Raw genomic sequence first — 52196 nt, 5'->3', positions numbered from 1 at the left:
CACCCTCGTCGGCTGCGCGGTCGGCGTCGCGGTGTTCCTGGTGCTGAGCCGGTTCCAGGAATCCACCAGACTGATCGACTCCATCGCCGCCACCGTCGACGCCGTTGCCGCGGCCGTCCCCCACCTCGCCGCCGACACCGCCACCCTGGCGGCACGCACCGCGCGACGGGATCTGCAGCTCGCGGCCATCGACCTGCGGGACGCGGTCGACGCCGCCGCGGCAGGGTCGGCTCGGATGCGCGCCACGCGGGAACGGCTTGCGCCCGCCGCGGTCGCGGCGGAACACCTGGCCTATCGCGCGGTCGCCGCCTGCTGGGAGCAGGACGGTCGGGCCTCGGGCCCGCTGCTGGGCCCAGCCGACGCCGACGCCGTGGCACGGCAGTTGCGTGGCCTGGCGACCGCGCTGCGCGCTCGCGCCTTCGAGGCCGCGGACGTCGCGGCGTTGGACGCGGCGCTCAGAAGCTAGGCGCTCAGAAGCTAGGCGAGGCCAAGCTCGCTGCGAGCCGACCGGTCGCAATCGTCGAGCAGGTCGAGGCAACGCTGGTACTCGTCGGTCTCGCCGATGGCATCCGCGGCGTGGGCCAGCGCGGCCACACAACGCAGGAAACCACGGTTGGGTTCGTGGGAGTACGGCACCGGGCCGAATCCCTTCCACCCGTTGCGGCGAAGCTGGTCGAGACCGCGGTGGTAGCCGGTGCGGGCATAGGCGTAGGCGGTGACCGCCTTGTCGTCGGCGAGGGCCTCCTCGGCCAGCGTCGCCCATGCCACGGAGGCCGTCGGATGAGCGGCGGCGACGATGGCCGGATTCTCGCCGGCGGCCAATTCCGCCTCGGCTTCGGTGTCGCCAGGGAGCCGGACCGGATCAGGCCCCAGCAGATCGCCCATGTGAGTCATGCGCTTATTGTGCCGTGCGGATCACGCGCCGACGCCGTCAGGCTTCGCCGAGCGCGGATGGATAAGCTTTGAGGTAGTCACGAGGGAGGACCGAAACGCGCATGTCGAACCCATCGGGGACGGACGAGAACAACCAACCGGGCAGCGGAACTGGTGCAGACGACGGGTCCTCGCCCGAGACCGAGGTGATCGACCCGGCCGCGTTGGCGGGGGCCGCCGACGCCGAGGAGCCCGAGCGCAGATTCACCGCTCCGTCGGGGATGGATGCGGGCAAGACCCAGATCATCGAGACCGCGCCCGAGCCGGCCACCGAGATCTTCGCCGTGCCGCAAGGCCATTCAGACGCCGCCGAGGCCGGGGCCTTCACCGCACCCATTCCTCAGGCGGGACCCGCTGCGCCACAAGTGATTCCGGGTCGGGGCGACCAGCCCAAGCCGCCGCGCGGCAAACGCAGCTGGGGCTGGGTGATCGCGCTGGTGCTCGTCATCGCCGCGCTGGCCGCGGTCGCCATCCTCGGCACCGTGCTGATGTCGCGTGACGACCCGCCCGCGGTGTCGCAGGAGGACATGGTGCGCACCACGATCCAGAACTTCGACACCGCGATCCAGAAGGGCGATCTGTCGACGCTGCGCACCATCACGTGCGGCGAGACCGCCGACAGCTACATCAGGTACGACGACGACCAGTGGAAGGACATCCACGCCCGGGTTGCCGCGGCACGGCAGTACCCGATCGTCGCGAGCATTGACCAGGTCGTCGTGCACGATTCGCACGCCGAGGCCAACGTGACGTCGTTCATGGCCTTCGACCCGTCCACCCGCTCGACGCGGAGCTTCGATCTCGAGCTCCGCGACGAGCAGTGGAAGATCTGCCAAGCGCCCCAGTAACCCCCACCCCACACGATTTCGGCGCGTTGATCCGCGGCCACCGCGGATAAAGGCGCCGAAATCGCGGAGGGGTGCTAGCTTCCCGAGACGCTCCGGCCGCTGCTGTGCAGGTCGTTGCACGCCTCGACGACGCGCTCGGACATCGAGGCCTCGGCCTTCTTCAGGTAGCTACGCGGGTCGTAGACCTTCTTGTTGCCAACCTCGCCGTCGATCTTCAGCACCCCGTCGTAGTTGGCGAACATGTGCCCAGCCAGCGGCCGGGTGAACGCGTACTGGGTGTCGGTGTCGACGTTCATCTTGACGACGCCGTACTTCAGCGAATCCTCGATCTCGGACTTCAGCGAGCCCGACCCGCCGTGGAAGACGAAGTCGAACGGCTTCGACCCCTCGGACAGTCCGAGCTTGGCGGCGGCGACGCGCTGCCCCTCGGCGAGCACCTCGGGGCGCAGCTTCACGTTGCCCGGCTTGTAGACGCCGTGCACGTTGCCAAAGGTGGCGGCCAGCAGATACCGGCCGTGCTCACCCGCACCGAGCGCGTCGATGGTCTTCTCGAAGTCCTCCGCCGAGGTGTACAGCTTGTCGTTGATCTCGGCTTCGACGCCGTCCTCTTCGCCGCCGACGACGCCGATCTCCACCTCGAGGATGATCTTGGCTTCGGCCGCGAGCTTCAGCAGCTCCTTGCCGATCTCGAGATTCTCGTCGATCGGTACTGCAGAGCCGTCCCACATGTGGCTCTGGAACAGCGGGTTCTGCCCCTTGGCGACGCGGGCGGCCGAGATCTCCAGCAGTGGCCGGACGTAGGTGTCGAGCTTGTCCTTGGGGCAGTGGTCGGTGTGCAGGGCGACGGTGACGTCGTACTTGGCGGCGACCACGTGGGCGAACTCGGCCAGCGCCACCGCACCGGTGACCATCTCCTTGATGCCGAGTCCGGACGCGAATTCTGCTCCGCCGGTTGAGAATTGGATGATCCCGTCACTGCCGGCGTCCGCGAAGCCCTTGATTGCGGCGTTCACCGACTCCGAACCGACGCAGTTGATGGCCGGGAATGCGAAGGAGTGCTCCTTGGCACGGTCCAGCATTTCGGCGTAGACCTCGGGAGTCGCGATGGGCATGTGGGTTTCCTCCTGCATTGCACGCGTGGTTCGTCTGTCTTGGAAGTATCTCAACAGACGCCGGTCGGCAACACCTCAGGGTTGAGACGGCTGCACGGCGGGCGTCAGGATTCGGCCGAACAACTCGAGCAGCGCGCGATGCAGATCGGCGTCGTCGATGTCGGCCAGCTCGGGGTCGGCCGCGGCCCGGCCAACACCGGAGCAGAAGACCGAGAAGACGATCCGCTCGACGTCGTTGCGGTCCGGCCCCTCCATCAGTTCGCGGAGACGGTCGTTCACCGCCTTGAAGTCGGGGTCGCTGGCCATCAGCGCATCGATCGCCGGGTCGCCGTAGAACACCACCGCCAACGGTCGGTGCCGCACCACCATTTCGACGAGCCCGCTGACGGCCACGGCGCGACGTTGCTGCGGGTCGGGAAGTGCGTCGGCGATTTTGATGACCCGGACGATGTCCTCGATGCACGGCCGGATCACTTCCAGGGCGATGCCCTCCTTGGAGGGAAACTGGTAGTAGACCGCCGCTTTGCTGACCCCGATCCGGTCGGCAATCATCTGCAGCGACGTGCCGTGGACCCCATGCTCGGCGAAGAGGGCAACCGCGGCGTCGACGACCCTCTCCCTGGCCAGGCCTCTCGGTGCTACGGGTTTCGCCAATGCCTTTGCCTTCTCCGTGTTCGTTGCCTCGGGCCGGACGTGCGAAGTCTACGTCCGTCGCATCGCATGACCCGGAATTATCAGATAGTTAATTGGAGTTAGCCGTTCGGCTTGCTCAACTATGGCGTCCGTTCTATTGTTTGACGCGCTAACCACTTGGTGTGGTCGGAGCAACGAAGGAGCATCAGTGGTCGGGATCGTCAAGCGGGCCTGGATACCGCTGCTCATCGTGGTGGTGGTCGCCCTCGGAGGCGTCGTGGTGTACCGGATGCACGGCCTATTCGGGTCGGACAACGAGACGACCCGCACGGGCGCCGGGCTGGCCCAGGACGCCGAACCGTTCAACCCCAAGGTCGTGACCTACCAGATCACCGGAACGGAAGGCGCCGTGGCGACCATCAACTACCTCGACCTCGATTCGACCCCGCAGCGCGTCGACGACGCTCGCCTGCCCTGGTCGATCACGCTGAAGACCACCAAGCCATCGGCCAGCGCCACCATCATCGCCCAAGGCGACGGCGACCAGATCGGCTGCCGCGTCAGCGTCGACGACGAGGTGAGAGACGAGCGGTCGTCGACCGGCGTCAACGCTCAGGTCTCCTGCCTGGTGAAGTCCGCATGAGCGACCAGCAGACGGTCCAGCGGGCCCGGGTTCCTCGCTTCCTGCGCCTGTTCTGCGTGCCGATCCTGTTGGGGTGGCTCGCACTGACGGCGCTCGTCAACGTCGTGGTGCCGCAGCTCGAGGTCGTGGGCGCCGCCAACTCCACCTCGCTGACCCCGAACGACGCGCCGTCCCTGCAAGCCACCCAGTTGGTCGGCAAGCTCTTCGGTGAGTACGACTCGAACAGCTCGGCGATGATCGTTCTGGAGAGCGACAAACCCCTTGGCGCGCAAGACCATCAGTACTACGACGGCCTCGTCAAGGATCTGGAGAAGGACAAGACCCACATCCAGCACGTCCAGGATCTGTGGGGCGATCCGCTGACCTCCTCGGGGTCACAGAGCGCGGACAACCTGTCGGCCTACGTGCAGCTGTACATAGCAGGCAACCAAGGCGAGACGCTGGCCAACGAATCGGTGCAAGCGGTGCGCGACATCGTCGCCGCCCATCCACCGCCATCGGGGCTGAAGGTTTACGTCACCGGCGCGGGGCCGCTGAACTCCGACCAGCAGCACGCCGGAGACAAGAGCCTGCAGCTGGTCACGGCACTGACCTTCGTGGTGATCGTGACGATGCTCCTGCTGGTCTACCGCTCGATCGTCACGGTTCTCGTGGTCCTGCTGGCGGTGGTGCTCGAATTGGCCGTGGCCCGTGGCATCGTGGCCTTCCTGGGCTACCACCACATCATCGAACTGTCCACGTTCGCGGTGAACCTGTTGACGCTCTTGGCAATTGCCGCGGCCACCGACTACGCGATCTTCCTCGTCGGCCGCTACCACGAGGCGCGCAACTCCGGTGCCGACCCGGAAGACGCGTTCTACGTGATGTACCACGGCACCGCCCACGTCATCATGGGATCCGGGTTGACGATCGCCGGCGCCACGCTGTGCCTGCACTTCACCCGACTGCCCTACTTCCAGACCCTCGCAATCCCCCTTGCCATCGGCATGTTCGTCGTGACCATGTCAGCGCTGACACTCGCGCCGGCGCTGTTGACCATCGCCTCCCGATTCGGATTGCTCGACCCCAAGCGCAAGACCAAGACCCGGGGATGGCGACGGATCGGAACTGCCGTGGTCCGCTGGCCCGGACCCATCCTGGTGGCGTCGGCGGCGATCACCATGGTCGGCCTACTCGCGCTGCCGTCGTACAAGACCAGCTACGACGACAAGAAGTACCTGCCGGCCGACGTCGAGGCCAACATCGGTTACGGGGTTGCGGCGAAACACTTTCCGCAGGCGCGGCTCAACCCCGAGGTCCTGATGCTGGTGGCCGACCACGATCTGCGCAACTCCGCGGACATGCTCATCGTCGACCGGGTCGCCAAGGACGTCTTCCACCTGCCCGGCATAGCCCGGGTGCAGACGATCACGCGGCCGCTTGGCACGCCGATCGAAGGCAGTTCCATTCCGTTCATCGTCGGCCAGCAGGGCGTCAACCAGAAACTCGGGCAGTCCTACGCCGAGCAGCGCACGGCCGACATGCTGACGCAGGCAGCCGACATCAACAACCAGATCGACGTCCTACGTCAACAGCTGTCGCTGCAGAAGCAAAGTGCTGCCGCACAACAGGAACAGACCGACGACCTCAAACGAACGGTTGCGGTGACCAACGAGCTGCGGGACAAGATCGCCAACTTCGACGACTTCTTTCGCCCCCTGCGCAGCTACTTCTATTGGGAACCGCACTGCTACGACATTCCCGTCTGTTACACGTTGCGATCCATCTTCGACGCGCTGGACGGGATCGGCGAACTGACCGATCTGCTTGGTCAGACCACCGCCAGCCTGGACAAGCTCAACGCCCTGCAACCCAAGCTCATTGCGCTGATCCCGCCGCAGATCGCCAGCCAGGAACGCAATCGCGACCAGATCATGACGAACTACGCGACGCAGCAGGATCAGCAGAGCCTGCAGGACCGTCAGCAGTCCGACCCCACTGCCATCGGCAAGGCGTTCGACGACTCCAAGATCGACGACTCGTTCTATCTGCCGCCCGAGGTCTTCGACAACCCAGACTTCAAGAGGGGCCTCAAGCAGTTCGTCTCGCCCGACGGGAAATCGGTGCGGTTCATCATCTCTCACCAGGGTGATCCCGCGACGCCGGAGGGAATCTCGCACATCGACGAGATCAAGAACGCTGCATTCGAGGCCATCAAGGGGACGCCGCTGGAAACCTCGAAGATCTATCTGGGCGGCACTGCGGCAACCTACAAGGACATGCACGACGGCTCCAATTACGACCTCGTCATCGCCGCCGTCTCGGCCATCTGCCTGATCTTCATCATCATGCTCATCATCACCAGGGCCGCGATCGCCTCGCTGGTGATCGTCGGCACGGTGGCGTTGTCGCTGGCCGCGTCGTTCGGACTGTCGGTTCTGTTGTGGCAGCACGTCATCGGCATCGAATTGCACTGGCTGGTGCTCGCGATGTCGGTGATCATCCTGCTCGCGGTGGGTTCGGACTACAACCTGCTGCTGGTGTCGCGGTTCAAGGAGGAACGCGACGCGGGCTTGAACACGGGCATCATCAGGGCGATCGCGGGCAGCGGCAGCGTCGTAACCTCCGCCGGTCTGGTATTCGCGTTCACGATGATGTCCTTCGCGATCAGCGACCTAAAGGTGATGGCCCAGGTGGGCACCACCATCGGCCTCGGTCTGCTCGTCGACACGCTGGTGATCAGGTCGTTCCTGACACCGTCGATCGCGGCGTTGCTGGGCCGATGGTTCTGGTGGCCGCAGAACGTGCGGCAGCGACCCGCCCGCCATCGTCAGACGGTCAGCACCATCCGGTAGCGCGCCTTGCCTGCATCCATGGCCGCGTACGCCTCGGCGGCCTGGGCCAGCGGGCGCTCCTCGATGACGGCTCGGACGCCGGACTGCACGGCGAATGCCATGGTCTCCTCGACGTCGCGGGCCGTGCCCGACGGGTGCCCGGTGACGGACAGGCCGGAGTTGATCAGGTCCAGCGGGCTGATGGGGAGGTTCTCGGTCGTGACGCCGATGATGACCAGCTCGCCCTGGGGACCAAGGCCGCCGACCGTCGCGGCCATCGCCTCGGAGTTGGCCGCCGTGGCGAGCACCACCACCGCGCCACCGAGCCTCTGCAACGCCTCCGCGACGTCCTCGGACGTCGAGTCGACGTAGTGGTGTGCGCCCAGCTCCTTCGCGTCGGCCGCCTTGTCGGAGCCACGGGCGATGGCCACCGTCTCGAAGCCCATCGCGCGGGCGAACTGCACGCCGAGATGTCCGAGCCCGCCGACGCCGAGGACCGCGACGAGGTCACCGGCCTTCGCCTTGGTGCTTCGCAGGCCGTTGAACACCGTCACGCCGGCGCAGCCCAGCGGTGCCGCCTCGGCGAACGACAGACCGTCGGGGATGCGGGCCAGGGCCGTCGCCGGTACGACGACCGACTCCGCGTAGCCGCCCGGGTACTGCAAGCCGGGTACCTGCAGACGTTCGCACTGCATGAACTGGCCCTTGCGGCAGGGGTTGCACCGGTTGCAGTTGCCGCCGAACCAGCCGACCTCGACGCGGTCACCGACCGCGAAGTCCTCGACGCCGTCACCGAGTTCGGCGACGGTGCCCGCAATCTCGTGCCCCGGCGTGATGGGCCAGTTCAGACCCGGCATGCCGCCGTTGACGAAGGCGTGATCGGTTCCGCACACGCCGGCCGCGACGACCGCGATCCGTACGTGGTCCCGCGGTGGGGACGTGGTCTCGACGTCGACGAGGGTGAGCTCTCCACCAGGGGCGGAGACGTGAACGGCCTTGTGAGTGGGCATGGATTCAGGTTAACGACCAGGCAACCGCCACGTGAGGCTGTCGGGGACTTCAGTCGCCGCCGGTATCCTCGGCAGCCATGACGACCACGACCCTGGCGCTACTGCCGGACTTCCTGGACCCCCTGACGCTCCTGGGCTACTTCGGCACGTGGGCGCTCGTCGGTCTGCTGGTCGTCGTGTTCATCGAATCGGGTGTTCTCTTCCCCGTTCTGCCAGGTGATTCGCTGCTCTTCGTCGCCGGCATGCTCGCCGCTGGGACGGCCGCCCAGGCCGACACCGTGCAGACCAACTTCCACCTGTGGCAGCTGCTGCTGTTCATCCCCATCGCCGCGGTGGCCGGCAGCCAGGTCGGCTACTGGATCGGACGCAGCCTCGGCACGTCGATGTTCAAGCCGACCAACCGCGTCCTCAAGCAGAAGTACCTCGACGAGGCGCACGCGTTCTTCGAGGAGCGCGGCCCCTTCGCGATCGTGTTGGGGAGGTTCGTCCCGATCGTCCGCACGCTGGTCCCGATCACGGCGGGCGCGGCGAAGATGAACTACGGCGTGTTCACCCTGTTCAACGTCGTCGGCGCCGTCGTGTGGGGCGTCGGGCTGACCCTGCTCGGCTATTGGCTCGGCCAGTTCGAGATCATCCAGAAGCTGCTCGAGCCGATCTTCATCGTCATCGTGCTGGCCTCGCTCGCCCCCATCGTCTACGAGTGGTACAAGCGGCGGAAGGCAGCCAAGCGGGCCGGTGAGGTCTAGCCGAGGCCCAACGCGGACGCCAGCGTCCGCAGCGCGGGACGCGGATCGGCCGTCGGGTCGTCGCCGAGCACCTGGACCACCACGTGGTCGGCGCCGGCGTCCAGGTGGGCCTGCAGCGTCGCGGCCGCGTCGTCCACCGAGCCCATGCCGACGAGGCCACGTGCCAACCGGTCGGACCCGCCACGGACGAGGTCTGACTCGTCGAAACCCTGGCGCAGCCACGAGTTCCGGTAGTTGGGCAGCCCGCTGTAGACGTTGAGGTGGCCGTGCGCGGCGCTCAACTGCGCGGCGTCGTCGCCACCGACGACGACGGCCTGCTCGGAGACGATCCACTTGTCGGGGCCGAGGATCTCGCGGGTCTTGCGGGACTGCTCCGGCATCACCAGATAGGGGTGGGCACCGTCGGCGTGAGTGCCCGACAGCTCGATCATCTTCGGCCCGAGTGCAGCGAGCAGGCGCGCTGGCCTGCCGGCGCCCGGCTCGATCTGTTCGGGGACGGCGGTCATCTTCTCCAGATAGGTGCGCATCGTCGCGAGCGGTTTGGCGTACGTCCCACCGAAACCGTGCTCGACGAGCGGGGCGTGGCTCACGCCAAGACCCAGGACGAACCGTCCGGGATGCAGCGCCGTCAGAGTGCGTGCGCCGGACTCGGCGGCAGACGCGGCCCTGGCGTGAATGTTCGCGATGCCGGTGCCGACGACGAGCCGCTCGGTGGCCGCGAGGAACGCCGCCGACTGCGTCAGGCACTCCTTGCCGGTGACTTCCGGAATGAACAACGAACCGTAGCCAAGTGCTTCGATCTCCCTGGCCACGTCTTGGGCATCGGTGATGGCCCAGGTGTCACTGGCCCACCAGACGCCGATGGTCGCGGAAAAGTCGATGCGCGCGCGCTGATTTTCGGTCACGCGATCGATGGTAAGCGGTCAACCATCGGGTTGGTCGGGCGCCTCCGGCGTCAGGTCCTCGCGTGCTCCTCGAATTCGGCGAGCAGCTCGGGGCGGTCGACCGCACTGGGCGTGAGGACGTCAGACGGCTTGGCGCCCAACAGGATGCGCTTGATCGGGATCTCGAGTCGTTTGCCGGTCATCGTGCGCGGGATGCCGGGCACCGCGATGACGTCGTCGGGGACGTGTCGGGGCGAGGCGCCGCTGCGAACGGCCTCGACGATTCGCGCACGGAGATCGTCCCCGAAGTCCACGCCGTCGGCGCACGCGACGAACAACGGCATCCAATACCCGCCGTCGTCGAGCTCGACGCCCACCACCAGACAGTCCTGGATCTCGGGCATGCCTTCGACCGCGTTGTAAATCTCTGCACTGCCCATCCTGACCCCGCCCCTGTTCAGGGTGGCATCCGAGCGGCCGTGCACCACAACCGAATTGCGTTCGGTGACGGTAATCCAGTCTCCGTGGCACCACACCCCTTGGTACTTGTCGAAGTACGCCCCGCGGTACTTCTCGCCGTCGGGATCGTTCCAGAAGAACACCGGCATCGACGGCATGGGCTTGGTCACCACCAGCTCACCGGCCTCCTCGGTGACCGACCGACCGCCGTCACCCCAGGCCTCGGCCGCGACGCCGAGGCAGATCGCGTTGAGCTCACCCGCGCGGACCGGCACCAGCGGAGTGCCGCCGATGAACGCGGTGACGACGTCGGTGCCACCGCTCATCGAGAACACGGGAACCGGCCGCCCGATGCCCTCCTGCAACCAGCGAAAACCGCTGGCCGGCAACGGTGAACCCGTCGACCCGACCGCACGCAGCGATTCGAGCGGATGGTCCGTGCCTGGAGTCAGCTCTTCCTTGGCGCAGGCCAGCCAGTATCCGGCGCCGGCGCCGACCACCGTCACCCGATGATCGGCGACCAGTTCCCAGAGGTAGCCCGTGTGGCCGAACGTGGGACTGCCGTCGTACAGCACGATCGTCGACCCGACGAGCAACCCCGACACCAGCATGTTCCACATCATCCAACTGGTGCTGGACTGCCAGAGGAAACGGTCTTCGCGTTTCAGATCCAGTTGCAGGCTCAGGTACTTCACGTGCTCGAGCAGCACCCCGCCGTGGCCGTGCACGATGCCCTTCGGCGTGCCCGTGGTGCCAGAGGAGAACAGCACCCACAGCGGGTGGTCGAACGGAAGGGGTGTGACGTCGAGTTCTGTGTCGGCACCGCGGGCGAGCACCTCGGCCCACGGGGTGACCCCGTCCACGGGTTCACCGAGTCGTGGTACCAGCACCGTGGCCACCAAAGTGGGCAGCTGCGAACGTATTTCGGCCAGCTCGGCGTGCCGGCCGCGGCGCTTGCCCGCGTACACCGAGCCGTCACTGGCCACCAGGACCTTCGGCTCGAGCTGCCCGAGTCGGGCGACGACGCCTCCGACGGCGAGATCCTGATTGCACACCGCCCAGGTGGCTCCGACGCTCGCGGCGCCGAGGAACGCGACGACTGCCTCGCCAATGTTGGGAAGGTAGCCGACTACGCGGTCACCCGGCACCACGCCGACGCTGCGCAGGTACGCCGCGAACGCCGCCGTCTCGGCACGCAGTCGTGCCCACGACCACTCCGTCGAACCGTCCTCGCCCGCCACCACCATCGCGGGCCGATCCTCGGTGGCATGACGGAAGATCTGCGTGACGTAGTTCAGCGTCGCACCCGGAAACCACTGTGCGCCAGGCATGTCGGCGCTGGCGAGCGCAGCCGTCGGCGGTGTGGTCGCCTGAATCTCGAAGTAGTGCCACACCGCGTCCCAGAACCAGTCGAGATCGTCGACCGACGCCGTCCACAGCGAGTGGTAGTCGGCGAATTCTCCCCGCCCGGTCTCGGCCAGCCAGGCGATGAAACTCGTCAGGTTGGCGTCGTCGACGGTCCGTTGATCGGGGGTCCACGATCCGGACAGCTGATCTGCGGCAGTCACTGCGAAAGACCTTCCTACTCAGTTGGTTCGGGTACGTCCAAGAGGAGTTGGCCGTCGGGCGTCTCGTCGGCGACCGTGTGCGCGGCCTCCATCAGCATCCATCCCGACACCTGCACGGACATGTCCCGCTCGGGGATCTCCGAGGCGTTGACCGCGCCGTCGACCGACTGCGCGTCCGCTCCGGCGGCCTTCGGCAGGTCGGCACTGCGGTCCCAGAACGGTCCGAACAGGGGCAGACCGTCGACGTTCTGCCGGAAGTCCCAGGCCGACTGCGCCGACTTGAGCACCAACTCCCTTGCGGTGGCGCGCGCCGCGGTGTCCTCGGGCGAGTCCTCCGGCAGCTGGTTTGCCGCCAGCGCCAGGTAGCGCGCCAGGATTCCGTTGAAGAGGCCGCCGTCTCCCCCACCCGCGCCCTGGATGACGCCGCCGGGCGCCATGTTGTCGGCGACCGCGTCGATCAGTCGACGGGCGCGTTCGGAATGCCGGACGTCCTGGGTGCGAACGGCGAGTTCGACCTCGAGCCCGAGCACGACGCCCTGGCAGTAGGTGTACTGCGCACGCACCAGCGAGCCGCCCTTGATTCCGTCGAACACCAGGTGGGTGTCGGGGTCGACCAGCGTCTCGTCGATCCAGTCGGACATCTGCTGCGCACGACGCAACCGGTCATAGCGCGCGAGGAAGATGCCGGCAGGCCCGTTGGCGGGGGCGTTGAAGAACTGGTCCTGCTTGCGCCAGGGGATGCCGCCGCCGTCCTCGGGCACCCAGGCGTTGAGGAACTGGTTGGCCAACTTGTCGAGCGCCTTCGGTCGCTCGATGCCGACCTGGCTGCCCGCCCGCTCCAAAGCCAGTGCGAGCCAAGCCATGTCGTCGTAGTAGTCGTTGGTCCACTTCCACGTGTTGCGCCAGTGCTGGCCCTTGATCTGGCGCTCGATCGTCACCTTGCGCTCTGGCTGCGGGTCGCGGGTCTGGGCGTCGACGAGACATTCGAGCAGGTGCGCCTGCCACCAGTAGTGCCACGTGCCGAACGACAGGCTCTTCTTCGTCGGCGGCCAGGCCACCACGCCGAGCTGGGTGCCCGGCAGCTGCCACAGTTTCCGGTAATGCCGTTTGGCGATCGCGGCTTCTGCACTGGCCGCGCGATTGGCCCACAGCTGATCCATTGAATCTTCCCGTCGCTTCGCTCGCCTGGTGGTTTTCATCCTGCCCTACCAGGCGCGCGATGTGTCGGCATGCGTCCCGATCCAGGCGTGCATCGCGATGCCCGCCGCCACGGCGGCGTTGACGCTGCGCGTGGAACCGAACTGGGCGATGGACACCACCAGGGTGGCGCCGTTCTGCGCGTCGTCGGTGATGCCGGGCCCCTCCTGCCCGAAGATCAGCAGGCAGTTGCGCGGCAGCCGGGTGTGCTCGAGGCGGACCGCTCCCGGCACGTTGTCCACCGCGACCACCTCCAGGCCCGCCTCCGCGGCGTAGTCGAGCAGCTCGGCGGTGGTCGCGTGGTGGCGAAGGCGTTGATAGCGGTCGGTGACCATGGCGCCGCGCCGGTTCCACCGACGCCGGCCGACGATGTGCACGGTGTCGACGGCGAACGCGTTGGCGGTGCGGACGACGGCGCCGATGTTGGCGTCGTTGCCGAAGTTCTCGATGGCGATGTGAAGGGGATGCCGCCGGTGGTCGATGTCGGCGATGATGGCCTCACGGGTCCAATACCGGTATGCATCGACGACGTTGCGAGTGTCGCCGTCGCGCAACAGGTCTCGGTCGTAGCGCGGATCGTCGGGCAGCCGCCCTTCCCACGGGCCGACGCCGGGGGCCGTTCCCCACTCCGTCGGACCGGGCAGCGTCGGGCCCTCAGTCACGGGTGGTCCACAGCGCGGCGTGCGTGCCGACTACGGCGACCGTCGCATACAGCAGGGCCTGGTTGATCTCGCCCTGCGTGCAGAGCGAGGCCCGCACCGACACCGCGTCCAACGACGAGTCGGGCAGCACCAGCAGCGACGCGCCGTAGACCGAGCACGCGTACGACAGCCCCTTGCCGGGCAGCGTCGGCGTCACCTGCACCATCAGCGGGCCGCCGCGTCGGATCGAGTCGTCGCGGTAGCGCGACGCCAGCCCGCTGATGTCGAGGCCCAGCAGCATGTAACCGTTGCCGTTGAACGCGGTCGGTTCGCCGAGCGCGGTCGGCATGAGTTGTGATCCGTCGGCGTCGAACGCGTCGACGCTGGTGGACCTCAGCACCAAGCCGGTGTCGGTGTCGCTGGTGGGACTCAGGCCGACCGGGAACGACGCGGGGTAGGCGGCGATGGTGCCGGGGATGCGGTCCTGCGGCGAGTACACGTACACCCCGCGCACCTGGGTCTGATCGCGCAGCGGCCCCAAACAGACCGTCCCAGAGAGCTTGTCGGGATCCGGCGAGACGGCGGGCTGCAGGCTCAGCGTCGTCACGTTCGAGCAGCTACCCAGTGCGGTGCTCTCGATCGGGTGGGCCAGCGCACCGTAGAGGCCGAACCTCAGGGAGTCGGCCTTCGCGTGCTGACCGCCGGCCTGCGACGGTGACGCGTCGACGTCGACGAGGACGTAGTCGCCGTCGAACCGGAGGTTGGACGCCGAGACGTTCCACCCGAGGACTGCCAGCGATTCTCCGATGGCGGCACCCTGGGTGGCGTACGGGCTCGGCTTCGGGTCATCCGAACAGGAGACGAGGGCGACGCCGACGACCAGTGCCATCAGCGCCGCGATGAGTGGACGCACTCAGGTACGTCCCCGGCCGCGGCCCACGACCTTGGTCGCCGCCCGCACCAGGCTTCTCGGCACGATGCGTCCGGCCGTGGTCAGCGCCTTGTACTGGAGCCCTGGGACGATGACCACCTCGCGCTTCGCCACGGCTGACAGGCAATCGCTTACGACGTCGTCCACCTCCAGCCACAGGAACGACGGCGTGTCCGCCATGTCGATGCCCGCGCGTTCGTGGAACTCGGTGCGGACGAAACCCGGACACAGCGCATGTACGCCAACGCCCGTGCCACCCAAACCGTTGGCCAGTCCCTCGGAGAACGAGATGACCCACGCCTTGGACGCCGAGTAGGTCGACCCCCGGCCCGGAAGCAGACCCGCGACGCTCGCCACGTTGATCACAGTGCCGGCGCCCGAGGCCAACATGGGTGGGAGTGCCGCCCTGGTCAAGTGCATGACGGCGGTGACGTTGACGTCCAGCTGGGATTGGAGCTTGTCCGGATCGGCGGTCCAGAACTCACCCGAGGTGCCAAAGCCGGCGTTGTTCACCAGAATTCGCACGCCGACCGCGAGTCGGTCGGCCACCTTGAGTCGATCGGCGGCCAGCGCCAGGTCGGCGGGCAGCACCTCGACCTCCACTCCGGTGTCGGCACGCAGTTCGGCGGCGACGCGCTCCAGGCGTTCGACGTCACGGGCCACGAGCACCAGGTCATGTCCGTCGACGGCGTATTGCCTGGCGAAGCCAAGGCCCAGTCCCGACGTCGGTCCGGTGATCAGTGCAACGGGTCGTGGCATGCCGACAGGTTACGCGGGAGGGACTCTAACGCTGATAGTGAGGCGACTGACGCCCGTTGCGCACCGGCGGGCGCTGCTGGGTGTAGCGGCCGACGTCACCACGGTTGGGCGGGGCGTCGGTGCGGCCAGCGGGCAACTCGGCGGGACGCGGGGCGACCGGACGACTCGGCGAACCGCCGCGCCTGGCGATGGCCTGACCGGCGACGCCGCTCTGTCCCGGCTGCGGGATGGGCGGCAGCACGCGAAGTAGGTCGTTGAACTGCCGGACGACGAGCAAACCCTCGTCCCACTGGGCGCGGGTACTGGTGACCGGCATGCTGACGAGCGTCCAGTGCTGCTCGTTCCACATGATCTCGGCGCAGTCCGGCGCGGCGTGGGCGAAGGTCACCATGCGGCGGTCGCAGGCCCGGCGGGCGGCGTCGAGGTTGGTGGAGTACACCATCCGCGGGCCGATGGCGCCGAGCAGCCAGATGTCGCTCTCGCGGGGTTCCTTGATGTCCTTGAGCCGGACGTCGACGACGACGTTCGTCCCGACCTTGCGGTGCAGGGCGATGACGGTCGCCACGTCCTCGAGGTCGAAGATGTAGACGGCCTCGCCGCGGATCTGACCGAGGACGACGTTCTTGGCAGCCACGTCGCCGACCGTGGACATCACGCCGCGCTTCCAGCGGTCGACGATCTCGGTCGACTCGGGCTCGAAGTCGAACCCGTGCGACTTGGCCCAGGACTTTCGGCGCCGGCCGAGACCACGCCGTTTGTCGAGGTCGATGTACAACAACACAGCCGCACCCACGAAACAGAGTGCGGACAGTGTGAACCAAAGCGGGACCATTGCGCCCTAGCCTACTGGTTGGTACCGGTTTCGCCCGAACTCGTGTTGATCACAAACGGGTCACACTGCCGTTTAACGCGCGAACGTGGAGTTCTGCCACGCGATCCCTGGGGAAGGCGTGACAAAACTCCACGTTCGGCGAAGGGCGTCAGCCCAGAATCAGGCCTTCGCCGTCCGCGGTGACGTTCACCGGCACCACGTCGCCGTCGTGCACCTCACCCGCTAGCAGTTGCTTGGCGAGCTGATCGCCGATCGCCTGCTGGAGCAGCCTGCGCAGCGGCCGAGCACCGTAGAGCGGGTCGAAGCCCCGCTCGGCCAACCACTTCTTGGCGGGCAGCGACACCTCGAGCAACAGCCGCCGCTGAGCCAGCCGCTTCTGCAACTGAGCCAGTTGGACGTCGACGATCGACACCAGCTCCTCGGGGTTCAGCCCGTCGAAGATCAGAACGTCGTCGAGGCGGTTGATGAACTCCGGCTTGAACGCCGAGCGCACCGCGGCCATCACCTGCTCCTCGCTGCCGCCCGCACCGAGGTTGGACGTCAGGATGAGGATCGTGTTGCGGAAGTCGACCGTGCGGCCTTGGCCGTCGGTCAGCCTGCCCTCGTCGAGTACCTGCAGCAGCACGTCGAACACGTCCGGGTGTGCCTTCTCGATCTCGTCGAACAGCACCACCGCGTACGGACGCCTGCGGACCGCTTCGGTGAGTTGACCGCCCTGGTCGTAACCGATGTAGCCGGGAGGCGCGCCGACCAGGCGGGCGACGGAGTGCTTCTCGCCGTACTCGCTCATGTCGATGCGGATCATCGCCCGCTCGTCGTCGAACAGGAACTCCGCCAGCGCCTTGGCCAGCTCGGTCTTGCCGACGCCGGTGGGCCCGAGGAACATGAACGAGCCGGTCGGCCGGTTGGGGTCGGAGACTCCGGCGCGCGTCCGGCGGACGGCGTCGGAAACCGCCTGCACGGCCTTGCGCTGCCCGATGACGCGCTTGCCGATCTCGCTCTCCATGCGCAGCAGCTTGGCGCTCTCACCCTCGAGCATCCGGCCGGCGGGGATGCCAGTCCAGGCCTCCACCACCTCGGCGATGTCGTCGGGACCGACTTCCTCCTTCAGCATGACGTTCTCGCGGGCCTCGGCGACGGGCAGCGCCGCGTCGAGCTTCTTCTCGACCTCGGGAATGCGGCCGTAGCGCAGCTCGGCGGCCTTGGCCAGGTCGCCGTCGCGCTCGGCGCGTTCGGACTCGCCGCGCAGCGTGTCCAGCTGCTCCTTGAGTTCACGGACGATGTCGATGGCGCTCTTTTCGTTCTGCCATCTGGCCGTCAGCTCTGCCAGCTTCTCCTTGTGGTCGGCGAGCTCCGAGCGGAGCTTCTCGAGGCGGTCGACGGAGGCTGCGTCGGTTTCCTTGGCCAGCGCCATTTCCTCGATCTCCAGGCGCCGGACGAGTCGCTCGACCTCGTCGATCTCGACGGGACGGGAGTCGATCTCCATGCGCAGCCGGGAGCCGGCCTCGTCGACGAGGTCGATGGCCTTGTCCGGCAGGAAGCGGCTGGTGATGTACCGGTCCGACAGGGTGGCGGCGGCGACGAGCGCGGAGTCGGTGATCCGGACGCCGTGGTGCACCTCGTAGCGGTCCTTCAGACCGCGAAGGATGCCGACGGTGTCCTCGACCGACGGCTCGCCGACCAGCACCTGCTGGAAGCGGCGCTCGAGGGCGGCGTCCTTCTCGATGTACTTGCGATACTCGTCGAGGGTGGTGGCACCGACCATGCGGAGCTCGCCACGGGCCAACATGGGCTTGATCATGTTGCCCGCGTCCATCGCGCCCTCACCGGTGGCGCCGGCACCCACGATGGTGTGCAGCTCGTCGATGAAGGTGATGACCTGCCCTGCCGAGTTCTTGATGTCGTCGAGGACGGCCTTGAGTCGCTCCTCGAACTCACCGCGGTACTTGGCGCCTGCCACCATCGAGCCGAGGTCCAATGAGACGACGGTCTTGTCGCGCAAGCTCTCCGGCACGTCACCGGCGATGATGCGCTGGGCGAGGCCCTCGACGATCGCCGTCTTGCCGACACCTGGCTCGCCGATCAGCACGGGGTTGTTCTTGGTACGCCGGCTGAGCACCTGGACGACCCGACGAATCTCGTTGTCGCGTCCGATGACCGGGTCCAGTTTGCCTTCGCGGGCACGTGCGGTCAGGTCGGTGGAGTACTTCTCCAGCGCTTGGTAGGTGCCCTCGGGGTCGGGGCTGGTGACGCGGGCACTGCCGCGCACCTTGGTGAAGGCGTCCCGCAGCGCCTGCGGTGAGGCGCCGTGGCTGCTCAGCAGTTTGGCGACGTCGGAGTCGCCGCTCGCAAGGCCGACGAGCAGGTGTTCGGTCGAGACGTATTCGTCGTCCATCTCGACGGCGAGCTGCTGAGCGGCGGTGACCGCCGAAAGCGACTCGCGCGACAGGTTGGGCGTCGAGTTGGCGCCGCTCGCCTTCGGCAGGCGGTCGACGAGAGTGGTGGCCTCGGTGCGGATGATCTCGGGATCGACACCGACGGCCTCGAGTAGGGGTGCTGCGATGCCGTCGCTCTGGGCGAGCAGCGCCGTCAGCAAGTGGGCGGGCCGAATTTCGGGGTTGCCTGCGGCGCTGGCCGCCTGCAATGCCGAACTCAACGCCGCCTGGGTCTTCGTGGTCGGGTTGAACGAGTCCACGACACCTCCGTTTCTGTCAGGGCAAAATGCTTCTCGCGTTGTTCAACGCCGTCAAGGTTGAGTCTGTTCCGCTCAAGTCTATCTAATTTCCCGAGGCGATCATTTCGCCGTCGAAGCTCGCCAACGTGTCGAGCAGTTCGGTCGCCCCGACCGGCCGGCTGAAGAGGTACCCCTGCGCCAAGTCGCACCCGTACGTCCTGAGCCGATCGGCGATCTCCACCGTCTCGACCCCCTCCGCGACACACGTGACGCCGAGGTCGTGCGCGAGGTCGATCACCGCCCGCACGATCGAGGCGGCACGGTCGTCCTCGACGATGGGCATGACGAACTGCTGATCGAGTTTGACCTCGTCGACCGGCAGTTCCCGCAGGTAGTGCAACCCACTGAACCCACTGCCGAAGTCGTCGATCGACACGCGGATACCAGTCGCGCGCAGGCGCTCCAGCACGTTGCGAGCCCTCCCAAGATCCTCGATGACGAGGTCCTCGGTGATCTCCAGTGTCAGCTCTGTGGGTGCCATCCCGTGGTCGGCGAGTGCGGCCGTCAACTTCTCGGGGAGGTCCGCGTCGTCGAGCGACGGGGCGAAGAGGTTGACGGCGACGGGAACCCTCCGGCCCGCCGCGCGCCACCGCGCCGCGTCCGCGAACACCAGGTCGAACACCAGCTCTGTCATCGCCTCGGTCAGAGCGTGACGCCGAACCAGGGGAAGGAACTCGTCGGGGGTCAGCAGACCATGCTCGGGATGGGGCCAGCGGACCAACGCCTCGACCCCGATGCCACCCTGCCCGTCGGCCCGTAGGTCGACCTTCGGCTGGTACACCATCGACAGCTCGCCGCGCGCGATTGCCTGGCGCAGATCGCCGAGCAGCCCGAGTCGGGGTGCGTCGTCCTCGACCACGAGACGGTTCATGGATCCCGTGTCCGACGCGAAGGTGGACACTCCGGCGCCCCTGGCGCGCTTGGCCGCATACATCGCCAGGTCGGACTGCTTGAGCAAGACGTCAGCCTGAAGATCGCTGCGGGCCGGCGCGACGGACAGTCCGACGCTGGGCCGGACGGGCAGCAGGTGGCCGTCGATCATGAAGGGTTCGTCGAACGCGTCGACGACGCGTTGCGCGACGACGTCGGGAGACTCCCGCCCCTTCTCGATCAGGATCGCGAACTCGTCGCCACCCAGCCGGGCGACGGTGTCACCGCTGCGCACCGCGCCGACGATCCGCGCCGCGACGTCCACCAGCAGGGCGTCACCCGCGGCGTGTCCGAGTCCGTCGTTGACCAGCTTGAAGTCGTCCAGGTCGAGGGTGACGACCGCCAGCACCCCGAAGAGTTCGCGTCGGTGTAGTTCCACGGCATGTTCGAGCCGGTCGTTGAACAGGGACCGGTTGGCCAATCCCGTGAGCGGGTCCCTCAGCGCCTGCTCGGCCACGGCGGCGAACAGGCGCTGGTGTGACCCCATCACCAGAAACTGCCTGAAGAGCACCGTGACCACTAGCACGACCGACACCGACAGCACGACGACCGATGCGGGTCTGGCGAGATCGGCGACCACGACCGCCCCTGCAATCGTCAGCGGTACGTACGGCAACCACAGGATGTCGTGGACCGGGAGCTGTCTGGCGCGTTGCGGGCGACAGCCAGCCAGCGCGGCCATCCCGACCACGACCAGTGACGTGGCCCAGCCGAGGTCGAGTAGGTCTCCTCTGCTGCGGCCGCTGCTGGCGACCAGGTGGTAGAGCACGTCGTTCGAGATGGTCATCAGCACGATGCTCACCGTCAACAACGCCACCGACCTGCGAGCGGCGCCCTTCGCACGAATCACCACCAGCACTCCGATGGTGACGGCGACGAGGTCGAGGACCGGGTAGGCCAGCCTGATCCCCAGCACCACCGGATCGATGCGGCCGGTGTCGAACAGGTCGCGCAGGACGACGATCCAGGCGATGAGGAACAGCGACCCCGAGACGACGAGCCCGTCCGAGACCAACCGCACGGTCGACGGTCCGGCGGGCCCGACGGGCAGCAGCAGCAGCGCAACGCACGTCGCGATGGGAAAGACGACGAAGCCGGCGTCGACCACCGAGGCGAGGGACACCGCGACGACACCCAACGGCGAATGCACGTCAGAGCCGCCGATGGCGGTGATCCACGCGCCCGCACCGACACCCACGAATATCCATGCCGCGTGCGCCCGTCCCCGGTTCGCCAAGGCCGCGATACCGGCGCACACCAGCGCGAACACGCCGAAGACCACGAACGCGACGTGGCTCACGACCCGCTCCAGCTCCGGGCCGCAGGCGGGCCCCAGGAACCGATGACAGCCGAGCCAGACCGCGAAGACGGCCCACAGCACGAGGCCGACCAGCGCGGCGCGCCGCGGGGCTAGCAAAGTCACTCGCAGCCCTCTCAGCAGATTCGACGCAGTTCGAGCACGGTCAATCCACATAGTCCCAGAACTGCAGCCACTTTACTGATGCAAACACGGCCAGCGTCACGGCGTACAGCGCGACGACGGTCGCGCCGCCGAGCACGCTGATCCGCCGACCGGCGCCGTCCACCGGATCCAGCCACCTACGGAACGGGCGCGTGACGGCGGGCATCAGCCACCACTGCAACGCAGAGACGCTGACGACCTGGCTGACCCACAGCGCCAACCATGGCTCGGCACCGACCGCGTCGAGCATCGGGCCGAAGAACCTCGACAGCACCATCACGGTGGGATAGAGGACGAGGAGCACCAGCATGGCCGACTTCCAGTTCGGCGTCATCACCGTCTTGCCGTTGCTCGAGCGCACGGTGGTGCCCAACGGGGTGGTGCTGGACATCGTCGAGAAATCCTCGAGGAGCGTAGACCGCAACGACGGCAGGGCCTCCGCGCGCTGGCGCGAGCCAAGCCACGCGGCGAGCAGCGCTTCAGTACGAAAACGTATGAGCGACAACCACTCTCCGGGATCAGACGTGGGCAGCACGACGGTCCCGTCGTACCCGGCGAAGGCGGCGCTCACGTCGACGAGCGCGGCCTGCGCGGTCGTGAACTCGTCGACCCGGCCGGCGAGCACACTGTGCCGGAAGACGCCAACCCCGGCAGGGGTCGGCTCGCCGTCGACGATCACCAGATCCGATGACGCCCGCCGGATTCCGGCAGCGGCGCCGTCGGCGAGGAGAGCGGCCCACGACGGTCCGTCGAGCCAGGTGGAAAGCTGCTCCTCGCGGGCGAAACTGACCGCCACTGCGAGCTCGAGGCGCTCATCGGCGTGCACCGAGACGACGCACCCGACGAAGCCGACGACCCGGTCACAACCGGCCCGCACCGCCGCCAGCCACCCGTCCAGCGCGTGGGCGTCGACCGGGCGGTGCAGCACCGTCACGGCGATCGCTGTCACCGGGACCTCCTCGGGTGGCGCGGTTGCTGGGCGTTGAGTCGCCGTCCTGAACGTAGACCGCGACGACGGAACTCGCTCGAAGACCTACAGTCGAGCAGTCCGACCGACGAGGGGAATTGCGTGGACATCAGCACGGTCACCGACGTCATCCGAAATCCACCCGCCGTCCCGGGCCCGGTGTGGCGCCCCGGCGACGCGTGGTTGGCCGGCGGCACGTGGCTCTTCTCCGACGCGCAGCCCGATCTTCGACGGCTCATCGACCTCGCTCCACTGGGCTGGAACTCACTCGAGGTGACCGCCCACGGTCTCGACGTCGGCGCGATGTGCACCATCGCCGACCTCTACGCGCTCACAGCGCCTGCGGAGTGGGCCTCCGGACCGCTGCTGCGTACCAGCTGCGAAGCGTTCCTGGCGTCGTTCAAGGTCTGGAACTCGGCGACCGTCGGCGGTAACATCTGCATGGCCCTTCCCGCGGGCCCGATGATCACGATGACGGTGGCGCTCGAGGCGAGCTACGAGCTGTGGTCGACGACGGGGTCCGCGCGCACCGTCGACGCGGCCGACTTCGTCACCGGCAACCACTCGACCGTCCTTCGCCCCGGAGAGTTGTTGCGCAGCATCCACATTCCCGTCGGCGCGCTGCGCAAGCGCCATGCCCACCGCCGCTTCACCCTCACCAAGATGGGGCGGTCGACCATCTTCATGGTGGGGACTCAGAGCCAGGGAACCGACGATCTGACACTGGTCCTGACGGCGGGCACGACGCACCCGATCCGGTTGACGTTCGACACGATGCCGTCGGCCGACGTCGTGGCGGATGCCGTCGCCGCGATCGGTGACGACGTGTGGTTCGACGACGCCAACGGCAGCCCCGGTCACCGCAAGCACTTGGCGCGGCACTATGCCGAGGAGATCCGCACCGAACTCAGCACGGGAGCACACCGATGACCTACACCGTGAACGGCACGACGTTCGACGCCGAGCCCGACCCGGGCCAGTGTCTGAGGACCTTCGTCCGGTCTCTGGGCGTGCACGGGGTCAAGAAGGGGTGCGACGCAGGCGATTGCGGTGCGTGCACCGTGTGGCTCGACGGCGCCCCGGTGCACAGCTGCATCACCCCAGCCTTCCGCGCCGACGGCCGAGAGGTCACCACCATCGAGGGTCTCGGCACACCCGAGAATCTGCACCCCATGCAGGAGCAGTTCCGCAACGCACCCGGTTTCCAGTGCGGATTCTGCACGGCGGGCATGATCATGACGGCCGCGACGTTCACCGACGAGCAGAAGAAGGATCTCCCCCGCGCACTGAAGGGAAACCTGTGCCGCTGCACGGGCTACCGCGCCATCGAGGATGCAATCAACGGGATCGGCGCCATCGAGGAGGCCAAGCCAGGGCAGGCCGTCGGGACCAGCGTCGGCGCGCCGGCGGCCACCGGAGTGGTGACGGGGGCCGTCGAGTTCACGATGGACACCGCGATGGAGGGCATGCTGCACCTCAAGGTGCTGCACTCCCCCCACGCCCACGCCAGAATCGTGTCGATCGACACGTCGGGAGCGATGGAAGTGCCTGGTGTGCAACGGGTCTACACGTGGGAGGACGTGCCACGGAAGCGCTACAGCACGGCCATCCACACCGACCACCTGGTCGACCCAGACGACACGTACATGCTCGACAACGTCGTGCGCTTCGCCGGCCAGCGCGTGGTGGCCGTGCTCGCTGACTCCGTGCGAGCCGCCGAGGAGGGCTGCCGCAGGGTCGTGGTGCAGTACCAAGTATTGCCAGCGGTGTTCGACCCAGAGGAGGCGATGCGCGACGGCGCCCCCCAGTTGCACAGCTACGACGACCCCTTCGCCCATGACAAGGACCACAACGTCCTGCTCGAACTGCACGGCGAGATAGGCGATTTCGCCGCAGGCCTGGCCGATGCCGACGTGATCCACGAGGCCACCTACTGCTCGCCCCGAGTCCAGCACGCGCATCTCGAGACCCACGGTTCCATCGCGTGGATGGAGGACGGCCGACTCAACGTCCGCACGGCGTCGCAGTCCCCGTCGATCGCCAAGCTCAAGCTGGCCTACCTGTTCAACCTGCGGCCAGATCAGTTGCGGGTGTTCTGCACCCGCGTCGGAGGCGGCTTCGGCGGCAAGCAGGAACTCCTCTCCGAGGACCTGCCCGCGCTGGCGACGCTCGACACCGGCAGACCGGTGTCGTGGGAGTTCACCAGGGAGGAGGAGTTCACCACCGCGTCACCCCGGCATCCGATGAAGGTGACGGTCACCCTCGGTGCCACGGCCGACGGCAGGCTGACCGCGTTCGGCTACCACAACGTCTCCAACACCGGCGCCTACGGCAACCACGGTGGCGAGACGCTCTTCGCGGCCGGTGCCGCGATCGCGCTATATCGTTGCCCCAACAAGAAGTTCGACGCCTGGTCGGTCTACACGAACACCGTTCCCAGTGGTGCGCTTCGCGGCTACGGCATGACACAACCCGGGTACGCCGTCGAGTGCGCCATCCACGAACTGGCGGTCAAGCTCGGCCTCGACCCGGCTGAACTCCGGCGCCGCAACGTCGTCCGCCCCGGTGACGCCCTTCTGGCACTGGCCGAGCACGCCGACGACGTGGAGTTCACCGAGGACGGCATCGTCGAGTGCGTCGACCTGGTCGACGAGGCCCTGCGACGCGACGACAGCGGGCGCGATCTCGGCGAGGACTGGCTCGTCGGGGCGGGCTCCGCGGCGTCCTTGCACGAGACCGCGCCACCGACCGAGCACCTCTCCGAGGCATGGGCGACGCTGTGTGCCGACGGGACGTACGAAATCGCGGTCGGGACGGTCGAATTCGGCGAGGGCACGTCGACGGTGCACGTGCAGATCGCCGCGACGAACCTGGGAACCACGCCGGATCGAATCCGCCTGGTGCAGTCCGACACCGACAAGACGGGGTTCGACACCGGCGCGTTCGCCAGCGCGGGCATGTTCGTCGCGGGCAATGCGGTGAACTACGCGTCGACGGCCCTGCGCAACCGCATCCTCGGCTTCGCCGCCCGCCACACCGGGGTGCCACTGGCCGATTGCACGCTGGACGACGACGCCGTGGTGTGCAGCGGCACCCGGCTCTCGTTGGCCGAACTCCTCGAGGCCGCCTCGGCCCGCGGCATCCGGTTCACCGAGTCGCGCAAGGCCTATGGGTCGCCCCGTAGCGTCACGTCCAACAGCCACGGCTTTCGGATCGCCGTGCATCGGGTCACCGGCGAGATTCGCATCCTCTACAGCGTGCACGCCACCGACGCAGGCGTGGTCATCAACCCCGCCCAGACACGGGGGCAGGTCGACGGCGGCGTCGCGATGGGCATCGGCTTCGCGCTGACCGAGAACTTCGGAGTCGACGACGCGGGCGTGATGACCAACCCAAGCCTGCGCAACTACCGCATCCCGACCTACGCCGACGTCCCCCGCACGGAGCTGCTGTTCGTGGAATCCTCTGACTCCGTTGGCCCGATGAAGGCCAAGGGCATGGCAGAATGTTGCATCAACCCCATCGCGCCCGCCTTGGCCAATGCGCTCGAAGACGCGACCGGGGTGCGGTTCCGCGACCTGCCCCTGACCCCCGAACGAATCTACGACCGGCTGCCGTCGGCTCGCCGAACCCCGATTGCGTGAACGACGGCATGGACACCCGCAAGTCGACGGACACGGCGGCCACCGTCATCATCGGTCAGAAGGTACGACCCGGCTGCGAAGGGGATTTCGAGGCGTGGCAGCTGAACATGAACTCCCGCGCCGCGGTCTACCCGGGATTCCTTGGCGCCGAGGTCAACCCGCCAACCGCTGTGCAGCCCGACTGGGTGGTCGTGTACCGCTTCGATTCGATTGCCCACGTGCAGGCGTGGATCAACAGCGCCACCCGCCAGGAACTGTTGACCGACGGTGCCCGCTACCTCGACGGCCCTGGCACGCAGCAGGTGATCAGCGGCGGCGCCCGCCCCAGCGATCCCCTGGTCACCGTGGTGGTGACGCACCGCGTGAGCCCGGACAACGTCGCCGACTTCCTGGCCTGGCAGGATCGTCTTCGCCTGGCGGAGAGCACTTTCGAGGGATTCAGGGGTACCGAGGTGTTCCGCCCCGTCGAGGGCATTCAGGACGAGTGGACCACGCTCTACCGCTTCGAGAACGAGGCGGACCTGGAGAAGTGGCTGGTCTCCGATCAACGCAGGCAGCTGCTTGCCGAGGGTGAGAGGTTCGCCGACTTCCACTCGCGCACCGTCGACAACTCGTTCGGCAGCTGGTTCGCCTTCGACGACAAGGGCCGCGAGTCGTCGCCACCCTCGGACGTCAAGACCTCGCTTGCGGTCTGGATGGGCCTCTACCCCACCGTGGTCGTCCTGACGCTCGCCCTGTCACCGCTGCACATGCCGCTCTGGCTCGGCATGTTGGTCGGAAACCTGTTGTCCAGCTTCGCGATGAGCTATCTGGCGATGCCGTACTACGTCAACCCCGTACTCAGACGCTGGCTGCGCCCCGCGCCGGAGATCCCCGCGCCGCGCGACAACCTACGGGGCCTCGCGCTGCTGATCGGGCTCAACACGTTCTGGGTGGTGGTGTTCTACCTTGCGACAGAGGTGATCTGGCACCTGCCATAGCGCGAGCACCTTGCCGTTGTCGTCGTCGAGCGGCCCGTCCAAGACGAGCACGCACTTGCGGAAGAGGCCGTCGCGAAGTCGTTGGGTGAACTGCGGCGGCTTGTCGTCTGTCATGCCTCGACGATGCCGTGGCGCCAGCATGTTTCGCCGCTCGCGCTGCTCTCAGCAGAACGCCGCTTCGCTACGACCGCGACTGACGCTTCTCGGCGGCCGCGGTCACCGGCGTGAAGAAGTTGACCAGATTCCCATCGGGGTCGCGAAACAGCAGCGAGCGGTTGCCCCACGGCATCGTCGTCGGCGCTTGGACGAACTCGTCCACCAGCTGCACCAAGCGCTGATATTCGTGGTCGACGTCGGCGACGCGGAATTCGATGATGACGCTGCGGTTGTCGGCGGGACGCGCGGAATCGGCGCCGAACAGTGCCACCGTGCGGGTACTGGCGATGGCGATGGTGCACGACGGCGTCGCAAGCTCGGCGAAGTCCGGAGTCGACCAGGTCGCAGTCGCCTGAAGAGACTGCTCATAGAACTCGACGAGACGGCGGACGTGGTCGGTGATGATTCGGACGGAGACGAAGTCCATGGGTGCTCCTCGCAACGTGGATGGGACTCCCCGACCGTAGCTGCGATACCGGACACTTTCGGCCCGGTATGTGCGGCAGACTTTCCGCCATGACCACGTCCACCGCCAGGGTGCTCGCACTGCTCGAGATACTGCAGGCAGGCGGGATCCGCACCGTCGGCGACCTGTCCGGTCGACTCGACGTCGACGAACGCACGATTCGCCGCTCGGTCAAGCACCTTTGCGACCTCGGCGTCCCCGTCCTCTCGATCCGGGGCCGCTACGGCGGATACCGACTCGCGCCCGGGTACCGCATGCCCCCGCTGATGCTCACCAACGAGGAAGCCCTTGCCGTCCTCCTGGGCCTCGCCGCCGGCCGCCGGTCGAGGCTGTTCGGCACGTCGGCCACGGCCGGCGAGAGCGCCGCCGCCAAGCTACGTCGAGTCCTGCCCGAGGCGGTCGGCCGACGCCTCGACGCACTACTGGACACCATGTCCGTCACCGCACCCACCCCGGATTCCAGTCGCACGGCTGACGTCGAGACGGAACTGCTGCTGAAACTCGCCGAGGCCGCCAAGTACCGGCACCCCGTGGAGATCGGCTATACCGACCGGACCGGACGCCGAAGCGACAGGGTCGTCAAACCCTATGGCGTGGTGGCGCATTCGGGTCGATGGTACGTCACCGGTGCCGACTCGGTCAGCGGCGAGGACCGCACGTTCCGGCTCGATCGGATCACGGTGATCACCGCTCAGCCTGGCTCGTTCGACGTGCCGGCGGGCTTCGATCCGGTCACGGCCGTGACCGCCGGGCTCGCCGCCACCCCGTGGAAACACGAGGTCTCACTGCGGATCCGGGACGACGTCGAGCATCTCCGCCGTCACCTCCCGCCGAGCGTCGCCACCGTGACCGAACTCGACGACGGCTGGCTGGACGTCCAGTTGCGAGCTGAGCGACTGGACTGGATCCCCCCGGTCCTTGCCGCGATGGATCGGCCGTTCGTCGTGGAACGCCCTGCGGCACTGCGCGATCTGGTCCGGGCACTGGCCAGCCGTCTCGCCGACTACGCCGGCTGAGACCCGCCGTCAACGACCGCCAAGGGGTGCGGCACCGCCCGCTGCTACCGGGAGCGTCGCCAGCAGCTTCGGGTCGACGGTCGTCGCGTCAGGGGACGTACGCTCCAGCGTGTACTTGCGCACCTCCACCCCCGTCGGTGTCACACCACCCACCAGGACGTCCGCGCCGCTGGTGGTGCTGGTCGTGGCGACCGTGACGCCCGCACCGGGGAACGGGTCGAACGACGCGATCTGGGCGTAGGTGGCGTTCTCCTCGTGGTGGTTCGGGTTGTCCAGGTAGACGTCCGGTTGCCCGTCGAGGAGCGACCCGGTCGACCACGCCCGCACCGTGCCGGCACCGGCGAGCTGGCTGGTCATGATGCTCTTGGCGCCACCTTGGGCGCCCGCCACCCAACCCGTCGAGAGGCCGACGCCACCCTGGTAGGCGTCGTCGTAGGCCATGAACTGCGACGTCATCCGCGGATCGGTCCGGCCGCCGGCCGAATGTTCCTGCGTCGCAGTCCCGTTGGCACGCGCCCGGGCCGTCGGCTCGTAGAGGTCGTAGCGGAAGGTCTTGATCAGCGGCGCCTCGCCGGCACCAGGCGCCGTGACGATGCTCTCCCTCCCGGAGCCCATCTCGACCATTCCGGTCGCCAGCGTCACCCCGGACTCGGATCCGGGGTACGGCGTGAACGCCGAGAACACGTCGGGCGCCTTGCCCGATTCGCTCGGCACGGTGGACGAGAAGACCTTGATCTGCGACTCCATCCCCGGCCCCGAACCCACGATGATGTTGTCGGCCCGCGCATTTCCGTCGACGTCGGCGCCCGCGACCGTCACCCCGCCGGTGAAGCTCTCGTCGAAGGGCGCGAAACGGGTGAGTTCGGTCTTGAACACGCCGTCGGTGGTGTCGTTGCCGTCATAGGCGACCACCTGGGGAGACACCCCCTTGCCGGTGCCGACGACGAGGTCGAGAACGCCGTCACCGTTGACGTCGGCCATCGCCACCGACGGGGCTCCCTCGAAATTGGGGAAGGGAACCACGGTCTGCAAGACCTTGTCGCCGTTGCCATCCCGGATCTGGACCGTCGCGGGCTTGCCGTTGGATCCGGGCGTCGCCACCGCGTAGGTGGACACCTCCGGGATGACGTTGATGGTGGCCATCAGACCGTTGTCCTCGTGGTTGAGGCGATGACAGTGGATCACGTAGGTTCCCGGGAACTCGAGGAACTCCTGCCGCAGCGTCAGCTTCGCCGGGGTGGTCACGACGTGCATGTCGTTGAAGATCGGGGCGGGGACGTTGACGTTGTCGACGCCCCATGGTTCGACGCCCGTCGTGCCCCGGTTCGGGTCGTCGATCTCCATCACCTGAAAGTCGTTGACGTGGATGTGCATTGGATGCGCATCGTTGTTCTGGTTGGTGATCGTCCACTCTTCGACGGAGTTGAGCCGCGGCTGAATCAGCGGGACGTTCGGAAATCCGGCGGGCTCGAACATGTAGATGACGGCCTTGGGGTCGTTGTGGCTGGCCTTGTCGCCGCCGATCGTGTCGGTAATCGTCATCGCCCGTCGCACGGCGGGCGTCATCACCGACGTGTCCACGAATGACGTGTAGGCACCGAGGTTTTGGCCCGGCTCGAAGGCCGTGGTCCGGCCCGGGCCGCTGGTGTCCTGCGTCGCGCGGATCAGCGTCTGCGTGGGGAAGACGAAGAAGCCGTCGGCGAAGCTGAGGTACTTGGGGTCGACGGTGAGCGTGCCGAGGACCGCAGGCGTGTTCTTGGTGCCGTTGTTGGTGTACACCACGCCTGGGAGCACGAGCGGCTTGGCCTCGGGGTTCGGCGGGAACTCCAGAACCAGGTCGCCTTCGGCGGGCATCGTCACGGCGATCGCATAGCGTGACCCTGGCGGAACGCTCAGCGTCGTCCCGTCTCCGAAGACGGGCCGTTGAACCTGGGTGTACGGGTTGCCGTCCTGCCCGACGATGGCGAACTTCGGATGCTTGCCCGTGGCGGTCTCCGTCAGTCGGACCGTCATGTAACCGATGTCGCTGATGTTGGCCACCGACCAGATCTCCGTCTGCCCCGGCTTGATCTTCAGCTCGGGCTGGAACTGGCCGTTGACGGTGAACTGTACGTCGCGCTCGTTGTCGGGCAATTCGTTGTTCTCGGGGATCTTCAGCGTCGGGCTGTCGAAGCTCATCAGGTTCTGCGGGATGAACTGGGTCTGGCCGCGATTGTTGTGGGGTGACAGCGGTCCGGCCCACCATGCGGTCAAGTACTGCGAGCCCTTGCTGGTGTCGGCGATGTTCACCGGCGCCAGGCTCGGTTGATAGGTGCCGTCGGCCAATTCGTTGCCCTTGGGCGGCGTCAGGGTGCTGACGAATTGCGGCCAGGCGTAGTTGTTGAGCTGGTGCCCGCCGCCCTTGCGGTCGAAGACGTAGTTGTACTGAAGTGCCATGTTCCGCATGGGAATGTCGTTCTGCGTGACCAGCGGCAGATTGCCGTCGGGGCGGCCGATCTCCAGCAGCCCGGCCAGGCCGGCGTACGTCTGCTGGGTCGTCATCGTGTGACGGTGACTGTGGTACCAGTACAACCCGTTGGGCATGTTGGCTGGCACGTCGTAGGTGTAGGTGTTGCCCATGCCCGCCGGGATCGACAGCAGCACGTTGTCGGCGTTGCCCGAGGGACTGACGTGCAGTCCGTGGGTATGCAGGTTCAGCGGCGCCTCGGTCAGCGTCGGAGGGTAGATGGGCACCTCGCCGCCCTTCGGGGTGAACGCCGGGTCGTAGAAGTCCTTGACCGTCAGGCCCTGAAGGTCGTTGTCGTAGTGCACGATCAGGCGCTCACCCGGATCGACCCGCAAGGTCGGCGCGGGGTAGAGGTTGTCCCCCTTGGTCGAACCGTCCGAACTGCTGCCCTTGATCAGGTCGAACCCGAACACCAGGAAGTTGGAGACGGGTTCTTTGACGGTGTCGAGGTTGACGGTGCCCTGGTGCGCCGACAGCCGCACCTCGAGGACGCCGTCCTTGCTGCGCAGCCGGACCGGCTCGTGGAACGGCGCGGGCTTGCCGTCGGGCCCTGCGTTGACCCCGGCCGGGGGGTTGGTGGAGACCGGCTGCGAACTCGTCGAGCAGCTGGTGAGCATGGCGGTCGTCGACACCACCATCAGCAAAGCGACAATCGACGTGACGCGACGGACCAACATGTGCGTTTCCCCCCGGTCGCGCCCGAAACGTCCGTCGGGGCTGAGCGGCAGCGTACAACTGCGCAACCCCACCGGGCGACATTTGGCCATGGCGCCTGCCCGAGCTTGCTACCTTTACCGCGATGCTGGCCGAACTGATCCCCTTGGCGCTGGTGGTGGCCCTGTCACCACTGTCGATCATTCCCGCGGTGCTGATCCTGCAGACGGCTCGGCCCAGGCCGACCGGCCTGGCGTTCTTGACCGGCTGGCTCCTCGGCCTCACTGCGCTCACTGCGCTATTCCTGGCTATATCAGGGCTTCTCGGCGGCCTCGGGGGCAAGCCACCGACCTGGTCGTCGTGGCTGAGGGTCGGCATCGGCGCGGCGTTGATCGTGTTCGGGGTGTACCGCTGGCTCACCCGGCACAGCAAGCCGCACCAGATGCCGGGTACGAGGCACATCACCGAGGCGGGCCCTGGCAAGGCGTTCGTCGTCGGTGCCGTCTTGACGGTGGCCAACCCGAAGGTGCTCTTCATGTGCGCAGCCGCGGGACTGTCCATCGGCAGCGCGGGTCTGCGGGTCGGCTCCGGGCTCATCGCCGCCGAGTTGCTGTTCGTAGTACTCGCGGGGTGCAGCGTCGCGGTGCCGATCCTGGCCTATGCCGTCTCGGGGGACCGCCTCGACCCGACCCTGGCCAAGGTGAAGGTGTGGATGGAGAAACACAATGGTGCGCTGGTGGCTGGCATCCTGATCGTCATCGGCCTGCTGGTCCTGTACAAGGGGATTCACGGGCTGTAGCCAGGTTCTGAGCTGGCGCTACTGGGTCGAGCCCTAGGATCGGCCGCGTGGGACTCGACGATCGTGACGCACTGGCGACGCTGCGCGGTGCTTTCGATCCGGAAGCCGGCTCAGGCGAGCTGATCCACCGCTTCTACACCCGCTGGTTCGCAGTCGACGGCGAGGTGCGGGACCTGTTCCCACCGGACCTGAGCAGGCAGCGCACCGTGTTCGCCGAGGCCATGACGTGGCTGTTCGGCGAACTGATCGCCCAGCGCGCCGACGAGCCAGTGGCCTTCCTCGCGCAGCTGGGTCGCGATCACCGCAAATATGGTGTGAGGCAACGACATTACGATTCCATGCAGGACGCGTTGCTCACCACGCTGCGCAGCCACCTGATCGACCGGTGGGACGACCGACTGGCCGACGCCACGCATCAAGCCGTCACGTTGATCGTCGGGATCATGCGAGGCGCGGCCGACGCCGAGCAAGGACCGCCCTTCGTCGACGGCAGCGTCGTCGAACACATCCGCGCAACCCGCGACGTGTCGGTGATCCGGCTGCAACTCGACGAGCCACTGCACTTCCACGCGGGCCAGTACGTGACGGTGCAGGTGCCGCAGTGGCCGCGCCGCTGGCGGTTTCTGAGCCCCTCGATTCCCGCCGACCGCGGCGGCGCGATCGAGTTTCACGTGCGTTCGGTTGCGGGCGGCATGGTGAGCACCGCCATCGTCGGCGAGACGAAGCCCGGTGACCGGTGGCGGCTGTCCAACCCGCTCGGCGCGATGCACGTCGACCGCGACGGTGGTGACGTGCTGATGGTGGCGGGCGGGACCGGCCTGGCTCCGCTGCGGTCGATCATCATGAATCTCGCGCAGTGGGGCCAGAATCCGCGGGTTCACCTGTTCTTCGGCGCCAGGTACCCCTGCGACCTGTACGACCTGAAGACGCTGTGGCAGGTCGCGTCGACCAATCCGTGGTTGTCGGTGACCCCGGTCTCGGAGTACTCCACCAACCCGCCGTGGGCGGGTGACTATCCCGACGTCGAACCTCCGCGCGGGCTGCACGTGCGCCAGGTCGGCACCCTTCCAGAGGTCGTGACCCGCTACGGCAGCTGGGGTGATCGGCAGATCCTCGTCTGCGGCGGACCGGAGATGGTCGCGGCGACCACGGCGGCCCTGATCGCGAAGGGCGCGGATCCACGCCGCATCCAACACGATCCACTTGCCAGTTGAGCGTGACAGAATCGCCGAATGTCCGAGTTCGAAGCCGTCACGCTGACCGATCAGTCGTCGTCGATGACCGCGACCGTCGTCCCCATGGCAGGCATGATCGTCACGTCACTGCGCGACGGGGAGCACGAGTTCCTCGGCCAACGACGCGGCCTCGACGCCTACATCACCGCAGGCAAGACCATGGGCGTGCCAATTCTCTATCCGTGGGCAAACCGGTTGAGCGCCAGCAAGTATGGGATCAACGGCGCCGTCGTGACGCTCACCCCGGGGACCGGCGGCGTGCGCACCGACGAGCACGGCGTGCCCATCCACGGTGTCCTGACGGGTTATCCCGGCTGGCTGATCTCGGATCGGTCGGACGACTCGCTGACGGCGATCCTGGACTACGGCGGTCGACCTCGCCTGCTGGCGTCGTTCCCGTTCCCCCATGTTCTGACCCAACGCGTGACGCTCGCCGATCGCACCCTGACCGTCGAGACGACCGTCATGCCGACGACGGCGGCTTCCGTGCCGCTGTGCTTCGGCTACCACCCGTACGTGCAGCTACCGGGGATCCCTCGCGCCGACTGGATCCTGACCACCCCGACGATGCGGCACCGGCCGACAGACAACTGGGGTCTCCCGACCGGCGCCCACGACGACTGGCAGGCCAGCTCGGAACCCATGGGGTCCACGCTGTACGACGACGGATTCGACCAGGTGCCAGAGGGTTCGGTGTTCGCCATCGCCGGGGGTGAACACCGCGTCGAGGTCGCGTTCCTGAAGGGCTATCCCGCCGCCCAGCTGTTCGCCCCACCCAACGACGACGTCATCGCCATCGAGCCGATGACCGCGCCGACCGACGCGCTGCGCAGCGGCAATTACCGCTTTGCCGTCGCCGGCAAGCCAGAGACGACGAGATTCTCGATCACGGCGACCTGATCAGCGCTTGCTTCGCGGCTGCCACACGACCAACGCCGTGCTCTTCGGCACGACGGCCAGGTCGCGGCGCTGGTTGGCCCGCAGCCGTTCCATCTCCTCGGCCATCTCCCCCATCCGGGAGCGCAGCGCCTCGACCTGATTGGTCAGCTCGATGATGCGCTTGATCCCGGCGAGGTTGACGCCCTCGTCCTGCGACAGCCGCTGCACCTCGCGGAGCAGGTCGACGTCACGCTCGGAGTATCGCCGACCGCCGCCGGAGCTACGCTGCGGACTGACCAGGCCAAGCCGGTCGTAGGTCCGCAGCGTCTGGGCGTGCATGCCCGCGAGCTCCGCGGCGACCGAGATCAGGAAGGTGCGCGCTGCAGAAGAGGGGTCCTTCTTGCTCATCACGCACCGGTCCATCCGGCCCGCGGGTCGAACCCGCTTGCCCGCTCGGCCTTGGCGTAGGCCTCGAGTGCCTCGGCGGCTTCGCCTTCGACGTTGGGGGGAACCGCGACCTTCACCGTGACCAGTAGGTCACCGTGACCACCCGCACGCTTGGGCACGCCGCGGCCGCGGACCCGAAGGATGCGTCCGTCGGACGTTCCCTTGGGCACCCGGACCCCGACCTTGCCCTCCAGCGTCGGCACCGAAAGCGTTGTGCCAAGGGCGAGTTCGTGGAAGCTGACGGGAACCGTGACGGTCAGGTCGTCGCCGGTCCTGCCGAACACCTTGTCGGGCCGGACGTGCACGGTGACGAACAGGTCGCCCGACGGTGCACCGCGCAGCCCAGCCTCGCCTTGACCGGCGAGACGGATCCGTTGGCCATCCTCGACGCCGGGTGGAATCCGGACGTTGATGGTGCGGGTCCGGGTGGTCGCACCCTTGCCGCCGCACTCGTCGCACGGCTCCTCGATGATCGAGCCGGTGCCCCGGCATTCGGTGCACGGCTCGGAGAAGCCGAAGGCGCCCTGATTGCGGTTGATGACGCCGGCGCCGTTGCAGTTCGGGCACACCTTGGGGCTGGTGCCGGGGCGCGCGCCGCTGCCGTGGCAGTTGGTGCACGGCGCCGGGCTGGTGAGCCGCAGCGGCATGGCCACGCCCTTGGTCGCCTCGAGGAACGACAGTTCCGTCTCGGTCTCCAGGTCGTTGCCTCTGCGCGGACGGCTGGGCCGCGGCTGTTGAGCGCCACGACCGAACAGTCCGCCGAAGAGGTCGCCGATGTTGGCGCCACCGGTCTGCGGTGCGGCGTCGAACAGGTCGCCGAGGTTGAATTCGGCACCCTCGCCACCAAAGCCACCAAAGTTGCCGCCGCCACCGCCACCGCCGAATCGACGACCGCCGTTGGCGAAGAGCCTGCGGGTCTCGTCGTAGTCCTTGCGCTTGGCCTTGTCCAGAAGGACGTCCTTGGCCTCGCCGACCGCCTTGTACCGCTCCTCGGCAACCGGATTGTTCGGGTTGCGGTCGGGGTGGTTCTCGGCCATCAGCTTGCGGGCGACACTCTTGATTTCGCTGTCGCTGGCATCGGAGGCGACGCCGAGTTCTTTGTAGAAGTCCTTCTCAACCCATTCGCGCTGGACCACGCTGCGTCACCTCCTTGCCAGTCAGTTCTGTCGAACTATTGATCTGATTGTGAATTCTCGTTGCCATTCGATGCGTTTTGCGCGTCCGACACGTCGTTCGTGTCGGGACCGTCGACGGAATCGACCACCCCGACCATCGCGTGCCGGAGCACCGGGCCGTCGCCGAGGCGGTAGCCCTGGCGCATCACGGTGCCGATCACCGGGTTGGTTCCGTCGCCGTCGTGCTGCACGGCCTCGTGCAGTGACGGGTCGAACGGGTCGCCCTCCACGCCGTATGCCACCAGTCCGATGGCCTGCAATGCGCCAGCGAGCTTGTCGGCCACCGACTTCAGTGGACCGGTCTCCAGGTCACCGTGGCGCCGCGCGCGCTCGAGGTCGTCGAGCACGGGCAGCAACTGGGTGGCCGCGAAGGCCTTGCCCCGTTCGGAGGCGGCTTGTTCCTGCCGGACGGCTCGCTTGCGGTAGTTGTCGTATTCCGCCTTGACGCGTTGCAGCGTCGCCTTGAGCTCGGCGGCCTCGTCGTTCTCGGGCGCCGGGTCCGGCGTCGACCCACTGGGGGCCGACGCCGAATCCGCGTTGTCACGAACTGCACCCGTGTCGGGATCGACGCGCCGTTTGTCGGTGATGGTCACCGGCTCGTGCGGATCGTTCGCCTGGGTCACTTGCGCTCCTGCTCGTCGTCTTCGACGACCTCCGCGTCCACCACGTTGTCGTCGGCCTGCGATGCGGACCCGCCGGCCCCGCCAGCTGCGCCCTGCTCGGCCTGGGTGGCCTCGTAGATCGCCTGGCCGAGAGCCTGGGACTCGACGCCCAGCTTCTCCATCGCGGACTTGATCGCCGTGATGTCGGTGCCCTCGAGCGCCGACTTCGCTTCGCCGATCGCGGACTCCACCTTGGCGAGCGTCTCCTCGGGAACCTTGGAGCCACCCTCGGCTTCGCGCTGTTCCTTGATGAACTTCTCGGTCTGGTAGACCAACGCCTCGGCGTCGTTGCGAGCGGTCGCCTCTTCGCGACGCTTGCGGTCTTCCTCGGCATGCGCCTCGGCGTCCTTGATCATCCGATCGATGTCGTCCTGGGAGAGGCCGGAGCCCTCCTGGATCTTGATCGTGTTCTCCTTGCCGGTGCCCTTGTCCTTGGCGGTGACGTGGACGATGCCGTTGACGTCGATGTCGAAGGTGACCTCGATCTGCGGCGTGCCGCGCGGGGCGGGCGGGATGCCGGTCAGCTCGAAGGAGCCGAGCAGCTTGTTCGCCGAAGCGATTTCGCGCTCACCCTGGAAGACCTGGATCTGCACCGACGGCTGATTGTCGTCGGCGGTGGTGAAGGTCTCCGACCGCTTGGTGGGGATGGTGGTGTTGCGCTCGATGAGCTTGGTCATCACGCCACCCTTGGTCTCGATGCCGAGGCTCAGGGGGGTCACGTCGAGCAGCAGGACGTCCTTGACCTCACCGGCCAGCACACCTGCCTGCAGCGCGGCACCGACGGCCACGACCTCATCGGGGTTGACGCCCTTGTTGGGCTCCTTGCCGCTGAGCTCCTTGACCAGCTCGGTCACGGCGGGCATGCGGGTGGAACCGCCGACCATCACGACGTGGTCGATGTCGGAGACCGAGACGCCGGCGTCCTTGATGACGGACTGGAACGGCTTGCGGGTGCGGTCCAGCAGATCCTGAGTGATCTTCTGGAACTCCGCGCGGCTGAGCTGCTCGTCGAGGAACAGCGGGTTCTTGTCCGCGTCCACGGTGATGTAGGGCAGGTTGATGGAGGTCGACTGGCCGGAGCTCAGTTCGATCTTCGCCTTCTCGGCCGCCTCGCGGAGCCGCTGCATGGCCATCTTGTCCTTGGTCAGGTCGATGCCTGCCGAGGCCTTGAACTTGTCGACGAGCCACGTGACGATCCTGTCGTCCCAGTCGTCGCCACCGAGGTGGTTGTCACCGGAGGTCGCGCGGACCTCGACGACACCGTCGCCGATGTCGAGCAGCGAGACGTCGAACGTGCCGCCACCGAGGTCGAACACCAGGATGGTCTGGTCCTTGTCGGCCTTGTCCAGGCCGTAGGCCAACGCCGCCGCGGTGGGCTCGTTGACGATGCGCTGCACTTCGAGGCCGGCGATCTGGCCGGCTTCCTTGGTGGCCTGGCGCTGAGCGTCGTTGAAGTACGCCGGCACGGTGATGACCGCGTCGGTGATGTCCTCACCGAGGTAGGCCTCGGCGTCGCGCTTCAGCTTCATCAGGATGCGCGCGCTGATTTCCTGCGGCGTGTAGTCCTTGCCGTCGATTCCGACGGACCAGTCGGTGCCGATGTGGCGCTTGACCGAACGGATCGTCCGGTCGACGTTGGTGACTGCCTGGTTCTTGGCGGGCTGACCGACCAGCACCTCGCCGTTGCGCGCGAACGCGACGACCGACGGGGTGGTACGTGAGCCCTCCGAGTTTGCGACGACGACGGGTTCTCCGCCTTCGAGCACTGAGACGACGGAGTTGGTGGTCCCGAGGTCGATACCGACCGCACGAGCCATAGTTACTGCCTCCTGATAGAGAAAAACGTTTACGGGTCTGAGTGGACCACGCTCAAGCCTGCCCTCCCGGACGTGTCCGTGTCAAGCGAGAGTTGAGCCTGATCCACTCAAGTTGTCGAATGGGTCAACGGAGCGGGTGCGCGATTCATTCCCGGGGCTACCGGACTCGTCGAGACTGCGCCCACGGTCGTGATCACCGCCGAATCACGACCGTGGACGCAGTCTCGACGCTTGGTCAGGACAGCGGGTCCCCGGCGCGTCCTCCGTACGTCGCGATCTTGTACTCGGTGGCGGCCAGGGACAGCGTCAGCTCACGAATCTGACGCTGGATGGTGTCGCGATGTTCGACGAGCATGTCCAGCCGCTCAGGCACCGTGTCGGCCCCGGCGTCGACCAGCTCGACATAGTGCTGAAGATCGCGAATGGCCATGCCGGACAGGCGCATCCGCGTCAGGAAGACGAGTCGACGGATCGCCTCCGGCGAGTACCGGCGGTGCCCGTCGGCGTCGCGGTCGACGACCAGCAGCCCGATGCGCTCGTAATACCGCAAGGTGTGCGCCGTGACGTCAAGAAGCTCGGCCACCTGGGCGATCGACTTCGGTTCGTCGACGCCACCGCCGTCGGCCATCCGGTGCAGCAGCTCCACCGAGATCGGGCTGCCCGCCTCACCCAAGGCCGCCAGCGCCTTCGTCATCAGGTCGTCGACGCTCATCGCCGAAGCCTAAACCGGCCGGACCGACGGCGGCGCGTCCGCGAAGTCGGTGCCGATCGCGACGTCGGCCCACTTCTCCAGTGCCTCCAGATTGGTGCGGTAGCCGTTGCCGATGCGCCTGACGGCCTCGGCACCCAGCGGCAGCCGCAGCGGGACGTCGTCGGCGTGCGCCAGGTCGACGATCACCTCCGCCGCCTTGACTGGATCGCCCTCCTGGACCCCGTCGACCCGAGCCAGATCGGCCCGCATGGCACTGAGCGCCTCGCGATAGACGGGGCTCGACTCGGCGAAGGCGATCACGTCGGGCTGGTTGAATCCGGTGCGAAACCTGCTGGGCTCCACCACCATTACGCGAACTCCGAACGGAGCCACCTCGCCGGCGAGCGCCTCCGACCAACCCTCCAAGGCGAACTTTCCCGCCGAGTAGGAGCCCGCACCGGGAAACGAGACTCGGCCGCCCTGGCTGCTCATCTGGATGATCGTTCCGCTGCGCTGGTCACGCATCGTCGGCAGCACGGCCCGGACCAGGGCGGCGGGGACGAACAGATGCAGGTCCATCGCCTCGCGGAGGTCGGCGTCCGACACTTCCTCCGCGGCACCGATGATGCCGCGCCCCGCGTTGTTGACCAGGACGTCGACGCGACCGAATCGCCGAAGCGCCTCGTCGACCACGCCGTCGACCTGTGCGGTCCTTCCTGCGTCGAAAGGGGTCGACGCGAATCGGTCCGGATACCGCTCCGCCAGGTCCGCGACCGCACGCGGCTCCCGCACCGCGGCGAGCACGGTGTCCCCGATCTCGAGTGCGTATTCGGCGATGGCCCTGCCGAATCCGCGGGAGGCGCCGGTGATGATCCAAGTGAGGTGGTTCGTGGTGACTGACATGAGCGCGACGCTAGGGGTTCGAGCGCGCTCGAACGCAAACCGCAAGCGACTGGGCGACGAGCACCGCCGCGACGGGTGCGAGCCCGGCCAGTGCGCACACCGGTAGCCAACGCAGGCCTGCACCGTCGAGCACGATGCCGCCCAGCAGCGAACCCGCGCTGATGCCGATCTGGAACGCGAGGACGTACAGCGCCGAGGCCATCACCTGGTCGCCCGGCCCACTGCGCAGCGCCGCGGTCTGCATCGTCGGGGCCACGCATGCCAGCGCTGCGCCCCACAGGATCACGCCGATGACGAACACCGGCATGGGCGGCTCCAGTGCCACCACACCGAATGCCGTCACCAGTCCCGCTACCGTCAGCGTCAACGCGAAATCGGGACTGCGGTCGATGATCCTGCCGATCAGCGCAACTGCCAGCAAGCCGGCCACGCCGAACGCGATCTGCAGGCCGCCAAGGGACCATGCGTGAAAACCGTACGGCTGCGCCATGACCGAGAAGAACGTGTACGGGACGTAACTGGCAGTCACCACTGCAACCGTTAGGACGCATACCCTTACGACGCACGTGATCCATGATGATTCCCGGGGCGTCGGCTCCGATGCCTCCTCGCCCGGCGGCGAAGCGGGCAGGATCACCCTCAGCAGCACGCCGAGCACCATTGCCACCGCGGCCAATACACCCGCCGCGGGGCGCCAGCCGATCCAGGCGGCGAGACCGGTCATGAGGGGCGCTCCGCCCACCAGCGCGGCCGAGCCGCCGAGAAAGACCTGTGCGGTGGCGCGCCCCTGCCGGTCCTCGGACACCAGCGACACGGCGACGATCGGTACGGTCGACCACAGCAGTCCGTGAGGCACTGCGGCAATCGCCCTGGCCGCCAATGCGGTCGGTAGGTTCGACGCGAACGCCAGCACCGCCTGCGACACCGCAAGCACCACGAGCGAGCCAACGAGCACGACGCGGCGGTCGAGGTGCCGCGTCAACGCCACCGTCGGCAGGATCGCCACCCCCGCGACCAGTGCGTAGACGGTGAGCATCCGACCGGCACCGGACTCAGTGGTGTGCAGATCCGACGACACGTCGGTGAGCACGCCGATCGGGAACATCTCGGCCGTGAGATAGACGAACAGCGCCCCCGCCAATGCTGCGGTCCGTAACGGGCCGGGCGCCTTCACAGGTCGTGTGCGCGCAGGAACTCACCGATGTCGTCGATCCACACCGAAGCCTCCTCGGGCGTGAAGATGTGCCCGGCATCGGAGTACTCGATCGACGTCGCGCCAGGTATCGCCGAGGCCAGCAGACGTGTCGACTCCGGCAGCACGATGCGGTCCTGTCCGCTGACGAATACGACTGCCGGCACGGCAATTTCGCCGCACGCGTCGACGGTGTCGACCGATGCCGCCAACCGCGCCTGGTCCGCACCGCCGGCGGGATAGTTGTCGTGCGTCATCGCCACGGCTGCGTCGGCGGCTACCCGGTCGAGCCCCCCGAGCACCGCCGGGGAGGACAGGCTTACCAGGTAGCCGGCCAATGCCTGGCGATCACCGCTCGCCGCCAGTGCGGTCCACGTGTCGACGACCAGTCGCAGCTGCTGGTCGACGCGGGCGAACCCGACGGTTAGCAACAGTCCCGTCACCCGGTCCGGGTGACGGGCGGCGGCCGTGACGGCAACGGCCGTCCCCAGTGACAAGCCGAGGATCGGAAACGTCTCGAAACCTGCGTCGACCGCCGCCTTCACCAGCGAATCGGCGAGGATCGGAAGCTCGAGCGCTCCCGAGTCTTGCGGCGTCGCACCCGATCCGGGGTAGTTCATGCCGACGAACGTGCGGGTCGCGGACATGGCGTCGACTACCTGGCCAAAGTTCGCGTTGACGCTGCCCCCGGCGCCGTGGGCGAGGACGAGCGGAGGGCCACCTCCGATTCGGATGACGTCTGGATCTGCGACGAGGCGTGGTGCTGTCATAGTCTGGACGCTAAACCTTCACGTCAGCGTCAAGGTCAAGCCCCTTGAGGCGACGATCACACAGGCAGGGACAATGCGAATCGGCGAACTCGCACGACGATGTGACGTGTCCACCAGAGCGCTGCGGTACTACGAGGAGCAGCAGCTGCTCCGGTCGAACCGTCACTCGAACGGATACCGCGACTATCCCGAGTCAGCCGTGAAATCCGTGCGGCAGATTCGGGCGCTGATCGATGCGGGCTTCAGCGCTGACACCATTCGAAAACTGTTGCCGTGCCTCAACGGTGACGACGTGGACATGTGCCCGCGGGTGGCCGCCGTGATCCGCGAGACGTTACGCGGCATAGACGGCCAGCTGCGCGACCTAGACGACAAACGCAGCAAGATCACCGCGCTGCTGTCGGGCCAAGGCCTACCGTCGACTCTCCCTCGTTGAGACTTGCTCACCCGCCTGACAGCTGGCTGGTCTTGGTTCCAGACGCCGGGGTCACAACCGCCGTGGGGTGACCGGCGACTGCGACCGCACGTGGAGGCGGGTGCGGTCGGCCCGGAACAGGTCGACGGAGTATTCGACGGCCCGACCCCGTTGGTCGTAGCCGGTGCGCTCCAGCTTGAGCACGGGCGTTCCCGCCGGCTGGTCGAGCAGTGCGCCCTCTGACGGCGAGAGGGTGGCGATCTCGATGGCTTCGTCGGCGACGCAGATTTGCACGCCGAACCGAACCCGCAACGTGCGGTACACCGACTTCATCTCGGTGGCGAGCAGACCGGCGAGCTCGGGGCGCAGGTACATCCGCTCCAGCGACAGCGTCTCCCCGTCGGCGTGGCGCAGTCGCTTCAAGGCCACCACCTGGCCGTCCTCCGCGAGGCCGAGAGCACTGGCGATCCCCGCCGTCGCCGGGACCAACCCGGCCGAGATGACGGTGGTCCCGTCGCGAAACCCCTGTTCGTGCAGAATCTCTGGGATGCCCTTCACCGTGTTGAGGCTGCGAAGGATGCTGTGGCCGTGGCAGAGTGGTCGCGCCATGTCCGGAGGTGTCTGCCTCGCCGCGGTGAGGTAGGAGCCCCCGGCTCGGCCCCGCACCCGACGGATAACCTGGTCTTCCTCGAGCCGCTCCAGTGCCTTGCGCACCGTGGTGCGCGACGTCTCGAGTCGATCCGCCAACACGCGTTCGGTCGGCAATCTGGACTCGCCACGGTCGGCGAGCTCGCCAGCCAGCCGCACCAAGGCTTCGTACACGTGCTCGAGAAGGAGCATGGCGGAACGATACCCACCACCGGCCGACCAGGCATCCGCCATTCGAGAGTGTTACATGTGCGTAACATGCGACCCTAGAAACCAGAAATGGTCTAGTCGCACACTCGAGAACCATGAGCGACAACCGGGCAGACCGCATCGGCCTCGCTCTTGAGCTGGCCGAACGCGCCGGAACCCTGTCGAAGCAATACTTCGAGGGCGGCGCGATGTCGGTGCAAACCAAGCACGACGGCACCCCGGTCACCGCGGCCGACCGGGAGATCGAGCAGACCATGCGCGACGCCGTGGCGGCGAACTTCCCTGGTGACGGTTTCGTCGGCGAGGAGTTCCCCGACACCGAAGGCGATTCCGGCTACCGATGGATCGTCGACCCCATCGACGGCACCAAGTCCTTCGTCCGCGGGGTCCCGTTGTACGCCAACCTCATCGCGCTACAAGAAGGCGACGAGATCGTCTTCGGCATCATCAACATGCCGAGCGCAGGCATCGTCGTCCGCGCCGAACGCGGCAAGGGGTGTCTGCGCAACGACGTCCCCGTCCGGGTGTCCGACCGCGCCTACCTCGACGGTGCCTACGTCATGGCGACCTGGCTGGAGGACTGGGAGCCGGACGTCGTCGAGGACCTTCGGACGCAGGGAGTGACCGTGCGCACCTGGGGCGACGCGTTCGGATACGCCATGGTCGCCTGCGGATTCGCCGACGCCGTGGTCGACTACACCACACAGCCCTACGATCTCGCGCCGATGCCAGTGATCATCGAGGAGGCCGGTGGGCGGTTCACCAACCTCGACGGGAGACGAGTGTTCGACGGCGGCAACGGAATTGCCAGCAACGGGCTCATTCACGAGACCCTGCGCGCATACGTAGCCGCCCCACTGCTTGGCAATCGGAAAGAGCTAGGAGTTCAGTCATGAAGGCCTTCATCCAGGGACTTAGTCGACGGTCCATCGTCACCTTCTTTGGGGCGCTGTACGCCGTCGCACTGCTCTTCGCCCTATTTCCACCCCTCTATTTGTGGGGAAGCGGCAGCAGATTCGACGTCCTCGGAATCCCCTTCGCGATCATGTACTGGGTGATCGACGCCCTGGTGCTCGGGCTGACCCTGACGGCCTTCTACATCGTTGAAGACATCCGCGGCGAACTCGACGACGATTCGCTGGAACCCCTCGCAGAAGGCCTCGGAGGCTGACATGTGGATCATGCTCGCCATGCTGGCGGTGTTCTACGCCATCGTCATCGCCATTCTCTATGTGACACAACAGAAGACGACACCCACGTTCGACGAGTACGCGGTCGGCGGCCGCAGCTACGGGCCGTGGTACGTCGCGATGAGCTACGTCAACTCGTGGTGGCCCGGCTCCACCTTCATCGCCTTCTTCGGGTTGGCCACCGGTGCCGGTGTCTTCGGCCTATATGGCCTGGCGTATTCGAGCCTCGGCGTGGCGATGATGTACTTCATGGCCACCAGGGCCTGGCGCTGGGGCAAGAAGTACGACCTGCGCAGCCAGCCCGATCTGTTGGGCAAACGGTTCGACTCCCCCGCGGTGCGCATCGTCGCGAGCGTCATCGGGATCGTCTCGCTGTTCCCCTGGGTGGTCCTCGGAATGCAAGCTCTCGGAACCGTTTTCGAGCTTGCCAGTGACGGCGCATGGTCGGTGACAACGTGCCTGATCGTCGGCCTCGCGGTGATCCTCGTCCGGCAATACTGGACCGTCCGCATGGGCATGCGCGGCCTGATCATGACCGACGCCTTCCAGGGCACGGTCGCCTACGTCTTCTCGGCCATCCTGTGCGTGGTGCTGCTGTCCGGGATTGCGGGCGGCCCGATCAGCGTCGCCCACCTGAACGACGTGGCGGACAAGTACCTCGTCCTGCCCGGCGACGGTGACGCATACGGACCGCTGTACATCTTCGCGCTCATCTTCACCGGTGTGGTCGGATCCCTCTGTTGGCCAACCAGTTTCCAACGAATCTATACCGCCTCCAGCGTGCGGTCGGTGAAGTCCGGCACCTTGTGCACGGTCTTGATCTCCGGTGTCTTCTACACCCTGCTGATGCTGGTCGGCATCGCCGCAACGGTCATGCCCGACGTCGCCGACAGCCCACAGGCGGGCTGGTTCACCATCATGAGCGACTACGGCGGCACCTGGCTGCTCGGACTCGGCATCACCATCGTCTTCGCCGCCTCCATGGGCCACATCGACGGCAGCGTGCAGGTATGCGGTCTGCAGATCGCCAACGATCTGGTCAACACCACGAAGCGCCCGTTGACGGACAAGCGGCTCACCCAGGTCGCGAAGACCTCGATGCTGGTCTTCATGATCGCCGCCGGTGTCGTCGCCTACGCCACGTTCAACATGACGCGGCTGCAGCTGCTCGCCCAGATCTCCTACCAGGGCGTGATTCAGCTGTCGGTGCCGTTGTTCCTCGGCATCTTCTGGCGGGGCGGCAACAAGCAGGGCGCCGTGGCGGGCATGATCTCGGGGTTCCTGGTCGCGATGGTGCTGACCACGATCTACCCCGATGACATTCGCTGGCTCGGCAGCCTGACCGGCGGTATCGTCGGCTTGGTGGTGAACCTCGCCGTCTTCCTCGCGGCCGCTGTGCTGGTCAAGACCGACGACGCCGACAAGACACGGGTGAACGAGATGTTCGAAGCCGCGAAGACAAAGATGCGAATCCCGGCGCCGACGCCGCCGGTGTCCCTCGACGAACAGGTGCAAGAGTTGGCCGACGAACAACGATGACCCGCGAACTGACCGACGCAGCGTTCCTCGCCGACTTCGCCGAACTGTCGGCGATCGGCGCCACCGCGGTCGGCGGGGTGGACCGGGAGGCTGCCACCGCGGCCGACGGTCGCGCGCGGGAGTGGTTGCGCGCCTGGTTCGTCCAGCACGGCTTGCAGTGCCGGGTCGACGCGGTCGGAAACATGTACGGCTGCGTCGAGGTCGCGGCGGACGCCCCGTACGTCCTGCTCGGCTCGCACCTGGACAGCCAGCCGACCTCTGGCCGCTTCGACGGCGCCTACGGGGTCCTGGCTGGCGCGTATGCCGCAGCGACGGTCGCGGCGGAAGTCGACGGCCGGCCCGGGGCGGCGCGACACAACGTGGCTGCGGTGAACTGGTTCAACGAAGAGGGCTCCCGCTTCTCGCCCAGCTTGATGGGCAGCGCGGTCTACGTCGGCAAGACGACCGCCGACGCGGTCCTCGACACCGTCGGAAAGGACGGCGTCTCGGTACGGGATGCTTTGAGTCACATCGGCTTTCAGGGCGACGACACGGCCCCGGCGGCGAACTCGTATGCAGAAATCCACATCGAGCAGGGCCGCACCCTCGAAGACGAGGGCCTCGACATCGGGGTGGTGACCAGCAACTGGGCCGCCTACAAGTACGTCGTCACCGTGCACGGCGAGCAGTCCCACACCGGTGCCACGCACATGCGGTACCGCCGCGATGCGCTGGTCGGCGCCAGCCAGGTGGTGTTGGCCGTCCGGGCCGTCGCCGACGAGTTCGGCGCCGACACGGTGCTCGGCTCGGTCGGACGGTTCACCGTGGAGCCCAACTCCCCGGTGGTGGTGCCCGCCCGAGTGCGGCTCGCGGCAGACCTGCGGGCCCTCGACGGTGACACGGTCGAAGCCGCGCACCTGTCCTTCCTGAACAAGATCGCCGACATCACCGAGGCCGGCGAGGTCACCGTCGAGGTCGAATCTGCGGCGCTGCGTCCCTCGACCCGCTACCAAGACTCCGGGATCGCGTTGGCCGGTACCGTCGCCGACGACCTCGGATTGCGTTGGCGGGCAATGCCTACCATGGCGGGGCACGACTCGGTCAACCTCAAGGAGCTGGTCCCCACGGTCATGCTGTTCATCCCGAGCATCGACGGCGTCTCCCACAACGAACGCGAGTTCAGCACCGACGCCCAGATGCTCGCCGGGCTGCACACCCTGACCGAGACCGCTCGGCGCATGGTGACCGGGGCTCTCGAGACGGCGCACGTCTCGTGAGCGACGACGCCGTTCTGGACTCCCCCGCGGACGCGGTGCGCGAGGCGTACCGCAGTGGCGCCATGACCCCGGTCGACGTCCTGACCCTCACCCTCGCTCGGATCGACGCCCGCAATCCAGCCGTCAACGCCATGGCCTACGTGGACGCCGACGGCGCCGCGGCGGCAGCGGAGGCGGCCACCCGCCGGTGGGCCGCGGGCGCGCCACTGGGTCCGCTGGACGGGCTACCGGTGACCATCAAGGACAGCGTGCATGCGGTCGGAACACCGTGGCGACACGGGTGCGCCGCCAACGCGGACGTGCCCGACTCGACGTTCGACTCCCCACCCGCCGCCCGACTGAAGGAGGCCGGGGCCGTCATCGTCGGCAAGACCACGATGCCCGACTTCGGGATGATGGCCGCCGGTGTCAGCTCGCTCTACGGCATCACCCGCAATCCGTGGGATACCTCCCGAAACAGCGGCGGCTCCAGCGCCGGTGCGGGTGCCGCACTCGCGTCGGGCATCGGCTTCTCGGCGGTGGGCACCGACATCGCAGGCTCGGTGCGACTGCCTGCCGGGCATTGCGGTCTGGTCGCGCTCAAGCCCACCCAGGGCCGCGTTCCGCACACCGCCCCGTCCACCATGCGCTCGGCCGGGCCGATGGGTCGCACGGTCGACGACGTGATGGACATGTACGACGTGCTGTCCGGCCCCGACGTCCGCGACCTGTGGAGTCTGGCACCGCCGTCGGGCTCGACGCCCCGAGATCCCCTTGCGCCGAGCGGTCTTCGCATCGGCGTGCTACCCGAACTGGGGCCGAACTTCGGCGCCGACGACGCGGTGCTGGCGGTGCTGACCGACGCCGCGGCCGCGCTCCGGGACGGCGGCGCGGACGTCTCGACGATGGCACCGCTCTTTCGCGACGACCCCTACCCCGCGCTGGACCGGTTGTTTCAGGTGCGTGCGGCGGCTGAACTGGAGTCCATCCGCGAGGACCTGCGCGAGCTGGTACACCCCGCCATCCGGGGCTGGTGCGCCCCTGGCGCGGACCGCTCCGCGACCGACTTCACCCGCGACGGCGAGGCGGTGGCGCGCTCGGCGGAGCTGGTGCGCGCAGCGTCCGCCGAATTCGACTACGTCATCTCACCGGTCATCCCGACGGTCGGGTTCGCCGCCGAGGAGGTCGGCCTCGACCGGTCGCACCCGTTGGCGCACTGTGGTTTCACCGCCTGGGCCAACCAGACGGCGCAGCCGGCCGCGGCCCTGTGTTTCGGCTTCGCTGGCGGCATGCCGATCGGCATCCAGGTGATCGGGCCCCGGTTCGCCGACTCCGAGGTACTGCGTCTGACCAAGTGGCTGGAAAGCAAGCGCCCCGACACGATCACCTGGCCCGACCCGGCCGCCGTCCGCACGGGAGGAAACTGATGCCCACGACCGACATCGCCGACTCGCTGCACTCCCTGGGACTGTTCGTCGACGCCGACATCACCGCCGACGCCGCCCCGACGATGGCAAGCCCGAGTTGGTGGGGCGCGGACTCGGAGTGCTTCGACGTTCGGACCGGTGGCGAATCCACTTCACCGGCATCGGCTTTCGTAAAGTCGATGATCGGCCACGCCAGCGCCTACGTCGACGTGTTGCAGGCGTTCGCGGCCGCAACCGAGGCCGGGGGGAACGGCGTCGGCCCAGCGGTACACGCGTCGGATCCCGCCGCCGGCCTCTTGGTGATGGAGAACTTGGTCGACACCGCGTCGACGGCAACGTTGAACGTGTTCGACGACGACGCCAAGCTCGAACAACTGATAGCCCTGCGCAAACGGGTCCACGAATTCGGGTCGATCACCCGCTCCGCCACGGTCTTCGACGACGTCCGCACGCTCACCGACCTCGCCACGGCCAACTCCGTGACCCTGCCTGCGGACTTCGAGTGGATGGTTCGGATGCTGGCGATGGCCGAAGAACGGATCGTGGCAACCGGTTTCGACACGGCACCCTGCCACGGCGACGGCAACGTCTCCAACGTCTTACTGCCCGCCGACGGGCGGATGCTGCTGCTTGACTGGGACGTGGCGGCGGTGATGGATCCGCTGCAGGACATCGGCATCCTGCTGGCCGAGGTGCGGCCGTTCGACTCGACCGCACGGCAGGCCTTCGAAACGGCGTGGGGCAGCTTCGACCAGGCCCTGTTCGACCGGGCGCGCGTCTACGGCATCGTCGACTGTGTCCGCTGGGGTCTGATCGGCGCCTACGCGGACGCGGCGCGGCCGGGCACCCTCGAGTACTCGAAGTTGTCCGACTGGCAGTTCCTCAGAGCCCGAGCCGGGTTGGGCGACATCCACTTCCACGATCGGCTGAGGAACCTGTGAGCAGCATCGACTCCGTCCGCGACACCACCGGCAACCGGGCGGTCGGCACCGCGCGCACCGACACCGAACGCAGTGTCGAGACGGCCCTTGCGGCGATCCAACCGTGGCACGGCAAGCGGCTCGAGTACGCCCCGGTGCTTGGCGGCCTGCAGAACAGCAACTGGCGGATCACCGTCGAGGGCACCGACACCCGCTATTTCCTGAAGATTCCCGGCGCCGGTAGCGAGACGTTCATCGACCGTGCCCTGGCCAACGAGGCCGCCCGCCGCGCGGGCGTCAAGGGCATCGGCCCCGAACTGGTCCACTTCGATCCGGCCACCGGCGTCGAGGTCATCGAGTTCCTTGAGGGCTACCGCGCCTGCACCAACGGGGACTTCAAGAACGTCGACGTCCCCCGCCAGATCATCGACATCTACCGGGAACTGCACGACGGCGAACTGCTGACCGTCACCAAGACGATGTTCGACATGATCGACGAGCACCTCGCCCAGGCCAACGAGCTCGACGTCAAGCTCCCCCAGGACATTGAATTGATCCTCGGCGAGTACCAGGTAGCCAAGCAGGCGCTGCTGGCATCCGGGCTGGATCTGGCTGCGTGCCACAACGATCCGATGCCGGGCAACTTCCTGGTCGCCGACGGCGAGCCGATGAAGTTGGTGGACTACGAGTTCGCGTCCAACAATGAACGCGCCTACGAGTTGGCGTTGTTGACCACCGAGATGTTCTACACCGAGGAACTGATCAACGAACTCGTCGAGGACTTCTACGGCCGCGCCGACTTTGGTCTGCTGGCGCGCGTGCAGGTGTGCGGCGCGTTGGCCGACACGAAGTGGGGGCTGTGGGCGTGCGTCAACCAGCAGCTGAGTTCAGCGTGGGACTTCGACTATCACAAGTACGGGTGTTGGAAGCTGATGCGAGCCCGGCTCAAGATGTCCGATCCGCGCTGGCCGTTCTGGCTCAAAGCGCTGTAGTCACATCGGGTTTGGCGTCGGCCCAAGGCCGGGCCGCCTCGTAGTTCGCCGCCGCGCGCAGGACAGCGGCGTCGGCACGGTGCGCACCGGCGATCTGCAACCCGACGGGCCGACCGTCCGCGGTGAAGCCGGCGGGCACCGTGATGGCGGGCGTCGTGGTCATGTTGAACGGGTAGGTCAGCAACCAGCCGAGCAGTTGGCGTTGCAACGACTGACCGTCGAGCCACTCTGGGGCGAACCGGTCCAGTGGAAAGGTGGGGCTGGCCAGTGTCGGGCTGACCAGGATGTCGTAGGTCCGCATGAATTCGCTGAAGGTGTCCCACATCCTGCCGCGGAAGGCTTCCGCACGGCCGATCTCGACTGCGGTCAACGTTTCGGCCTGCGCGAAGATCTCGATCAGATTGTCGTCGACCTCGCCGCGCTGGTTCCTCCAGTCGAGCACGTCGTACTCACACGAGTAACCGGGCACCCACAGGCCCTTCCACATGGCCTCCTCGGGATCACCCCAGTCCGGCGTGGCCTCCTCCACGGTGGCACCGAGAGATTCGAACGCGCGCACCGCTTCTGCGCACACCGCGACCACTTCGGGGTCGACGTGACCTAGACCGAGATTGGGCGACCAGGCCACCCGCAAGCCGGTGACGTCACCCTCGACCGCCCTGGCGTAGTCGACTCCGTCGGACGGCACGCTGTTCGGGTCGGAGTCCGACGGTCCCGCCATCACCGAGAACATCAGCGCGGCGTCGGCGACGGTCCGCGTGATCGGTCCGTGGAAGACGTGGGTGTAGTGCCGCCCGTCGAGAAGCGTGTGCGGGATGCGGCCGAGCGACGGCTTGAAGCCCACCACGCCGCACATCGCGGAGGGAATGCGCACCGAACCCGCGCCGTCGGCACCCTCCGCGAGCGGACCCAACCCGGCCGCCACCGCGGCCGCCGCACCGCCACTCGAGCCACCGGCGGTGTGGCCGTGACGCCATGGGTTGTGCGTGGGTCCGTAGACGTGGTTGTCGGTGCCGCCGTAGTAGCCGAACTCGGGCGCGTTGGTCTTGCCGAGAAACAGGCCGCCTGCTGCCTTCAATCGGGTGACCACCGTGGCGTCGTGCGTTCCGACGGTGCCGGCCAACGGTTTCAGCGACGAGTCGAACGGCAGACCGGCCATCGTGGTCAAGCCCTTGATCGAGAACGGCACCCCGTGCAGCGGTCCTCGGGTGTTGCCGTCGGCCACGTCCTGCTGCAGGCTCGCGGCGTCGGCCAAGACCTGCTCACGGTCGAAGTGAATGTATGCGTTGAGCCGTGGGTTCACCGCTTCGATTCGGTCGGCGAACTCTTCTGCGATCTCCGTCGGACTGACCGAACCCGTCCTGACGGCGTCGGCGAGGGCGGTGGCGGGCGTCCAGCACAGTTCGTTGTCGGCCATGACGACAGCCTAGGTCGCGAGCCGCGCGCTCGCAGGGTGTCCCCCGATCGGTGGACGTGGCGTTCATCCGACTCATCCACCAGTCGCCTGACAGACGCCACCGCCGCGC

General features: G+C 67.3%; 45 protein-coding genes and 1 pseudogene. 20 read left to right on the top strand and 26 right to left on the bottom strand.

The genetic code is table 11. From position 1 onward, the window contains the following. Positions 1-466: pseudogene (locus B1790_RS34760) on the top strand (FUSC family protein); the annotation flags it as partial. A gap of 11 nt (positions 467-477) precedes the next feature. Here B1790_RS34760 and B1790_RS21490 read toward each other — a convergent pair. Next, positions 478-894 carry a DUF3151 domain-containing protein gene (locus tag B1790_RS21490; RefSeq protein ID WP_079925284.1) on the bottom strand — a complete coding sequence of 139 codons (417 nt, stop codon included), beginning with the start codon at positions 892-894 and terminating at the stop codon, positions 478-480. Positions 895-995: 101 nt separating this feature from the next. Between B1790_RS21490 and B1790_RS21485 the strand changes: the two genes are divergently transcribed. Beyond that, positions 996-1781: a DUF4878 domain-containing protein gene (locus B1790_RS21485; protein WP_079925283.1), complete on the top strand. Its 786-nt coding sequence runs from the start codon at positions 996-998 to the stop codon at positions 1779-1781. Between the two features lie 74 nt (positions 1782-1855). On the opposite strand, the gene fbaA is transcribed toward B1790_RS21485, so the two are convergent. Together fbaA and B1790_RS21475 are read right to left on the bottom strand one after the other, a co-directional pair. Then, complete coding sequence (gene fbaA / locus B1790_RS21480; protein ID WP_255407295.1) at positions 1856-2911, bottom strand: class II fructose-bisphosphate aldolase; 1056 nt, start codon at positions 2909-2911, stop codon at positions 1856-1858. 57 nt (positions 2912-2968) lie between these two features. Next, positions 2969-3547, bottom strand: a complete 579-nt coding sequence (locus B1790_RS21475; RefSeq protein ID WP_079925282.1) for a TetR/AcrR family transcriptional regulator — start codon at positions 3545-3547, stop codon at positions 2969-2971. Positions 3548-3734: 187 nt separating this feature from the next. On the opposite strand from B1790_RS21475, the gene B1790_RS21470 reads away from it, so the two are divergent. Together B1790_RS21470 and B1790_RS21465 are read left to right on the top strand one after the other, a co-directional pair. Then, positions 3735-4169, top strand: a complete 435-nt coding sequence (locus B1790_RS21470) for an MmpS family transport accessory protein (protein WP_079925281.1) — start codon at positions 3735-3737, stop codon at positions 4167-4169. Further along, positions 4166-7003, top strand: coding sequence for an RND family transporter (locus B1790_RS21465; RefSeq protein WP_079925280.1), 2838 nt, complete (start codon positions 4166-4168; stop codon positions 7001-7003). Before B1790_RS21470 ends, B1790_RS21465 begins: the two co-directional genes overlap by 4 nt. On the opposite strand, the gene B1790_RS21460 is transcribed toward B1790_RS21465, so the two are convergent. After that, positions 6979-7992, bottom strand: a complete 1014-nt coding sequence (locus B1790_RS21460; RefSeq protein ID WP_079925279.1) for an alcohol dehydrogenase catalytic domain-containing protein — start codon at positions 7990-7992, stop codon at positions 6979-6981. The genes B1790_RS21465 and B1790_RS21460 overlap by 25 nt on opposite strands. 77 nt (positions 7993-8069) lie before the next feature. Between B1790_RS21460 and B1790_RS21455 the strand changes: the two genes are divergently transcribed. Beyond that, positions 8070-8738, top strand: a complete 669-nt coding sequence (locus B1790_RS21455; RefSeq protein WP_079925278.1) for a DedA family protein — start codon at positions 8070-8072, stop codon at positions 8736-8738. Here B1790_RS21455 and B1790_RS21450 read toward each other — a convergent pair. From B1790_RS21450 to B1790_RS21405, 10 genes are all read right to left on the bottom strand, one after another. Continuing rightward, on the bottom strand, positions 8735-9643 hold the full coding sequence (locus B1790_RS21450; RefSeq protein ID WP_079925277.1) for an LLM class F420-dependent oxidoreductase: 909 nt from the start codon (positions 9641-9643) through the stop codon (positions 8735-8737). The two genes, B1790_RS21455 and B1790_RS21450, sit on opposite strands and share 4 nt — an antisense overlap. Before the next feature lie 50 nt (positions 9644-9693). Next, positions 9694-11649 (bottom strand): acetoacetate--CoA ligase, encoded by a 1956-nt coding sequence (locus B1790_RS21445; protein ID WP_079925276.1) that lies wholly within the window; start codon positions 11647-11649, stop codon positions 9694-9696. 14 nt (positions 11650-11663) lie between these two features. After that, a complete protein-coding gene (locus B1790_RS21440) occupies positions 11664-12809 on the bottom strand; it encodes a glycoside hydrolase family 76 protein (protein WP_079925275.1) in 1146 nt (381 codons plus the stop codon). Positions 12810-12854: 45 nt separating this feature from the next. Continuing rightward, positions 12855-13508 carry an RNA methyltransferase gene (locus B1790_RS21435; protein WP_079925274.1) on the bottom strand — a complete coding sequence of 218 codons (654 nt, stop codon included), beginning with the start codon at positions 13506-13508 and terminating at the stop codon, positions 12855-12857. Then, the gene (locus tag B1790_RS21430; protein ID WP_079925273.1) at positions 13501-14400 is read right to left on the bottom strand and encodes a hypothetical protein; all 900 of its coding nucleotides are present in this window, start codon (positions 14398-14400) and stop codon (positions 13501-13503) included. Before B1790_RS21430 ends, B1790_RS21435 begins: the two co-directional genes overlap by 8 nt. After that, complete coding sequence (locus B1790_RS21425; protein WP_079925272.1) at positions 14401-15177, bottom strand: SDR family oxidoreductase; 777 nt, start codon at positions 15175-15177, stop codon at positions 14401-14403. A gap of 25 nt (positions 15178-15202) precedes the next feature. Next, complete coding sequence (ttfA, locus tag B1790_RS21420; protein WP_079925271.1) at positions 15203-16009, bottom strand: trehalose monomycolate transport factor TtfA; 807 nt, start codon at positions 16007-16009, stop codon at positions 15203-15205. 148 nt (positions 16010-16157) lie between these two features. After that, a complete protein-coding gene (gene clpB / locus B1790_RS21415; RefSeq protein ID WP_079925270.1) occupies positions 16158-18704 on the bottom strand; it encodes an ATP-dependent chaperone ClpB in 2547 nt (848 codons plus the stop codon). Between the two features lie 82 nt (positions 18705-18786). Beyond that, positions 18787-21096, bottom strand: coding sequence for a bifunctional diguanylate cyclase/phosphodiesterase (locus B1790_RS21410; RefSeq protein ID WP_079925269.1), 2310 nt, complete (start codon positions 21094-21096; stop codon positions 18787-18789). 40 nt (positions 21097-21136) lie between these two features. Further along, complete coding sequence (locus B1790_RS21405) at positions 21137-22084, bottom strand: antibiotic biosynthesis monooxygenase (RefSeq protein WP_079925268.1); 948 nt, start codon at positions 22082-22084, stop codon at positions 21137-21139. Between the two features lie 120 nt (positions 22085-22204). Between B1790_RS21405 and B1790_RS21400 the strand changes: the two genes are divergently transcribed. From B1790_RS21400 to B1790_RS21390, 3 genes are read left to right on the top strand one after another with little or no spacing between them, the layout of a single operon-like run. Further along, positions 22205-23032: a xanthine dehydrogenase family protein subunit M gene (locus tag B1790_RS21400; RefSeq protein ID WP_079925267.1), complete on the top strand. Its 828-nt coding sequence runs from the start codon at positions 22205-22207 to the stop codon at positions 23030-23032. Next, positions 23029-25746, top strand: a complete 2718-nt coding sequence (locus tag B1790_RS21395) for a molybdopterin-dependent oxidoreductase (RefSeq protein WP_079925266.1) — start codon at positions 23029-23031, stop codon at positions 25744-25746. The genes B1790_RS21400 and B1790_RS21395 overlap by 4 nt, the downstream gene beginning before the upstream one ends. Positions 25747-25754: 8 nt before the next feature. Next, complete coding sequence (locus B1790_RS21390; protein ID WP_079925289.1) at positions 25755-26726, top strand: antibiotic biosynthesis monooxygenase; 972 nt, start codon at positions 25755-25757, stop codon at positions 26724-26726. A 181-nt stretch (positions 26727-26907) separates the two neighbouring features. On the opposite strand, the gene B1790_RS21385 is transcribed toward B1790_RS21390, so the two are convergent. Then, positions 26908-27309, bottom strand: a complete 402-nt coding sequence (locus tag B1790_RS21385; protein ID WP_079925265.1) for a VOC family protein — start codon at positions 27307-27309, stop codon at positions 26908-26910. An 89-nt stretch (positions 27310-27398) separates the two neighbouring features. Between B1790_RS21385 and B1790_RS21380 the strand changes: the two genes are divergently transcribed. Continuing rightward, positions 27399-28364: a YafY family protein gene (locus B1790_RS21380; RefSeq protein ID WP_142271438.1), complete on the top strand. Its 966-nt coding sequence runs from the start codon at positions 27399-27401 to the stop codon at positions 28362-28364. A gap of 9 nt (positions 28365-28373) precedes the next feature. Here B1790_RS21380 and B1790_RS21375 read toward each other — a convergent pair whose 3' ends face one another. Beyond that, complete coding sequence (locus B1790_RS21375; protein WP_079925264.1) at positions 28374-31547, bottom strand: multicopper oxidase domain-containing protein; 3174 nt, start codon at positions 31545-31547, stop codon at positions 28374-28376. Positions 31548-31669: 122 nt separating this feature from the next. Between B1790_RS21375 and B1790_RS21370 the strand changes: the two genes are divergently transcribed. Genes B1790_RS21370 through B1790_RS21360 form a run of 3 tightly spaced genes read left to right on the top strand, consistent with a single transcriptional unit; the run spans position 31670 to position 34458 of the window. After that, entirely contained in the window at positions 31670-32323 is a 654-nt protein-coding gene (locus B1790_RS21370) for a GAP family protein (RefSeq protein ID WP_079925263.1), read from the top strand. Positions 32324-32370: 47 nt separating this feature from the next. Continuing rightward, the gene (locus B1790_RS21365) at positions 32371-33537 is read left to right on the top strand and encodes an FAD-binding oxidoreductase (RefSeq protein ID WP_079925262.1); all 1167 of its coding nucleotides are present in this window, start codon (positions 32371-32373) and stop codon (positions 33535-33537) included. An 18-nt stretch (positions 33538-33555) separates the two neighbouring features. Then, positions 33556-34458 (top strand): aldose 1-epimerase, encoded by a 903-nt coding sequence (locus tag B1790_RS21360; RefSeq protein ID WP_079925261.1) that lies wholly within the window; start codon positions 33556-33558, stop codon positions 34456-34458. Here B1790_RS21360 and B1790_RS21355 read toward each other — a convergent pair whose 3' ends face one another. The 8 genes from B1790_RS21355 to B1790_RS21320 all read right to left on the bottom strand — a co-directional run bounded on the left by B1790_RS21355 (position 34459) and on the right by B1790_RS21320 (position 42094). Continuing rightward, positions 34459-34845: a heat shock protein transcriptional repressor HspR gene (locus B1790_RS21355; RefSeq protein ID WP_079925287.1), complete on the bottom strand. Its 387-nt coding sequence runs from the start codon at positions 34843-34845 to the stop codon at positions 34459-34461. It lies immediately after the preceding gene. Next, positions 34845-36020 carry a molecular chaperone DnaJ gene (dnaJ, locus tag B1790_RS21350; RefSeq protein ID WP_079925260.1) on the bottom strand — a complete coding sequence of 392 codons (1176 nt, stop codon included), beginning with the start codon at positions 36018-36020 and terminating at the stop codon, positions 34845-34847. Before dnaJ ends, B1790_RS21355 begins: the two co-directional genes overlap by 1 nt. Before the next feature lie 35 nt (positions 36021-36055). Beyond that, on the bottom strand, positions 36056-36682 hold the full coding sequence (grpE, locus tag B1790_RS21345) for a nucleotide exchange factor GrpE (RefSeq protein ID WP_079925259.1): 627 nt from the start codon (positions 36680-36682) through the stop codon (positions 36056-36058). Beyond that, positions 36679-38538: a molecular chaperone DnaK gene (gene dnaK / locus B1790_RS21340; RefSeq protein ID WP_079925258.1), complete on the bottom strand. Its 1860-nt coding sequence runs from the start codon at positions 38536-38538 to the stop codon at positions 36679-36681. The genes grpE and dnaK overlap by 4 nt, the downstream gene beginning before the upstream one ends. A 235-nt stretch (positions 38539-38773) precedes the next feature. After that, complete coding sequence (locus B1790_RS21335; RefSeq protein WP_079925257.1) at positions 38774-39250, bottom strand: MerR family transcriptional regulator; 477 nt, start codon at positions 39248-39250, stop codon at positions 38774-38776. A gap of 9 nt (positions 39251-39259) precedes the next feature. Then, positions 39260-40132, bottom strand: coding sequence for an SDR family NAD(P)-dependent oxidoreductase (locus B1790_RS21330; RefSeq protein ID WP_079925256.1), 873 nt, complete (start codon positions 40130-40132; stop codon positions 39260-39262). 10 nt (positions 40133-40142) lie between these two features. Continuing rightward, on the bottom strand, positions 40143-41273 hold the full coding sequence (locus B1790_RS21325) for an MFS transporter (protein WP_142271437.1): 1131 nt from the start codon (positions 41271-41273) through the stop codon (positions 40143-40145). Positions 41274-41302: 29 nt separating this feature from the next. After that, on the bottom strand, positions 41303-42094 hold the full coding sequence (locus B1790_RS21320) for an alpha/beta fold hydrolase (protein WP_079925254.1): 792 nt from the start codon (positions 42092-42094) through the stop codon (positions 41303-41305). Positions 42095-42167: 73 nt separating this feature from the next. On the opposite strand from B1790_RS21320, the gene B1790_RS21315 reads away from it, so the two are divergent. Further along, positions 42168-42530: a MerR family transcriptional regulator gene (locus B1790_RS21315; protein WP_079925253.1), complete on the top strand. Its 363-nt coding sequence runs from the start codon at positions 42168-42170 to the stop codon at positions 42528-42530. 51 nt (positions 42531-42581) lie between these two features. Here the strand turns inward: B1790_RS21315 and B1790_RS21310 are convergent, their stop codons facing one another. Then, positions 42582-43349 (bottom strand): GntR family transcriptional regulator, encoded by a 768-nt coding sequence (locus B1790_RS21310; RefSeq protein ID WP_158083864.1) that lies wholly within the window; start codon positions 43347-43349, stop codon positions 42582-42584. A 113-nt stretch (positions 43350-43462) separates the two neighbouring features. Between B1790_RS21310 and B1790_RS21305 the strand changes: the two genes are divergently transcribed. From B1790_RS21305 to B1790_RS21275, 7 genes are read left to right on the top strand one after another with little or no spacing between them, the layout of a single operon-like run. Continuing rightward, entirely contained in the window at positions 43463-44263 is an 801-nt protein-coding gene (locus B1790_RS21305; RefSeq protein WP_079925251.1) for an inositol monophosphatase family protein, read from the top strand. Next, positions 44260-44538 (top strand): hypothetical protein, encoded by a 279-nt coding sequence (locus B1790_RS21300; protein ID WP_079925250.1) that lies wholly within the window; start codon positions 44260-44262, stop codon positions 44536-44538. Before B1790_RS21305 ends, B1790_RS21300 begins: the two co-directional genes overlap by 4 nt. Position 44539: 1 nt before the next feature. After that, positions 44540-46096: a sodium:solute symporter gene (locus B1790_RS21295; protein WP_079925249.1), complete on the top strand. Its 1557-nt coding sequence runs from the start codon at positions 44540-44542 to the stop codon at positions 46094-46096. Further along, the gene (locus tag B1790_RS21290; protein ID WP_142271436.1) at positions 46093-47352 is read left to right on the top strand and encodes a M20 family metallo-hydrolase; all 1260 of its coding nucleotides are present in this window, start codon (positions 46093-46095) and stop codon (positions 47350-47352) included. The genes B1790_RS21295 and B1790_RS21290 overlap by 4 nt, the downstream gene beginning before the upstream one ends. Then, positions 47349-48758, top strand: a complete 1410-nt coding sequence (locus B1790_RS21285; protein WP_142271435.1) for an amidase family protein — start codon at positions 47349-47351, stop codon at positions 48756-48758. The genes B1790_RS21290 and B1790_RS21285 overlap by 4 nt, the downstream gene beginning before the upstream one ends. Next, positions 48758-49699 carry a phosphotransferase gene (locus B1790_RS21280; RefSeq protein WP_079925248.1) on the top strand — a complete coding sequence of 314 codons (942 nt, stop codon included), beginning with the start codon at positions 48758-48760 and terminating at the stop codon, positions 49697-49699. Before B1790_RS21285 ends, B1790_RS21280 begins: the two co-directional genes overlap by 1 nt. After that, positions 49696-50670, top strand: coding sequence for a choline/ethanolamine kinase family protein (locus tag B1790_RS21275; RefSeq protein ID WP_079925247.1), 975 nt, complete (start codon positions 49696-49698; stop codon positions 50668-50670). Before B1790_RS21280 ends, B1790_RS21275 begins: the two co-directional genes overlap by 4 nt. Here B1790_RS21275 and B1790_RS21270 read toward each other — a convergent pair. Then, entirely contained in the window at positions 50657-52087 is a 1431-nt protein-coding gene (locus B1790_RS21270) for an amidase (protein WP_079925246.1), read from the bottom strand. The two genes, B1790_RS21275 and B1790_RS21270, sit on opposite strands and share 14 nt — an antisense overlap. Between the last annotated feature and the right edge of the window lie 109 nt (positions 52088-52196).

The organism is Mycobacterium sp. AT1 (assembly GCF_002043095.1).
Lineage (GTDB): Bacteria > Actinomycetota > Actinomycetes > Mycobacteriales > Mycobacteriaceae > Mycobacterium.
The sequence above is the reverse complement of the archived record's forward strand: the minus strand, read 5'-3'. Positions and strand labels throughout refer to the sequence as shown.

Bases quoted from the DNA above. Each gene is read 5' to 3' on its own strand.
- B1790_RS21490 (WP_079925284.1), bottom strand. From the start codon at position 894: ATGACTCACATGGGCGATCTGCTGGGGCCTGATCCGGTCCGGCTCCCT.
- B1790_RS21485 (WP_079925283.1), top strand. From the start codon at position 996: ATGTCGAACCCATCGGGGACGGACGAGAACAACCAACCGGGCAGCGGA.
- fbaA (WP_255407295.1), bottom strand. From the start codon at position 2,911: ATGCAGGAGGAAACCCACATGCCCATCGCGACTCCCGAGGTCTACGCC.
- B1790_RS21465 (WP_079925280.1), top strand. From the start codon at position 4,166: ATGAGCGACCAGCAGACGGTCCAGCGGGCCCGGGTTCCTCGCTTCCTG.
- B1790_RS21460 (WP_079925279.1), bottom strand. From the start codon at position 7,992: ATGCCCACTCACAAGGCCGTTCACGTCTCCGCCCCTGGTGGAGAGCTC.
- B1790_RS21455 (WP_079925278.1), top strand. From the start codon at position 8,070: ATGACGACCACGACCCTGGCGCTACTGCCGGACTTCCTGGACCCCCTG.
- B1790_RS21440 (WP_079925275.1), bottom strand. From the start codon at position 12,809: ATGGATCAGCTGTGGGCCAATCGCGCGGCCAGTGCAGAAGCCGCGATC.
- B1790_RS21425 (WP_079925272.1), bottom strand. From the start codon at position 15,177: ATGCCACGACCCGTTGCACTGATCACCGGACCGACGTCGGGACTGGGC.
- ttfA (WP_079925271.1), bottom strand. From the start codon at position 16,009: ATGGTCCCGCTTTGGTTCACACTGTCCGCACTCTGTTTCGTGGGTGCG.
- B1790_RS21395 (WP_079925266.1), top strand. From the start codon at position 23,029: ATGACCTACACCGTGAACGGCACGACGTTCGACGCCGAGCCCGACCCG.
- B1790_RS21390 (WP_079925289.1), top strand. From the start codon at position 25,755: ATGGACACCCGCAAGTCGACGGACACGGCGGCCACCGTCATCATCGGT.
- B1790_RS21385 (WP_079925265.1), bottom strand. From the start codon at position 27,309: ATGGACTTCGTCTCCGTCCGAATCATCACCGACCACGTCCGCCGTCTC.
- B1790_RS21380 (WP_142271438.1), top strand. From the start codon at position 27,399: ATGACCACGTCCACCGCCAGGGTGCTCGCACTGCTCGAGATACTGCAG.
- B1790_RS21375 (WP_079925264.1), bottom strand. From the start codon at position 31,547: ATGTTGGTCCGTCGCGTCACGTCGATTGTCGCTTTGCTGATGGTGGTG.
- B1790_RS21370 (WP_079925263.1), top strand. From the start codon at position 31,670: ATGCTGGCCGAACTGATCCCCTTGGCGCTGGTGGTGGCCCTGTCACCA.
- B1790_RS21360 (WP_079925261.1), top strand. From the start codon at position 33,556: ATGTCCGAGTTCGAAGCCGTCACGCTGACCGATCAGTCGTCGTCGATG.
- B1790_RS21355 (WP_079925287.1), bottom strand. From the start codon at position 34,845: ATGAGCAAGAAGGACCCCTCTTCTGCAGCGCGCACCTTCCTGATCTCG.
- dnaK (WP_079925258.1), bottom strand. From the start codon at position 38,538: ATGGCTCGTGCGGTCGGTATCGACCTCGGGACCACCAACTCCGTCGTC.
- B1790_RS21335 (WP_079925257.1), bottom strand. From the start codon at position 39,250: ATGAGCGTCGACGACCTGATGACGAAGGCGCTGGCGGCCTTGGGTGAG.
- B1790_RS21330 (WP_079925256.1), bottom strand. From the start codon at position 40,132: ATGTCAGTCACCACGAACCACCTCACTTGGATCATCACCGGCGCCTCC.
- B1790_RS21320 (WP_079925254.1), bottom strand. From the start codon at position 42,094: ATGACAGCACCACGCCTCGTCGCAGATCCAGACGTCATCCGAATCGGA.
- B1790_RS21315 (WP_079925253.1), top strand. From the start codon at position 42,168: ATGCGAATCGGCGAACTCGCACGACGATGTGACGTGTCCACCAGAGCG.
- B1790_RS21310 (WP_158083864.1), bottom strand. From the start codon at position 43,349: ATGCTCCTTCTCGAGCACGTGTACGAAGCCTTGGTGCGGCTGGCTGGC.
- B1790_RS21305 (WP_079925251.1), top strand. From the start codon at position 43,463: ATGAGCGACAACCGGGCAGACCGCATCGGCCTCGCTCTTGAGCTGGCC.
- B1790_RS21300 (WP_079925250.1), top strand. From the start codon at position 44,260: ATGAAGGCCTTCATCCAGGGACTTAGTCGACGGTCCATCGTCACCTTC.
- B1790_RS21295 (WP_079925249.1), top strand. From the start codon at position 44,540: ATGTGGATCATGCTCGCCATGCTGGCGGTGTTCTACGCCATCGTCATC.
- B1790_RS21290 (WP_142271436.1), top strand. From the start codon at position 46,093: ATGACCCGCGAACTGACCGACGCAGCGTTCCTCGCCGACTTCGCCGAA.
- B1790_RS21280 (WP_079925248.1), top strand. From the start codon at position 48,758: ATGCCCACGACCGACATCGCCGACTCGCTGCACTCCCTGGGACTGTTC.
- B1790_RS21270 (WP_079925246.1), bottom strand. From the start codon at position 52,087: ATGGCCGACAACGAACTGTGCTGGACGCCCGCCACCGCCCTCGCCGAC.